Source organism: Stenotrophomonas maltophilia (genome assembly GCF_013464915.1).
In the GTDB taxonomy this organism is placed as follows: domain Bacteria; phylum Pseudomonadota; class Gammaproteobacteria; order Xanthomonadales; family Xanthomonadaceae; genus Stenotrophomonas; species Stenotrophomonas maltophilia_AT.
In genome coordinates this window covers 1-53789 of sequence record NZ_RAVT01000050.1, presented here as the reverse complement: position 1 = coordinate 53789, position 53789 = coordinate 1, and the positions used below count along the sequence as shown (strand labels likewise).

At 66.9% G+C, this 53789-nt stretch carries 49 protein-coding genes; 30 read left to right on the top strand and 19 right to left on the bottom strand.

What is annotated here, in order from left to right; genetic code table 11:
• Positions 1–251: 251 nt before the first annotated feature.
• Together D7T59_RS16965 and D7T59_RS16960 are read right to left on the bottom strand one after the other, a co-directional pair.
• A complete protein-coding gene (locus tag D7T59_RS16965; RefSeq protein WP_180882687.1) occupies positions 252–1961 on the bottom strand; it encodes a M28 family metallopeptidase in 1710 nt (569 codons plus the stop codon).
• A gap of 86 nt (positions 1962–2047) precedes the next feature.
• Entirely contained in the window at positions 2048–2710 is a 663-nt protein-coding gene (locus D7T59_RS16960) for a DUF4097 family beta strand repeat-containing protein (protein WP_180852924.1), read from the bottom strand.
• Positions 2711–2804: 94 nt separating this feature from the next.
• On the opposite strand from D7T59_RS16960, the gene D7T59_RS16955 reads away from it, so the two are divergent.
• Together D7T59_RS16955 and D7T59_RS16950 are read left to right on the top strand one after the other, a co-directional pair.
• On the top strand, positions 2805–4106 hold the full coding sequence (locus D7T59_RS16955) for a murein hydrolase activator EnvC family protein (protein ID WP_180852925.1): 1302 nt from the start codon (positions 2805–2807) through the stop codon (positions 4104–4106).
• A gap of 108 nt (positions 4107–4214) precedes the next feature.
• Positions 4215–5675 (top strand): S41 family peptidase, encoded by a 1461-nt coding sequence (locus tag D7T59_RS16950; protein ID WP_180852926.1) that lies wholly within the window; start codon positions 4215–4217, stop codon positions 5673–5675.
• 85 nt (positions 5676–5760) lie between these two features.
• Here D7T59_RS16950 and D7T59_RS16945 read toward each other — a convergent pair whose 3' ends face one another.
• Positions 5761–6453 (bottom strand): rhomboid family intramembrane serine protease, encoded by a 693-nt coding sequence (locus D7T59_RS16945; RefSeq protein ID WP_005407784.1) that lies wholly within the window; start codon positions 6451–6453, stop codon positions 5761–5763.
• A gap of 225 nt (positions 6454–6678) precedes the next feature.
• Here D7T59_RS16945 and D7T59_RS16940 point away from each other — a divergent pair, with 225 nt between their 5' ends.
• Positions 6679–8031, top strand: a complete 1353-nt coding sequence (locus D7T59_RS16940) for an outer membrane protein transport protein (protein ID WP_180852927.1) — start codon at positions 6679–6681, stop codon at positions 8029–8031.
• A gap of 143 nt (positions 8032–8174) precedes the next feature.
• A complete protein-coding gene (gene pnuC, locus D7T59_RS16935) occupies positions 8175–8774 on the top strand; it encodes a nicotinamide riboside transporter PnuC (RefSeq protein ID WP_164138721.1) in 600 nt (199 codons plus the stop codon).
• A gap of 119 nt (positions 8775–8893) precedes the next feature.
• Here the strand turns inward: pnuC and putA are convergent, their stop codons facing one another.
• Positions 8894–12112, bottom strand: coding sequence for a bifunctional proline dehydrogenase/L-glutamate gamma-semialdehyde dehydrogenase PutA (gene putA, locus D7T59_RS16930; protein ID WP_180852928.1), 3219 nt, complete (start codon positions 12110–12112; stop codon positions 8894–8896).
• 274 nt (positions 12113–12386) lie between these two features.
• On the opposite strand from putA, the gene D7T59_RS16925 reads away from it, so the two are divergent.
• The 6 genes from D7T59_RS16925 to D7T59_RS16900 all read left to right on the top strand — a co-directional run bounded on the left by D7T59_RS16925 (position 12387) and on the right by D7T59_RS16900 (position 17222).
• Positions 12387–12863 (top strand): DUF2244 domain-containing protein, encoded by a 477-nt coding sequence (locus tag D7T59_RS16925; protein WP_014035721.1) that lies wholly within the window; start codon positions 12387–12389, stop codon positions 12861–12863.
• Positions 12864–12874: 11 nt separating this feature from the next.
• Positions 12875–13831, top strand: a complete 957-nt coding sequence (gene coxB, locus D7T59_RS16920; protein ID WP_164138725.1) for a cytochrome c oxidase subunit II — start codon at positions 12875–12877, stop codon at positions 13829–13831.
• Positions 13832–13893: 62 nt separating this feature from the next.
• Positions 13894–15501 (top strand): cytochrome c oxidase subunit I, encoded by a 1608-nt coding sequence (gene ctaD, locus D7T59_RS16915; RefSeq protein ID WP_005407790.1) that lies wholly within the window; start codon positions 13894–13896, stop codon positions 15499–15501.
• Positions 15502–15509: 8 nt separating this feature from the next.
• Positions 15510–15746, top strand: coding sequence for a hypothetical protein (locus D7T59_RS16910; RefSeq protein WP_180863263.1), 237 nt, complete (start codon positions 15510–15512; stop codon positions 15744–15746).
• Positions 15743–16333 (top strand): cytochrome c oxidase assembly protein, encoded by a 591-nt coding sequence (locus tag D7T59_RS16905; protein WP_111111329.1) that lies wholly within the window; start codon positions 15743–15745, stop codon positions 16331–16333. The genes D7T59_RS16910 and D7T59_RS16905 overlap by 4 nt, the downstream gene beginning before the upstream one ends.
• Before the next feature lie 13 nt (positions 16334–16346).
• Complete coding sequence (locus D7T59_RS16900; protein WP_005407793.1) at positions 16347–17222, top strand: cytochrome c oxidase subunit 3; 876 nt, start codon at positions 16347–16349, stop codon at positions 17220–17222.
• Positions 17223–17242: 20 nt separating this feature from the next.
• On the opposite strand, the gene D7T59_RS16895 is transcribed toward D7T59_RS16900, so the two are convergent.
• Positions 17243–17461, bottom strand: coding sequence for a twin transmembrane helix small protein (locus tag D7T59_RS16895; protein WP_099551637.1), 219 nt, complete (start codon positions 17459–17461; stop codon positions 17243–17245).
• 57 nt (positions 17462–17518) lie between these two features.
• Here D7T59_RS16895 and D7T59_RS16890 point away from each other — a divergent pair, with 57 nt between their 5' ends.
• The 5 genes from D7T59_RS16890 to D7T59_RS16870 all read left to right on the top strand — a co-directional run bounded on the left by D7T59_RS16890 (position 17519) and on the right by D7T59_RS16870 (position 21946).
• The gene (locus D7T59_RS16890; RefSeq protein WP_180852930.1) at positions 17519–18235 is read left to right on the top strand and encodes an SURF1 family protein; all 717 of its coding nucleotides are present in this window, start codon (positions 17519–17521) and stop codon (positions 18233–18235) included.
• 96 nt (positions 18236–18331) lie between these two features.
• Complete coding sequence (locus D7T59_RS16885; RefSeq protein ID WP_164138733.1) at positions 18332–18901, top strand: hypothetical protein; 570 nt, start codon at positions 18332–18334, stop codon at positions 18899–18901.
• Positions 18902–18911: 10 nt separating this feature from the next.
• Positions 18912–20075: a COX15/CtaA family protein gene (locus D7T59_RS16880; RefSeq protein ID WP_164138736.1), complete on the top strand. Its 1164-nt coding sequence runs from the start codon at positions 18912–18914 to the stop codon at positions 20073–20075.
• A 4-nt stretch (positions 20076–20079) separates the two neighbouring features.
• The gene (gene cyoE / locus D7T59_RS16875) at positions 20080–20973 is read left to right on the top strand and encodes a heme o synthase (protein WP_180852931.1); all 894 of its coding nucleotides are present in this window, start codon (positions 20080–20082) and stop codon (positions 20971–20973) included.
• A 166-nt stretch (positions 20974–21139) separates the two neighbouring features.
• Positions 21140–21946, top strand: a complete 807-nt coding sequence (locus tag D7T59_RS16870; protein ID WP_180852932.1) for a calcium-binding protein — start codon at positions 21140–21142, stop codon at positions 21944–21946.
• Between the two features lie 103 nt (positions 21947–22049).
• Here the strand turns inward: D7T59_RS16870 and D7T59_RS16865 are convergent, their stop codons facing one another.
• From D7T59_RS16865 to rpsU, 6 genes are all read right to left on the bottom strand, one after another.
• Complete coding sequence (locus D7T59_RS16865; protein WP_049457760.1) at positions 22050–23021, bottom strand: bile acid:sodium symporter family protein; 972 nt, start codon at positions 23019–23021, stop codon at positions 22050–22052.
• A gap of 28 nt (positions 23022–23049) precedes the next feature.
• A complete protein-coding gene (locus D7T59_RS16860) occupies positions 23050–23550 on the bottom strand; it encodes a protein tyrosine phosphatase family protein (RefSeq protein ID WP_164139027.1) in 501 nt (166 codons plus the stop codon).
• A gap of 29 nt (positions 23551–23579) precedes the next feature.
• Positions 23580–25322: a DNA primase gene (dnaG, locus tag D7T59_RS16855; RefSeq protein ID WP_180852933.1), complete on the bottom strand. Its 1743-nt coding sequence runs from the start codon at positions 25320–25322 to the stop codon at positions 23580–23582.
• A 62-nt stretch (positions 25323–25384) separates the two neighbouring features.
• On the bottom strand, positions 25385–26329 hold the full coding sequence (locus tag D7T59_RS16850) for a YihY/virulence factor BrkB family protein (protein ID WP_164139024.1): 945 nt from the start codon (positions 26327–26329) through the stop codon (positions 25385–25387).
• 157 nt (positions 26330–26486) lie between these two features.
• Positions 26487–26930, bottom strand: a complete 444-nt coding sequence (locus D7T59_RS16845; RefSeq protein ID WP_049426948.1) for a GatB/YqeY domain-containing protein — start codon at positions 26928–26930, stop codon at positions 26487–26489.
• Between the two features lie 133 nt (positions 26931–27063).
• Positions 27064–27279, bottom strand: coding sequence for a 30S ribosomal protein S21 (rpsU, locus tag D7T59_RS16840; RefSeq protein WP_002808376.1), 216 nt, complete (start codon positions 27277–27279; stop codon positions 27064–27066).
• 166 nt (positions 27280–27445) lie between these two features.
• Here rpsU and tsaD point away from each other — a divergent pair, with 166 nt between their 5' ends.
• Positions 27446–28471, top strand: coding sequence for a tRNA (adenosine(37)-N6)-threonylcarbamoyltransferase complex transferase subunit TsaD (gene tsaD / locus D7T59_RS16835; RefSeq protein WP_164139022.1), 1026 nt, complete (start codon positions 27446–27448; stop codon positions 28469–28471).
• Positions 28472–28512: 41 nt separating this feature from the next.
• Here tsaD and D7T59_RS16830 read toward each other — a convergent pair whose 3' ends face one another.
• Positions 28513–29178 (bottom strand): hypothetical protein, encoded by a 666-nt coding sequence (locus tag D7T59_RS16830; protein ID WP_180852934.1) that lies wholly within the window; start codon positions 29176–29178, stop codon positions 28513–28515.
• A gap of 359 nt (positions 29179–29537) precedes the next feature.
• Between D7T59_RS16830 and folB the strand changes: the two genes are divergently transcribed.
• The 4 genes from folB to D7T59_RS16810 all read left to right on the top strand — a co-directional run bounded on the left by folB (position 29538) and on the right by D7T59_RS16810 (position 34231).
• Complete coding sequence (folB, locus tag D7T59_RS16825; RefSeq protein WP_180852935.1) at positions 29538–29891, top strand: dihydroneopterin aldolase; 354 nt, start codon at positions 29538–29540, stop codon at positions 29889–29891.
• A gap of 90 nt (positions 29892–29981) precedes the next feature.
• Positions 29982–31253 (top strand): mechanosensitive ion channel family protein, encoded by a 1272-nt coding sequence (locus D7T59_RS16820; protein ID WP_164139020.1) that lies wholly within the window; start codon positions 29982–29984, stop codon positions 31251–31253.
• A 128-nt stretch (positions 31254–31381) separates the two neighbouring features.
• Positions 31382–33556 (top strand): glycoside hydrolase family 3 N-terminal domain-containing protein, encoded by a 2175-nt coding sequence (locus D7T59_RS16815; RefSeq protein ID WP_180852936.1) that lies wholly within the window; start codon positions 31382–31384, stop codon positions 33554–33556.
• A gap of 144 nt (positions 33557–33700) precedes the next feature.
• Positions 33701–34231, top strand: coding sequence for a hypothetical protein (locus tag D7T59_RS16810; protein ID WP_180852937.1), 531 nt, complete (start codon positions 33701–33703; stop codon positions 34229–34231).
• 64 nt (positions 34232–34295) lie between these two features.
• On the opposite strand, the gene D7T59_RS16805 is transcribed toward D7T59_RS16810, so the two are convergent.
• The gene (locus D7T59_RS16805) at positions 34296–35465 is read right to left on the bottom strand and encodes a PQQ-dependent sugar dehydrogenase (RefSeq protein WP_180852938.1); all 1170 of its coding nucleotides are present in this window, start codon (positions 35463–35465) and stop codon (positions 34296–34298) included.
• Between the two features lie 168 nt (positions 35466–35633).
• Here D7T59_RS16805 and yiaA point away from each other — a divergent pair, with 168 nt between their 5' ends.
• A complete protein-coding gene (gene yiaA / locus D7T59_RS16800; protein WP_180852939.1) occupies positions 35634–36089 on the top strand; it encodes an inner membrane protein YiaA in 456 nt (151 codons plus the stop codon).
• A 104-nt stretch (positions 36090–36193) separates the two neighbouring features.
• On the opposite strand, the gene D7T59_RS16795 is transcribed toward yiaA, so the two are convergent.
• From D7T59_RS16795 to D7T59_RS16770, 6 genes are all read right to left on the bottom strand, one after another.
• Entirely contained in the window at positions 36194–36517 is a 324-nt protein-coding gene (locus D7T59_RS16795) for a hypothetical protein (RefSeq protein ID WP_180852940.1), read from the bottom strand.
• 110 nt (positions 36518–36627) lie between these two features.
• Complete coding sequence (locus D7T59_RS16790; protein ID WP_164139009.1) at positions 36628–37929, bottom strand: APC family permease; 1302 nt, start codon at positions 37927–37929, stop codon at positions 36628–36630.
• Entirely contained in the window at positions 37926–38687 is a 762-nt protein-coding gene (locus D7T59_RS16785) for a L,D-transpeptidase family protein (RefSeq protein ID WP_180852941.1), read from the bottom strand. The genes D7T59_RS16790 and D7T59_RS16785 overlap by 4 nt, the downstream gene beginning before the upstream one ends.
• Before the next feature lie 15 nt (positions 38688–38702).
• Complete coding sequence (locus D7T59_RS16780) at positions 38703–39551, bottom strand: MurR/RpiR family transcriptional regulator (protein ID WP_180852942.1); 849 nt, start codon at positions 39549–39551, stop codon at positions 38703–38705.
• Between the two features lie 412 nt (positions 39552–39963).
• Positions 39964–41058, bottom strand: a complete 1095-nt coding sequence (locus tag D7T59_RS16775; RefSeq protein ID WP_126560594.1) for a dipeptide epimerase — start codon at positions 41056–41058, stop codon at positions 39964–39966.
• Positions 41055–42494 carry a C40 family peptidase gene (locus D7T59_RS16770; RefSeq protein WP_180852943.1) on the bottom strand — a complete coding sequence of 480 codons (1440 nt, stop codon included), beginning with the start codon at positions 42492–42494 and terminating at the stop codon, positions 41055–41057. Before D7T59_RS16770 ends, D7T59_RS16775 begins: the two co-directional genes overlap by 4 nt.
• A 132-nt stretch (positions 42495–42626) precedes the next feature.
• Here D7T59_RS16770 and D7T59_RS16765 point away from each other — a divergent pair, with 132 nt between their 5' ends.
• The 9 genes from D7T59_RS16765 to hglS all read left to right on the top strand — a co-directional run bounded on the left by D7T59_RS16765 (position 42627) and on the right by hglS (position 53735).
• Positions 42627–44117 (top strand): transglutaminase domain-containing protein, encoded by a 1491-nt coding sequence (locus tag D7T59_RS16765; RefSeq protein ID WP_180852944.1) that lies wholly within the window; start codon positions 42627–42629, stop codon positions 44115–44117.
• Positions 44118–44168: 51 nt separating this feature from the next.
• Positions 44169–47192, top strand: a complete 3024-nt coding sequence (locus D7T59_RS16760; RefSeq protein ID WP_180852945.1) for a TonB-dependent receptor — start codon at positions 44169–44171, stop codon at positions 47190–47192.
• A 55-nt stretch (positions 47193–47247) separates the two neighbouring features.
• Positions 47248–48801, top strand: a complete 1554-nt coding sequence (locus D7T59_RS16755) for a serine hydrolase domain-containing protein (RefSeq protein WP_180852946.1) — start codon at positions 47248–47250, stop codon at positions 48799–48801.
• Positions 48734–49447 carry a M15 family metallopeptidase gene (locus tag D7T59_RS16750; RefSeq protein WP_180852947.1) on the top strand — a complete coding sequence of 238 codons (714 nt, stop codon included), beginning with the start codon at positions 48734–48736 and terminating at the stop codon, positions 49445–49447. Before D7T59_RS16755 ends, D7T59_RS16750 begins: the two co-directional genes overlap by 68 nt.
• A gap of 380 nt (positions 49448–49827) precedes the next feature.
• Entirely contained in the window at positions 49828–50199 is a 372-nt protein-coding gene (locus D7T59_RS16745) for a hypothetical protein (RefSeq protein WP_049432879.1), read from the top strand.
• A 232-nt stretch (positions 50200–50431) separates the two neighbouring features.
• Positions 50432–50848 carry an EF-hand domain-containing protein gene (locus D7T59_RS16740; protein ID WP_106549734.1) on the top strand — a complete coding sequence of 139 codons (417 nt, stop codon included), beginning with the start codon at positions 50432–50434 and terminating at the stop codon, positions 50846–50848.
• Positions 50849–50932: 84 nt separating this feature from the next.
• Entirely contained in the window at positions 50933–51685 is a 753-nt protein-coding gene (locus D7T59_RS16735; protein WP_180852948.1) for an HAD family hydrolase, read from the top strand.
• 31 nt (positions 51686–51716) lie between these two features.
• Positions 51717–52205 (top strand): hypothetical protein, encoded by a 489-nt coding sequence (locus tag D7T59_RS16730; protein WP_180852949.1) that lies wholly within the window; start codon positions 51717–51719, stop codon positions 52203–52205.
• Between the two features lie 165 nt (positions 52206–52370).
• A complete protein-coding gene (hglS, locus tag D7T59_RS16725) occupies positions 52371–53735 on the top strand; it encodes a 2-oxoadipate dioxygenase/decarboxylase HglS (protein ID WP_180852950.1) in 1365 nt (454 codons plus the stop codon).
• The last annotated feature ends 54 nt before the right edge of the window (positions 53736–53789 follow it).

Here is a 53789-nt window from a genome sequence, read left to right as displayed (position 1 = left end):
CCGGCGTGGGGACCCAAGCTACTTCACGGTCGAAAGACCTAGATCCACACGGTCGCCCACGCCGGGCTCTCGGCACCCAAAGTGCCAGATCGGCAAGAGATAAGATCCACGCCATGCGTGGATGGGGCGCTCGCCATGTAGAGAGGCGCCAACCAAGGTTGGCACCCACCAATGACGGAGCGCACAAAAAAAACGGCGCCCCGTGGGGCGCCGCTCTGCTCTCAACGATGTTCAGTCTAGAATGGCCCGGCTTACTTCGCCGAAGCCTTGTCCTTCATCATCGCGTCGCGGGCCGCCTTGAACGGGTTGCCCTCATACCAGTTCGGCCAACGATCACCACCGGCCAGTTCCTTGCCGACGCCATACATCAACTGCAGGTCTTCGACGGTACCGTCCAGCTTCCAGGTGGACGCGTCGAACTCGTCCTTTGGGCCGTGGTAACGGTTGGCACCGTAGTCCGCAGCCGCCTTGCGGCCGGCGTCCACGCCACCCTCGCGCAGATCCTCGCCACCATCGGCGTACAGGGCCGGTACGCCGGCCTTGGCGAAGTTGAAGTGGTCCGAACGGAAGTAGAAGCCGCTCTGCACCGAGGTCTCACCGTGCAGCGTACGGTCCTGGGCCGCAGCCAGTGGCTTGAGGATGTCTTCCAGCTCCGAGCTGCCGAAGCCGGTGACGGTCACGTCCTTGGCACGGCCGGCCACGGACATCGCGTCGATGTTGATCACACCGGCGATCTTGTCCAGTGGGAAGGTCGGGTGGGAGACGTAGTATTTCGAACCCAGCAGGCCGGATTCTTCCAGGGTCACCGCCAGGAACACCACCGAACGTTCCGGCTTTGGATCCTGGTGGGCCATTGCTTCGGCCACCTCAAGAATGCCGGCCACGCCGGTCGCGTTGTCGACCGCACCGTTGTAGATGTTGTCGCCGGTTTCACCCTCGTGCTTGCCCAGGTGGTCCCAGTGCGCCATGTACAGCACTGCTTCGTCGGCACGCTTGCTGCCCGGCAGCACGCCCACCACGTTGCGCGACTGCTTCTGCGCGATCTGGCTCTTCAGGTCGACCGCTGCGGTGGCCTTCAGCGGCACCGGCTTGAAGCCGCGCTTGCTCGCATCCTTGTAAGCCTGCGCCAGGTCCAGGCCGGCACCGGCAAACAGCGCCTTGGCGGCGTCGGCACTCAGCCAGCCCTGCACCGGAATACGGGCTTCCGGGTCATCCTTGGCCGGCAGGTCGTACTGCGGGCCGGCCCAGGAGTTCTTCACCACGTCCCAGCCATAGGAGGCACCGGCGGTGTCATGCACGATCAGCGCCGCGGCGGCGCCCTTGCGGGCGGCCTCCTCGAACTTGTACGTCCAGCGGCCGTAGTAGGTCATGCGCTTGCCATCGAACAGCTTGGCGTCGTCGACGTGGAAGCCCGGATCGTTGACGAACATCACGACCGTCTTGCCTTTCCAGTCCTGGCCGGCATAGTCGTTCCACTTCTGCTCCGGCGCATCGACGCCGTAGCCGACGAACACCAGGTCGCTGGCATCGACCTTCACCTCGGCCTGGCCGGTACGGGTGCCGACCACCATGTCGGTGCCGAACTTCAGCTCGGTGGTCTTGCCACCCTGGGTGATCTTCAACACCGTCGATGCGTCGGCCGTGGTCTCGGTCATCGGCACGTCCTGGAACCAGCTGTCACCGTTGCCGGGCTGCAGGCCGATGCGCTGCATCTGGTCGCGGATGTAGTTGACCGTCAGTTCCTCGCCCTTGCTGCCCGGGGCGCGGCCTTCGAATTCATCCGAAGCCAGGGTCTTGACCATCTCGGCGAAGTCGCCGGCGTTGATCTCCGGGGAGAACTGATGAGCCGCCGGCTTCGCGGCAGCGGTGTCGGTGGCCGGCGCGGTGGCCGGCGTGTCTTCGCCTTTGCAGGCACTGAGCGCGGCCGCGGCGGCCAGGCACAGGAGGAGTTTGCGGGGCATCGTCGATTCCTGGAAAACAAAGGGCGGCCGCACGTCGTGCGCGGCCGGTATCAGCGAGTATCACCGAACCGGGCGGTCCGGTGCGCTCAGTCCGCCGGGGCGGTTTCGGTGTCGAACGGGATCGGCTCGGCGCCGTTGACCGGCCCGATGCGGGCGGTGCGATGCACGTACAGCACCACCTCGCGTTCGAACTGCAGGGGGCCGTTGACCACGGCATTCGGGCCGATGATCACGCGTGGCTTGCGGCTGGCGGTGAGCGAGACGCTGAAGTTCGGCTTGCGCACGTGCACACCGCCGTTGACCTGGGAACCGATGCCGACGGTGATATCGCCGTTGACGGTCTCCACGTCCTTGCCGACGCGGCTTTCGACCAGGCCGATGCCACCGTTCACGGTTTCGACGCCGCCTTCGATCTGGCTGCCGCGATCGGTGAAGATGCTGCCGTTGACGGTGCTGACGCTGCCGCGTGCAATCACCTCGCGGCCCAGGCGTACGCCGCCGTTGACCGTTTCAATCTTGCCGGTACGTGCACGGTCGGCCACCTTGACCCCGCCGTTGACGGTGTCGATGCTGCCGGTCTCGACGCCTTCACCAACCCGGATACCGCCGTTGACGGTATCCAGCTTGCCGTAGCGCTGGCCAGGTTCGGCGCTGATGCTGCCGTTGACCTTGCTGATGTTGTCCTGGGCACCGGCCGGGCCGGCAACGAGCAGGACGCCCAACAACAGCGGAATGGAAAGAGTTTTCATGGGGCCTCGATGGATGTGCGGCTGGCAGGCCGCGTGCGGAGATGTCACCATTCCCGGGTACCCCCTGCAACTGCCTGAAGTCACTGGAAAGCCCTTGCGCGACAACGCCTTCCCATCACGCCGACATCACATCGCCGCCGCCCGCGGCGGGCGCTGCCTGCTGTTGGGGCTGGCCATCGCCTTGGCGCTGCCGTTGCCGGGCGCCGCACAGACCACCCGCGAAACCGAGCGCAAGCTGCAGAAGCTGCGTACCGAGTTGAAGGGCGTGGCGCAGGAGCGCCGGCAGATCGAGGGCCAGCGCGGCCAGGCATCACAGCAACTGCGCGAGGCCGACGAGAAGGTGGCCCGCAGTGGCCGCGCGCTTGCGCAGACCGAAACCGCGCTGCGCGAGCAGAGCCGGTCGCTGGCCGAAGCCGAGCAGCGCCGCAGCACCCTGCAGGCCAACCTGGCCCAGCAGCACCGCGAGCTGGCCGGCCTGCTGCGCGCGGCCTATCAGCTGGGCAACCATGCACCGTTGAAGCTGCTGCTGTCGCAGGACACGGTGGCCGACGCCAACCGTGCCCTGGCCTACCACCGCTACCTGCAGCGCGAACGTGCGCAGCGCATCACCACGCTGACCGCGGACCTGAAGGAACTGGAAGTGCTGCAGGCGCAGATCGCCGAACGCCAGCAGAAGCTGCAGGGCGCACAGCGCGACCAKAAACAGCAGGCGGCCACGTTGGCCGCCGACCGCCGCGACCGCGCACAGACCGTGGCCTCGCTGGACGAACGCTTCAAGGACCGGCGCGAGAAGGAACAGGCACTGGGCCAGGACGCCAAGGCACTGGAAACGCTGCTGGCCAACCTGCGTGCCGCCGCGGCCCGGGCAGAAGCCGAGCGCCGCGCCGCGGCGCGGCGAGCAGCCGCTGAAAAGGCCGCTGCCGAGCGTGCCGCACGCCAGGCCGCCGCGCAGGGCCGTCCGCCACCGCCGCCCACCAAGGTTCCGCCTGCCGTCGCCTCTGCGCCGGCGCCGAAGGTGGGTGGCCTGGGCTGGCCATTGTCGGGCAACCTGTTGGCCCGCTACGGCGGCAAGCTGCCCGACGGCCGCACCAGCAGTGGTGTGTTGATCGGCGCGCCCGCCGGCAGCACCGTCACCGCCGTGGCCGACGGCACCGTGGTGTTCTCCGACTGGATGACCGGTTACGGCATGATCCTGATCGTCGACCACGGCAACGGCTACATGAGCCTGTACGCGCACAACGACACCCTGCTGAAGGATGCGGGTGCCCGGGTCAGCCGCGGCGATGCGGTGGCCAAGGTCGGCAACTCCGGTGGGCAGGGCGTCACCGCGCTGTACTTCGAGCTGCGTCGTGGTGGGCAGCCGGTCAATCCGGACAGCTGGCTGCAGCGGCGCTGAATCCGGCATCGCCACGTGCGGGCCGGATTCAACGGGAATTTAGCTGTGCTTCGCGCATAATCGGTGCATGTGCCTTGGGCACGATGCCAACGTCGACAGGAGTGATCCATGCGCGCAGCCCGTACCGCCACCCTCTTGCTGGCCCTGTTGCCGGCGCTGTCCTGGGCGCAGCAGACCGCGCCCGCCCCGAGCCAGGAAACCAGCGGGCAGGCAGCGAACAGCGAGGAGGCGGTCACCTCGAAGGTGCCGCTGGAGGACATCCGCCGCTTCGTGGCCGTGTACAACGCGGTGCGTGCCGCTTATGTCGACCCGGTCGATGACAAGAAGCTGATGCAGTCGGCGGTGCGCGGCCTGCTGCTCGACCTCGACCCGCACAGCACCTACTTCAACAAGGAAGACGCGCAGGCCTTCGATGAGCAGGCCAACGGCGCCTATGAAGGCATCGGCGTGGAGCTGCAGCAGCAGCCCGACAACGCCAGCATGAAGGTGATCTCGCCGATCGACGACACGCCGGCGGCCAAGGCCGGCATCCTCGCCGGTGACCTGATCATCGCCATCGACGGCAAGCCGATCAGCGCCATTGATGCGAGTGAACCGTTGCGTGGCCCGGCCGGCAGCAAGGTGGTGTTGACCATCGTGCGTGCGGGCAAGCCGAAGCCGTTCGACGTCAGCCTCACCCGCCAGACCATCCGTGTGACCAGCGTGCGCAGCCGCCTGCTGGAGCCGGGCTATGGCTACATCCGCCTGAGCACCTTCCAGGCCGACACCGGGTCGGACTTCCAGAAGCACGTGCAGCAGCTGCAGAAGCAGTCTGGTGGCCAGCTCAAGGGCCTGGTGCTGGATCTGCGCAGCAACCCGGGTGGACTGCTGACTGCCGCCGTGCAGGTGGCCGACGATCTTCTCGACAAGGGCAACATCGTCAGCACCCGTGGCCGCATCAGCATCAGCGATGCACGCTTCGATGCGACCCCGGGCGACCTGCTGAAGGGCGCACCGGTGGTGGTGCTGGTCGACGCCGGTTCGGCCAGTGCCTCGGAAGTGCTGGCCGGCGCGCTGCGCGACAACAAGCGCGCGCGCGTGGTCGGCAGCCGCACCTTCGGCAAGGGCTCGGTGCAGACCGTGCTGCCGCTGGACAACGGTGACTCGGTGAAGCTGACCACCGCGCGTTATTACACGCCCAGCGGCAAGTCGATCCAGGCCACCGGCATCGTGCCGGAGGTCGAATTCAAGCCTGCCGCGCGTCCGGAAGATGATGCGTTGCCGGCCAGCCTGAGCGATTACAGCGAAGCGACCCTGCCGGGCCATCTGCGCGGCGACGACGAAGGCACCGAGGGCTACCACGCCGGTGCGGTGCTGCCGGGCGACGGCCCGATCAACGATGCGCTGGCCGAACTGAAGAATCCCGGCTCGGTGGCTGCGCGGTTGAAGGCCGAAGCGGCGAAGGCAGATGCGGCCAAGGCCGCGAAGGCTGCCGCGGCGAAGCCGGAAGCGAAGCCGGAGCCGAAGGTCGAACCGAAGGCGGACAGCACGCCGGAAACCAAGCCCGCTCCGGTCCCGGCCAAGCCTTGATTCTGTAGAGTCGAGCCACGCTCGACTGGATCTACGAACGAGCGGGTGAGCGTGGAGCCGGCCAGCGGCCGGCACTACCCGGTGATCAGAACCCGTGCCGCTTGCGCAGCCGGCGTGCGATCGCGGCGCGCACGTACACGCCATACACCAGGCCGAACACGAAGCCGCCGATGTGCGCCCACCAGGCCACCATGCCGAAGCTCGGGCCGATGTGGGCGAACACCACCTGCAGTGCGGCCCAGACGCCGATGAGCAGGTAGGCCGGGGCGCGCACGAACTCCAGGAACAGGCCGAGCGGAATGACCACGCCCAGCCGGGCGCCCGGGAACAGGGCCAGATAGGCGCCGATCAGCGCCGACACCGCGCCGCTGGCACCGATGATGATCTGGTCCGGGCTGCCCATGGTGTAGATGGCCACCAGGTTGGACACCGCGCCGCCGACCAGGAACAGCAGCAGCAATCGCCACGGGCCCAGCACCCGCTCGGCGGGCAGGCCGAAGATCAGCAGGAAGACCAGGTTGCCCAGCAGATGCGACCAGTCCGCGTGCAGGAACAGGGCGGTGAACAGGCGCAGCACGCTGCCGTCCTGCAGCGTCGCCCACCAGTCGAGCGGGTGGGTCAGCCCGGTGGACAGGGCGCCCCAGTCCAGCCAGAGGCTGCCGCGGGCATCGTCCGGGCGCGAGATCGACCACAGGAACGCCAGCCACAGTGCCGCAAACAGCACGGGCGTGGCCCAGCGCAGGGCCGCCTTCTTGCGCGACGGGAGGGAGACGAACATGGCACTAGCCTAGCGTGCGGGCGCTTGCGACGGGGATTGTCCTGTTCAGCTTTTGAGACGAAAAAACCGCCTGCCCCGTTATTGTTTCATTAACGGCTCTGGGTAATACTCGCATACGGCGTCGTATGTCGGGAGGGGAATCCGGCGCGCTTCGACGGGCCCCCGGGCCTGCCGGGCGCAGGCGCACTCAGAGCACCATCACCGCTTACCGGAGAGAGAACTACGATGCAAACCGCTTCCACCATTGCCCGTCTGACCCTGCTGGCCGTCGGCGTTGCCGGTGCGCTGGCCGCCGCCGACGCCAACGCCGCCGCCTTCCAGCTGAAGGAAAACAGCGCCAAGGGCCTCGGCCGCGCGTTCGCCGGCTCCGGCAGCGCCGAGGGCGACGCCTCCATCATCGCCGTCAACCCGGCCGGCATGCGCCAGCTGGACGGCACCCTGATCCAGGGTGACCTGAGCGCAATCAGCTTCAAGGCCGAGTTCAAAGGCCAGGGTCGTAAGCCGACCGGCGCCGCGCAGACCGGCGGTGACGGCGGCGACGCTGGCATGATCGCCCCGGTTCCGGCCGCGTACTTCCACATGCCGATCGGCGAGAAGGCCCACTTCGGTGTGTCGCTGACTGCTCCGTTTGGTTTCAAGACCCAGTATGACAATGGCTGGGTGGGTCGCTACAGCGGCCTGAAGACCGACCTGAAGGCCATCGATCTTGGCTTTGCCGCATCCTATGACGTCAATCCGTACGTCTCGTTCGGCGCGTCGGTGTTCGTTGAACATCTGACCATCGAGCTCAGCAACAACATCGACTTCGGTACTGCGTTGGCCCAGGCCCGCGTACCGGGCTACGCCCCGGGCAGCGCCGATGGCAAGCTGACCGTTGAAGGCGACAACAATGCGGTGGGCTGGACGGTCGGTGGCCTTTTCTCGATCGATGAGAACACCCACATCGGCCTGAGCTACCGCTCCAAGGTCACGCACAAGATCACCGGCGGCGATGCCACCTTCCTGATGCCGAACGACAATGGCCGCACTGCGACCATCCTGGGTCAGACCCAGCCGGGCCAGTTCGTCAGCACCAGTGGCAAGGCAACCGTGAAGCTGCCGGCGTCGGCGACCCTGAGCGTGACGCACAAGGTCAACGATCGCTGGACCGTGATGGGTGACGTCACCCGCACAGCCTGGTCGACCGCATTCGACGCTGTCACCATCGACTATGCTTCGGCCCAGAAGGACTCTGTGCTGGACTTCGGTTATCGCGATACCACCTTCGTGTCGCTGGGTGCGGACTACAAGCTGAGCGATACCGTCACCCTGCGTGGTGGTGTTGCGCTGGACCAGACCCCGACCACCGACGCTCATCGCGACGTCCGCGTGCCGGATACCAGCCGCAAGTGGCTGTCGCTGGGCGTGGGCTGGACCCCGTCGGCGAACACTGAATACAACTTCGGCTACACCCACCTGTTCACCAGCGATCCGAGCGTGAACATCCAGCCGACCACCAACAACCAGGGCAACTCGCTGGCTGGCAAGTACAAGGTCCGTGGAGACGTGCTGGCTGCTTCGTTCCAGTACAAGTTCTGATTCGGGTGATTGCCTGAAGCAGTTCGAAGGAGGCCCCGCGCAAGCGGGGCCTTTTTTTTGTGTGCGGATGGTTGGGGGCATCCACGCATGGCGTGGATCTACCGGTTTGTCCACGCAGCGCACGGATCCACGACAATAGCGCCATGAACCTGTCCGACCCGAACTTCCAGCTTGAGCTTGCTGCAAACATTGCCGTCGCCGGTTCGATCCTGCTGGCCGGCCGCAACAACGTGCACACCTGGTGGCTGGGCATCGTGGGCTGTGCACTGTTCGCGGCGGTGTTCGAGCGTTCGCACCTGTATGCGGACATGGTGCTGCAGTTCTTCTTCATCGCCATCAGTGTGCTGGGCTGGTGGCAGTGGCTGCGTGGTGACCATGGTGCACCGCTGCCGATCACTTCATTGCGGCCGCGCGCCTGGGCCTGGCTGGCGCCGCTGGCGGTGGTGGCCACGTTCGGCTACGGCTGGATGCTGACCCGGCTGACCAACGCCTATGCGCCGTATATCGATTCAGCGGTGCTGGTACTGAGCGTGATCGCGCAGATCCTGATGATGCGGCGCAAGCTGGAATCGTGGTGGGTGTGGCTGCTGGTCAACACCGTTGCGGTACCGCTGTACTACAGCCGTGGCCTGCACCTGACTTCGATCCTGTATGTGGGCTTCTGGATCAATGCGCTGGTGGCCTTGCGCCATTGGCGCCATCTGATGCGGACTGAGACCAAGGCAGCCCCGGAAACCGTGTAGCGCCGAGCCCGTGCTCCGCTACGCCAGGAAAGCCGAGCATGGGCTCGGCTCTACAGGAAGTAGAAGCACAAAAAACCCCGCTTTCGCGGGGTTTTTCGTTTGCAGCATCAACCGGGCGATCAGTCGCCCAGGGTCAGCAGCGAGGCGTTGCCGCCGGCGGCGGTGGTGTTCACCGTCACCGTCTTCTCGGTGGCGAAGCGCAGCAGGTAGTGCGGGCCGCCCGCCTTCGGGCCGGTGCCGGACAGGCCCTGGCCGCCGAACGGCTGCACGCCGACCACTGCGCCGATCTGGTTGCGGTTGACGTAGACGTTGCCGACGTGGACGCCGTTGCTGATGCGATCAACGGTTTCGTCGATGCGCGAATGCACGCCCAGGGTCAGGCCGTAGCCGGTGGCGTTGATCTGGTCGATCACCGCATCGAGCTGGTCGCCCTTCCAGCGGATCACGTGCAGGACCGGCCCGAAGATTTCCTTGTGCAGCTGGCCCAGGTCCTTCAGTTCATACGCGCGCGGCGCGAAGAAGGTGCCGTTGGCGGCTTCGGCGGACAGCTCGGCGGCGGCGATCAGGCGTGCTTCGCGGTCCATGCGTTCGCCGTGGTCCTGCAGGATCTTCAGTGCATCGGCGTCGATCACCGGGCCGACGTCGGTGGACAGCAGGCCGGGGTTGCCGACCTTCAGTTCCTTCATTGCGCCGGCCAGCATGGTCATCACCTTGTCGGCGATGTCGTCCTGCACGAACAGCACGCGCGCAGCCGAGCAGCGCTGGCCGGCGGAGGTGAAGGCCGAACCGATCGCGTCCTTGACCAGCTGTTCCGGCAATGCCGAGGAGTCGGCGATGAAGGCGTTCTGGCCACCGGTCTCGGCGATCAGCACGCCAATGGCGGCATCACGCGCGGCCATCGCGCGGTTGATCGCACGGGCGGTCTCGGTGGAGCCGGTGAAGGCCACGCCGGCCACGCGCGGGTCGGCGGTCAGCGCGGCACCGACGGTGGCACCGTCACCCGGCAGGTACTGCACCACCTCGGCCGGCACGCCGGCGTCGTGCAGCAGCTTCACCGCGTAGTAGCCGATCAGGTTGGTCTGCTCGGCCGGCTTGGCGATCACGCTGTTGCCAGCTGCCAGTGCCGCAGCCACCTGGCCCAGGAAGATCGCCAGCGGGAAGTTCCACGGGCTGATGCAGACGAACACGCCGCGGCCGTGCAGCTGCAGCTCGTTCGATTCACCGGTCGGGCTCGGCAGCTTCTCGGCGTGGCTGAACTGCTCGCGTGCCTGCTTGGCGTAGTAGCGCAGGAAATCCACGGCTTCGCGCACTTCGGCGATGCTGTCGGGCAGGCTCTTGCCGGCTTCCTTCACACACAGCGCCATGAACTCCGGCATGCGCGCTTCCAGCTGGTCGGCGGCGTGCTCGAGGATGGCGGCGCGGCTGGCGGCCGGGGTGCGGTTCCAGGCCGGCTGCGCGGCCACGGCATTGGCCAGCGCCTTCTGCACGGTGGCGGCATCGGCGGCCAGCCACTGGCCGACCACTTCGCGGGTGTCGGCCGGGTTGGTCACCGGCAGCGCGGTGCCGGCCGGGGTGGCACCCGGCACCAGCGGCGCAGCCGACCAGGGCTTCACTGCAGCGTTGAGCTGCTCGGCCAGGGCGCGCAGTTCGTTGTCGTTGGCGAGGTTGGCGCCCATGGAGTTCTTCCTGTCGTGGTTCTGGCTGCGCAGCAGGTCAACCGGCAGCGGGATCTTGGGATGCGGAATCGAAGCGAACGAGGACACCATCTCGACCGGATCGCGGATCAGGTCGGCGATCGGCACGCGTTCGTCGGTGATGCGGTTGACGAAGCTGGAGTTGGCGCCGTTTTCCAGCAGGCGGCGCACCAGGTACGGCAGCAGGTCTTCATGTGAACCGACCGGCGCATACACGCGGCACGGCAGGCCCAGGCGATCGGCCGGCACCACTTCGGCGTACAGGTCGTCGCCCATGCCGTGCAGCTTCTGGTGTTCGTACACGCCACCGTTGGCGATGCTGCGCACCGCGGCGATGGTGTGTGCGTTGTGCGTGGCGAACATCGGGTAGATCGCGTCGGCATGGGTGAACAGGCGCTTGGCGCAGGCCAGGTAGGACACGTCGGTGTTCTGCTTGCGGGTGAACACCGGGTAGCCCGGGTAGCCTTCGATCTGCGCACGCTTGATCTCGGCATCCCAGTAGGCGCCCTTGACCAGGCGCACCTGCAGGCGGCGACCGGCGCGGCGCGCCATGTCGGCCAGGTGGTCGATCGTGTACGGCGTACGCTTCTGGTAGGCCTGCACGACCACGCCGAAGCCATCCCAGCCGGACAGCGAGGCGTCGGAGAACACCTGCTCGATGATGTCCAGCGACAGTTCCAGGCGGTCGGATTCTTCGGCGTCGACCGTGCAGCCGATGCCGTAGCTCTTGGCCAGCTGCGCCAGTTCCAGCACGCCCGGCACCAGGTCCTTCAGTACGCGCTCGCGCTTGGCGTGCTCGTAGCGCGGGTACAGCGCCGACAGCTTGATCGAAATGCCCGGGGCGTTGTTGACGTCGCCGTCCGGGCGGCCACCGCGGGCCTTGTGATCACCGCCGATGGCGTGGATCGCACGTCGGTAGTCTTCCAGGTAGCGCAGCGCGTCCTTCATGGTCAGCGCGCCTTCGCCCAGCATGTCGAACGAGTAGCGGTAGCTGGCGTTTTCACCCTTGTGCGAACGCGACAGCGCTTCGCTGATGGTGCGGCCCATGACGAACTGGTGGCCCATGATCTTCATCGCCTGGCGCACGGCCAGGCGCACCACCGGCTCACCCACGCGGCCGACCAGGCGCTTGAAAGCGCTGGGGGCATCGGCGCGGGTGGCGTCGTTCATCTGCACCAGCTTGCCGGTCAGCATCAGGCCCCAGGTGGAGGCGTTGACCAGCACCGAGTCGCTGCCGCCCAGGTGCTTTTCCCAGTCGGCGTCGGCCAGCTTGTCGCGGATCAGCTTGTCGGCGGTGTCCTGGTCCGGAATGCGCAGCAGCGCCTCGGCCACGCACATCAGCAGCACGCCTTCCTCGCTGCCCAGGTCGTACTGGCGCATGAAGGCTTCGATGGCGCCCTGGTCCTTGGCACGCACGCGCACGCGGCCGACCAGGTCGGCCGCCAGTGCCTGCACCTTGGCCTGCTCGTCGGCGGGCAGGCGGGCCTGCGCCAGCAGCTCGCGCACATGGCTGGCCTCGTCCTTCAACCAGGCATCGGTGATGGCCTGGCGGAACGGGTTGGGGGGCGCCGGCAGTTCCGGCGACAGCAGCGCGCCGGGACGCGGGGCGTCGTGGGCGGCAGGGGAGGAGGAAGGTGCGTTCATGCCGGTCCGGCCAGTGGAAAACTTGGCGATTTTAAACATTTTTGCGGCCTTCGGAAGTGCCGCGCAGACACCTTCATGAAGGGCTGATAGCCCCTAACGGTGGTGGATTTGGCGTGTTCATGAAACCTTCCAATATTTGTGCTGAATTCGTCATTCGTGCCGCCGACCTCATGCTGTGTTGCAGCATCGGAAAAAGTGTGAATGCACCCTTGCTACCGGCGAGAGGGCGGGGCTACCATCGAGACGTTTCCCGCGGCAGGAACGCGGTTGCGACATGATCGAGGTGCTTCCAGCTCCGGATGGGTCAGGTACGCAGCTGCGGCTGCGTCCCCCACGGGCGCTCGATGCCCGGCAGTTCGTCCTGTTGTTCACCGTGTTGTCGGGTGCGATGTGGCTGGTGTCCGCCTTCGGGTGGTTGGCCGGCAATGCATTCGCCCCCCTGTTCGCGCTGCTGTACAGCCTGGTGCTGGCGGCGGCGCTGCGTGCCTTGTGGCGCAGCGGTGAACGGCAGGAGGAGATCCGGGTAGTGCCGGCGTACGTGGAGGTCATTCCCGTACCCGGTGGATCGCCGGTGTTCCGGGCTCACCCCCACTGGGTGCGCCTGCTCACCGACGACGAGAGGGTCCGGCTGGCATCCAGCGGCCGGCAGGTGGAGGTGGGGAGTTTCCTCGCGCCGGCCGAACGTCAGACGCTCGCAGAGACACTTGAAAGCTTGCTCGCCGCCAGCGATGGCGGCAACCGACGACGCTAAGGGTCTAGGCAATGAAGCAAAGCAGCAGGTGGGGCACGAAGTGCGTGAACGCGGTTGCCGCAGTGCTGGCGACCGGGGGACTGATGCCGGCGTTGGCCTGGGCCCAGGCGGCCGATCCCAAGCCGTGGCAGCTGAACATGGGCAAGGGGGTGACCCAGACCTCGCGCCTGGCCTGGGAATCGAACAACCTCTCGTTGATCATCTGCACGGTGATCGGCGTCATCGTGTTCGGGGCGATGGCCTACGCCATCTTCAAGTTCCGCAAATCCAAGGGCGCGGTCGCGGCCACCTTCAGCCACAACACCAAGGCCGAGATCATCTGGACGGTGATCCCGGTGATCATCCTGATCGTGATGGCATGGCCGGCCACGGCCAACCTGATCAAGATGTACGACACCCGCGATGCCGAGATGACGGTGAAGGTCACCGGCTACCAGTGGATGTGGAAGTACGAATACCTCGGCGAGAACGTCACCTTCACCAGCCGCCTGGACCGCGAGTCCGACCGGGTGCGGCAGAGTGGCATCGTGCCGACCCGCGAGAGCCATCCGCACTACCTGCTGGATGTCGACAACCGCCTGGTGCTGCCGGTCGATACCAAGGTGCGTTTCGTCATCACCTCCGACGACGTGATCCACGCCTGGTGGGTGCCCGCGCTGGGCTGGAAGCAGGACGCCATCCCCGGTTTCATCAATGAAGCCTGGACCAGCATCGAGCAGCCCGGCGTGTACCGGGGCCAGTGCGCCGAGCTGTGCGGCAAGGACCACGGCTTCATGCCGATCGTGGTCGAGGCGGTGTCCAAGGAGGAATTCAAGCAGTGGCTGGCGCAGCGCAAGCCTGCACCGCCGGCTGCGCCGACAACGCCTGCGGCACCTGCCGAACCGGCTGCACCTGCGAGCGAAGCACCGGCTGCCCCTGCCGCCGCTGAAGCCGGCAGCGCACCTGCCACCGCAGCCAGCGGAGCGTGATGTAACGCCCGTGGCCGCCTGCTGCGGCCGCGGTGACAACCGATTCTGAGAGGTGTTTTGCAATGGCGCACTCGGCAGTTGGGCACGACGATCACCATCACCACCAGAGCTTCTTCGAGCGTTGGTTCTTCTCGACCAACCACAAGGACATCGGCACGCTGTACCTGGGTTTCAGCTTCATCATGTTCATCATCGGTGCGGCGATGAGCGTGGTGATCCGCGCCGAGCTGGCGCAGCCGGGCCTGCAGTTCGTCAAGCCCGAGTTCTTCAACCAGATGACCACCGTGCATGCGCTGGTGATGATCTTCGGAGGCGTGATGCCGGCCTTCGTCGGCCTGGCCAACTGGATGATCCCGCTGCAGATCGGCGCGCCGGACATGGCGCTGCCGCGCATGAACAACTGGTCGTTCTGGCTGCTGCCGGTGGCCTTCAGCCTGCTGCTGCTGACCCTGTTCCTGCCCGGTGGTGCACCCGCCGGTGGCTGGACGCTGTACCCGCCGCTGTCGCTGCAGGGCGGCTACAACGTCGCCTTCAGCGTGTTCGCCATCCACGTGGCCGGCATCAGCTCGATCATGGGTGCGATCAACATCATCGCCACCGTGCTCAACATGCGCGCGCCGGGCATCGACCTGCTGAAGATGCCGATCTTCTGCTGGGCCTGGCTGATCACCGCCTTCCTGCTGATCGCGGTGATGCCGGTGCTGGCCGGCGCGGTGACCATGCTGCTGACCGACAAGTTCTTCGGCACCAGCTTCTTCAATGCCGCCGGTGGCGGTGACCCGGTGATGTACCAGCACATCTTCTGGTTCTTCGGCCACCCCGAGGTCTACATCATGATCCTGCCCGCCTTCGGCGTGGTCAGCGAGATCATCCCGACCTTCAGCCGCAAGCCGCTGTTCGGCTACCAGGCGATGGTGTACGCCACCGCCGCGATCGCGTTCCTGTCGTTCATCGTCTGGGCCCATCACATGTTCACCGTGGGCATGCCGCTGGGTGGCGAGATCTACTTCATGTTCGCCACCATGCTGATCTCGATCCCGACCGGCGTGAAAGTGTTCAACTGGGTCAGCACCATGTGGCGCGGCTCGCTGACGTTCGAGGCGCCGATGCTGTGGTCGGTGGCCTTCGTCATCCTGTTCACCATCGGTGGTTTCTCCGGCCTGATGCTGGCGATCGTGGCGGCCGACTTCCAGTACCACGACACCTACTTCGTGGTGGCCCACTTCCACTACGTGCTGGTGACCGGCGCGGTGTTCGCGCTGATCGCGGCGGTGTACTACTGGTGGCCGAAGTGGACCGGGCGCATGTACAGCGAGAAGTGGGCCAAGGTGCACTTCTGGTGGTCGATCGTATTCGTCAACCTGCTGTTCTTCCCGCAGCATTTCCTCGGCCTGGCCGGCATGCCGCGCCGCATTCCCGATTACAGCGTGGCGTTTGCCGACTGGAACCTGATCAGCTCGATCGGTGCGTTCGGCATGTTCGTCACCCCGTTCATGATGGCCGCGATCCTGCTGTCCTCGCTGCGCAACGGCGAGAAGGCCGAAGCGCGCAGCTGGGAAGGTGCGCGCGGCCTGGAATGGACGCTGCCGTCGCCGGCACCGGCGCATACCTTCACCACGCCGCCGACCATCCGCCCGGGGGATCTGGCGCATGACGACATCACGCATTGAGGTGGGGCATGCATAACGAGAGCCCGCTCCCGATCGGTAGAGCCGAGCCAWGCTCGGCTGACGAGAAGCAGCCGAGCATGGCTCGGCTCTACGACAACGAAGAGCAGCCGGCCAGCGGTCGGCTCTACCAGGGCGGAAGCATCGAGCAGCAACGCCAGCGCGCCAGGCGCACGGCGATGTGGGTCGGCGCCATCGCCGTGCTGGTCTACGTCGGCTTCATCCTCAGTGGGGTGATCGGCCGATGAGCGACGCACCGGCCACCGCGACCTCACGCAGTGCAGGGCTGCCGCGCCTGATCGGTGTGGCGGTGGCGGTGTTCCTGCTGACGTTCTCGCTGGTGCCGCTGTACCGCATCGCCTGCGAGAAGGTGTTCGGCGTGCGCCTGGAGCGCGGCCCCGGTGGCGAAGCCAGTGCGGGTGCGGCGGCCGGCAAGCGCACTGTGCGCGTGGAATTCGATGGCGGCGTCAATTCGCGCCTGCCGTGGTCGTTCCACCCCGAGCAGCTGACCATGGACGTGGTGCCGGGCGAACTCAACGAAGCGTTGTACTTCGCCCGCAACGACAGCCAGCAGGCAGTGGTCGGCAGTGCGGTGCCTTCGGTGGCACCGGCGCGCGCGTCGGGTTTCTTCAGCAAGACCGAGTGCTTCTGTTTCACCGCGCAGACGCTGCAGGCCGGCGAGAAGCGCGACATGCCGGTGCGTTTCATCGTCGATCCGGACCTGCCGCCGGAGATCAGGACGATCACCTTGTCCTACACCTTCTACCGCAACGACGCGCTGTCCGATCGGCTGGCCCCGGCCGCCACCTCGGAAGGCGCGCACGCCGCACCCTGACCCGGATACCGACATGGCCCAGACACCGACCGACGCCAACGTGTACTTCGTCCCGGCCCAGAGCAAATGGCCGTTCGTGGGTTCCATCGCGATGATGGTGACCATGGTGGGCGTGGCCAGCTGGCTCAACGATGCCAGCTGGGGGCGCTGGACGTTCTACATCGGCATCGCGATGCTGGTGCTGACCCTGTTCTGGTGGTTCAGCGACGTGGTGCGTGAATCGCAGGCGGGCAACTACAACCACCAGGTCGATGGTTCGTTCCGGATGGGGATGATCTGGTTCATCTTCTCCGAGGTGATGTTCTTCGGTGCGTTCTTCGGCGCGCTGTTCTACACCCGCAACCTGGGCCTGTCGTGGCTCAGTGGCGAAGGCCGCGGGGTGATGACCAACGAGCTGCTCTGGCAGGGCTATTCCGCCGGTTGGCCGACCAACGGCCCGGCGGCGATCGGTGGCGCGTTCCAGACCATCCCGGCCTGGGGCCTGCCGCTGATCAACACGTTGATCCTGCTCACCTCCGGCGTGACCTTGACCATCGCCCACCATGCACTGAAGGCTGGTAACCGCCGCCAGCTGCTGATCTGGCTGGGCCTGACCGTGGTGCTCGGCCTGGGCTTCCTGACCCTGCAGGCGGAGGAGTACATCCACGCCTACAAGGAACTGAACCTGACGCTCGGCTCGGGCATCTACGGTTCGACGTTCTTCATGCTGACCGGCTTCCACGGCGCGCACGTGCTGCTGGGCACGATCATGCTGATCGTGATGTGGCTGCGCTCGGCCAAGGGACACTTCACCCGCGACAACCATTTCGGTTTCGAAGCCGCCGCGTGGTACTGGCACTTCGTCGACGTGGTGTGGCTGATGCTGTTCCTGTTCGTCTACGTGCTTTGACCGCGCACGCTTCGGTGGCCTCAGCCGCCGATGCCGTGCGGTTTGATCCAGCCCATGTAGATGCTCACGATCACCAGTACGATCAAGGCCACCGACACCGCGATGCGGCGCGTCAGTGCGTTGACCGTGCGCTTGGTCTGGCCGCGGTCGACCACCAGGTAATACAGGCCGGCGCCCAGGTTCCAGACGATGACGATCAGAAACGCGATTACCAGCAGGGTCTTCAGCGAATCACTCATGCGCGGCTCGAGGGCAGGGTGGATGTGCCTATCTGACCGCGTTTGCGCGGACTTGTCATGATGCGCCAGCACACGCGCGTGATCGGATGGCTGCTGGCCGTGCTGGCCATGGCCGGTTTCACCGCATTGGGGCTGTGGCAGCTGCAGCGCATGCATGCCAAACAGGCAATGTTGGATGCACAAGGTCCAGCCGCAGCGCAGGTACTGTCGTTGGCACAGGCGCTGGCAGCGCCCGGTGCGTTGCATGGCGTGGCCGATCACGGTCGCTTCCTTCCCGGCGTGGTGCTGCTGGACAACCAGACCCGGCACGGCCGCGCGGGCGTGAAGATCTACCGCCCGTTCCGCAGTGACGAGGGCAGCGTGCTGCTGGTCGATCTGGGATGGCGCGCGCTGCCGCCGGATCGCACCCTGCCGGAGCTGCCGGCACCGCCTTCGCCGGTGGCGGTGCGTGGGCTGCTGGCGCCGCTGCCGTCGGCCGGATTGGCACTTGGCCCCGCATTCTCCGCCACGGGTGAAGCGGGCCGCTGGCTGGCCAGCCGGTTGCCGGCCGAAGGCCTGGCCCGCGCGCTGGGGGTGCAGGCACTTCCCGATCGTGTACTTCGCCTGGACCCTGCACTGCCATTCGGTGACGAGCGCGACCTCGACCTGCTGCCGAACACGCTGCCGCCGCAGCGTCACCTGGGCTACGCCGTGCAGTGGTTCGGCCTGGCCCTGACCGTGCTGGTGGTCGCGCTGGTGCTGGAATGGCGCAGGAGGCGCTCCATCCCCCGGTAGTGCCGGCCGCTGGCCGGCAATCCCTCGGTTTCCTGGGTGCCTGCCMGCGGCCGSCACTACCGGCATCCCTTACCCAACCGTGAGAAAATGCCCCGCATGAACACTGCTACGTCCCCGCAGGCGCGCGGCTCCGGCCGCCGGACCCTGGTGCTGCTGTTTGCCGTGTTCTTCGGGGCGATGGCGCTGGCTGCCGTACTGCGCTTCTCTGGCTGGCAGCCCACCGGCCACCGCAATGCCGGCCAGCTGCTGAAGCCGCCGGTGGACCTGCGCCAGCAGAGCCCGACCCTGGCCAATGGCCAGGCCTACCCATGGAACCCCGAGGCCCGTACCTGGCGCCTGCTGGTGGCGCCGGCCGGTGCCTGCGACGCACAGTGCGTCACTTTGTCGCAGGGACTGGGCAAGGTGTGGCAGCTGTTCGGCCATAACGCCGATAATGTCGAGATTCTGTGGCTGGGTACGCCACCGGCGTCGATCGCCTCGCTGCCCGCGCTGCGGCCGCTGGCTCCGTCGCCAGCCCTGCGCGCGGCGTTGCCGGGCGTTGATGATCCGGCGGGACTGCCGGTCTACGTGATCGATCCGAACGGCTTCGTGATCATGCGCCATGCCCCCGGCAGTGACCTGGGTGGCCTGCGCAAGGACATGGCCACGTTGCTGAAACTGAAGTGAGTCCCGTTTGATGAGCCTTTCCGCGCGTCCGGCGCTGCACCGCAATTTCCACCGCCTGGCGTGGTTCGCCATGATCATGACCGCGAGCACGATCATGTTCGGCGCGTTCGTGCGCCTGTCCGATGCCGGCCTGAGCTGCCCGGACTGGCCGACCTGCTATGGCCAGGCCACCTGGCCGCAGCACGTGGAAGAGACCATTGGCCACCCGGCGGCGGAGATCCGCCCGCTGGAAACGCACAAGGCCTGGCGTGAACAGGTGCATCGCTTCCTGGCCGGCGCGCTGGGCATCGAGATCCTGACTCTGGCCCTGTTGGCCACGCGCAAGCGGCGATTCGGCAGCACGGCGGTGGTGACCGCCTGCGTGCTGGTGGCCGCCGGCATACCGCTGTACATGATGGGCTGGCATGGCACCGCCAGCGCCTTGGCCCTGATAGGCGAGGCGATCCTGCTGATCGCCGCGCTGCGCTGGAGCAACATCGACCTGGCGCGCGCTGCACTGCTGACCCTGGCGGTGGTGATCTTCCAGGCCCTGCTGGGCATGTGGACGGTCACCCTGCTGCTGAAACCCATCGTGGTGATGGGCCACCTGCTGGGTGGCATGCTGATGTTCGCGCTGCTTGTGTGGATGGCCTGGCGTGCCACGCACATGCCGATCACCCTGGCCGAGGCGCCGAAGCTGAAGTGGCTGCTGCGCATCGGCGTGGCGGTGCTGGTCACCCAGATCGCGCTGGGCGGTTGGGTCAGTGCCAACTACGCGGCGCTGGCCTGCGGCGGCGGCAGCGCCTCGCTGGACAACTTCCCGCGCTGTGCCAACCAGTGGTGGCCGCAGCACAACTTCGTCGAAGGCTTCACCCTGTGGCGTGGCATCGGCGTGGACTACGAAGGCGGCGTGCTGGATGGCGCCTCGCGTATCGCCATCCAGATGGCACACCGCCTGTTCGCGGTGGTGGTGGCGGTCTACCTGCTGTGGCTGGGCGCGCGCCTGTTCCGGTTGCCGAGCATGCGTGGCTGGGCCAGCGCGCTGATCGTGCTGCTGGTGCTGCAGGTCACCCTCGGCATCCTCAATGTGAAGCTGGCGCTGCCGCTGGAAGTGGCGGTGGCCCACAACGGCGTGGCCGTTGCCCTGTTGTTCGTGCTGGTCAGCCTGCTGGCCCGCCTGCGTGCCCCGGACTGATTCCATGTTTTCCAATTACCGCCAGTACTGGGACCTGACCAAGCCCAAGGTCGTCGCCCTCATTGTCTTCACCGCCCTGGTCGGCATGGTCCTGGCCATCCCCGGCGTGCCCAGCTGGGAGCAGGTGCGCGCCGGCGTGCTCGGTTTCCTCGGCATCTGGCTGGCTGCTTCGGCCGCCGCCGCCATCAACCAGCTGCTGGATGCGCACATCGATGCACAGATGGCGCGCACCTCGTGGCGTCCGCTGGTGGTGGGCAAGGTCAAGCCGTGGCAGGTGCTGGTGTTCGCCGGCGTGCTGATCGTGCTGTCGATGACCATCCTGGTGCTGTGGGTGAACCTGATCACCGCGGTGCTGACCTTCGCCTCGCTGATCGGCTACGCGGTGATCTACACCGTGTACCTGAAGCGTGCGACCTCGCAGAACATCGTCATCGGTGGCCTGGCTGGCGCGATGCCGCCGATGCTGGGCTGGGCCGCGGTGACCGGCATGCAGGGTTCGTCGGACTGGGCGTACTCGTCGCTGCTGGTGCTGATCATCTTCATCTGGACCCCGCCGCACTTCTGGGCGCTGGCGATCTTCCGCCGCGAGGACTACGCCAAGGCCGAAATTCCGATGCTGCCGGTGACCCACGGCGTGGTGCATACCCGCAAGCAGATCCTGGTGTATTCGGTGGTGCTGGCGCTGGTCTGCCTGCTGCCGTACCTGGTGGGCATGAGCGGTGCGTTCTACCTGGGCGGCGCGATCGTGCTCAACGCCGTGTTCCTCTGGTACGCCTGGCGCATGCTCAACCCGCCGGACGAGCTGTTCTCGATGAAGATGTTCTATTACTCCATCGTGTACCTGATGGCGCTGTTCGCCTTCCTGCTGGTCGACCACTGGATCCTGCCCTGGCTGTAAGGGGCTGAGGCATCCACGCATGGCGTGGATCTACTGTAGAGCCGAGCCCATGCTGGGCTGAGGGTTGATCGGAGAAGCAGCCGAGCACGGGCTCAGCTCTACACTTGATCTGCGCCAGCTGCGTCGCCATTGCTGTTCCTGACCCCAAGGAAAGGAAGGAGCAGGGATGCATTCGATCTTCCGCTGGACCAGCGCGCTGCTGCTGGCGCTGGGCATGGGCCTCAATGCGCATGCCGACGACACCGCCGCGCAGATCCGCCAGCACGCCGGCGACCACCGCCTGCTGGTGCTGGGCGAATTCCACGGCACTCGCGAGACCCCGTTGCTGGTGCGCCAGCTGGTGGAGGACTACAGCCGCAACGGCCCGGTCGTGCTGGCGCTGGAACTGCCACGTGCCGAGAATCCTGTGCTGCGCGACTATCTGGAATCCGATGGCGGGGCCGCGTCGCGCCAGCACCTGCACGGCCGTGCGTTCTGGACCGTGCGCGACGACCAGCATGATGGTCGCCGCAGCCGCGACATGCTGGCGATGATCGAAGGCCTGCGCGCGTTGAAGGCGCAGGGACGTGTGATCGACGTCGTTGGCTATGACGTCAATCACAGTGACGGCGGCAGCCAGGCCCGCGATGACCGCATGGCCGCCGAACTACGGCGCCTGTACCGGCGCCTGCCCGAAGGCGCACGCATGGTCGTGCTGACCGGCAATGTGCACGCCATGCTGCAGCGCCCCGCCGATGCCCCGCCGGACATGCAGACCCAGCCGATGGCATCGGCACTGCGCGACCTGGATATCTACAGCGTGCGGCTGGAAGCGTTGCGCGGCCACTTCTGGGGATGCATGGACCGCTGCAAGGCACTGTCCCTGCTCGAACGGCCAGCGCGTGCGCCGGAGGTCAACACCCATGCCGGCCGCGAGTACGACCTGTGGGTGTGGATGCCGCAGTTGAGCGTCGGCACGCTGGTGGGCCCGTGAATCCACGCATGGCGTGGATCTACTGTGGGTTCACGCCATCCGTGGTTTTGAGTAGATCCACGCCATGCGTGGATGATTTACCCGCAACAACCCGCGCGCCCTGTCAGGGCTTGCGCCTCGCATACCGCTGCGCGATCACGCCGCAGACGATCAGCTGGATCTGGTGGTAGATCATCACCGGCAGCACGATCGCGCCGAGGCTGCCACCGGCGAACAGCACCTTGGCGATTGGCACGCCGGTGGCCAGGCTCTTCTTCGAGCCGCAGAACACGATGGCGATTTCATCTTCGCGATTGAAGCGCAGGCGGCGGGCGATGAAGGTGATCAGCGGCATGGCGATGCCCAGCAGCACGGCCGCCACCACCGCCACGGCCAGCAACGAGAGCAGCGGCGTCTTGCTCCACAAGCCCTCGGTGACCGCCTCGCCGAACGCCGAATACACCACCAGCAGGATGGTGGCCTGGTCGGTGTAGCGCAGCAGCGCGCGCTGCTTTTCCACCCAGCCGGCAATCCACGGCCGCAGCAGATGGCCGGCCACGAACGGCACCAGCAGCTGCAGCATGATGCCGCCGATCGCATGCAGCGGATCGTGGATGCCGCCGGAGGTGCCGGCCAACGCGGTCAGCAGCAGCGGGGTGAGGAACACGCCGAGGATGCTCGACAGCGAAGCACTGCACACCGCTGCGGGCACATTTCCGCGGGCCATCGAGGTGAACGCGATGGACGACTGCACGGTGGAGGGCAGCGTGCACAGGAACAGCACGCCCAGGTACAGCTCCGGCGTCAGCAGCCAGCCCGACAGTGGCTTGAACATCAGCCCCAGCAGCGGGAACAGGATGAAGGTGCAGGCCAGGATGGTCAGGTGCAGCCGCCAGTGCAGCATGCCGCCGATGATCGACTCGCGTGGCAGGCGCGCGCCATGCAGGAAGAACAACGCCGCGATGGCGACCGTGGTGACATCGTCGAGGACGATGGCGGCGGCGCCCTTCATCGGCAGCAGCGAGGCCAGGCCGACGGTGCACAGCAGGGCGAGGGTGAAGTTGTCCGGTCGCAGGCGCGACCACCAGCGTGTCATGGTGGGCAGAGTCCTTGGTGCGGAGGGTTCAGGGCGAGGTGACCGGCGTGGCCAGGCGCTGGCGGGTGGCGGCTTCCAGCGACTTCAGGCCAGCACGCTGACCCAGCTGCAGGGCCTGTTCGGGGCTGGCATGTTCGTAGCGTGCATTGACCAGGCCGAGCACGGCACCGGCGCGGTTGCCGGACGCACAGTGCAGCAGCACCGGCCCCTGGCTCTGCTGCAGGGCCTGGTGCACCGCGCGTACGTTGGCGGCATCGAGCCCGTCGGCGCCGGCCACTGGAATGCGTACGTAGCGCAGGCCCAGCGATTCGGCCACGCGGGCTTCATCGAAACCGCGGTCCTCGCCGGGCTGGCGCAGGTCGATCACCGTGCGCACGCCCTGTGCAGCCAGTTCGCGCAGTTGTGCGGCACTGGGCTGGCCACCGGCATGCAGGCCGGGGCGGACTTCATCGAGCGGGGTATCCGCGGCCAGGGCGGCCAGCGGCAGGCAGAGCGACAACAACAGCAGGCAGGTCAGGCGCAGCAGCATGGTCCTCTCCGTGAAAGCGTTCTGCCCCTCTACAGGCGCAGCCCGGCGCGGGCCTTCAGCAGCTCGCGCAGTTCGTATTTGTCAGTATCGTCCAGACCCTGCTGGCGCTGCTTTGCCAACAACTCTTCCAGACGTTGCACCAGCAGCTGTTTTTCCAGCTGTGCCACCGCGTCGTGCAGTTCCTGGGTCCAGCTGGCCTCGGTGCCGGGCAGCGTCTGTGCGGCCAGTGTATGCAGCGAGGCCTGTTCCTCGCGGCCATCGAAGTGTTCCAGCAGGGCGCCGGTGCTGATGTCCGGGCGCTGTTCGACCAGCCCCAGCAGCTCCAGCAGCAGTTCCACGCCGGGCAGGCGCAGGCCCTGGAAGTGATGCTTGCCGCCCAGGGTCAGGGCAAGGGAGGGCTGTTGCAGCAGCACGGCGATCGCGCCGCGCACCAGGCTGCGCTTGGCCACTGGCTGGATCGTGCGCGAGGGCTGGCGCTGTGGCATTGGCGCGCGCGTGGCGGAAGCGTTGCCACCACCCAGGCCGGTCAGCTGCGCCAGCTGCTGCTTCATCAGGTCGCCGAAGGCGCCGTCGGGAATCTGCGCCAGCATCGGCTTGGCACGCTCGGCCAGGCGGGCCTTGCCGTCCAGCGTGCCCAGGTTGATCTCGCGGGTGAGTTCATCGAAGAAGAACTGCGACAGCGGCGTGGCCTGCTTCAGGCGTTCGTTGAAGGCCTCGGCGCCTTCCTTGCGCACGATGGTGTCCGGGTCCTCGCCATCGGGCAGGAACAGGAAGAAGGCCTGGCGGCCATCCTTCATGCGCGGCAGCACCGACTCCAGCGCCTTCCAGCCGGCACGGCGGCCGGCGGCGTCGCCGTCGAAGCAGAAGAACACGTCCGGCGCGTTGCGGAACAGCAGCTCGGCATGGTCCGGCGTGGTCGCCGTGCCCAGCGTGGCCACCGCCTGGGTGACGCCGAACTGGAACAGCGAGACCACGTCCATGTAGCCCTCGACCACGATCAGCCGCTCGATCTTCTGGTTGGCCTGGCGCACCTGCCACAGGCCGTACAGTTCGCGGCCCTTGTGGAACAGCGCGGTCTCGGGCGAGTTGAGGTACTTGGGGCCGTCGTCCTTCTCGAACACGCGGCCGCCGAAGGCGATCACCCGGCCACGGCGGTCGAAGATCGGGAACATCACCCGGTCGCGGAACTTGTCGTAGACGTGGCCGCGGTCGTTCTTGGAGAACAGGCCGGCGCGGTCGAGCAGCTTCATCCGCCGCTCGTCCTTGCCCAGCGCATCGCGCAGGCCGCTGTAGCCATCCGGCGCATAGCCGATCTGGAAGCGCGCGCGGTTCTCTTCGTCCACGCCGCGGCCATCGAGGTAGTTGCGAGCCTTGTCGCTGCCTTCCAGGTTTTTCTGGAAGAACTTGGTGGCCGCATCCAGCGCCGAATACAGCTCGCGGCTGTCGTCCTGCTGCTGCGGGCTGCGCGGGTTCTCGTTGCGCGGCACTTCCATGCCGGCACGCTTGGCCAGTTCATCCACCGCGTCGAGGAACTCGAGGCGGTCGTAGTTCATCAGGAAGCTGATCGCGGTGCCGTGCGCGCCGCAGCCGAAGCAGTGATAGAACTGCTTGGTGGGCGAGACCGTGAACGAGGCCGAGCGCTCGTCATGGAACGGGCAGCGCGCTGCGTACTCCTTGCCCTGGCGCTTCAGCGGCACGCGGCTGCCCACCACCTCGACAATGTCGGTGCGGGCCAGCAGGTCGTCGATGAATGCGTCGGGGATACGGGCCATGGGCAACAGGGCAGGGCGCGGCCGCCAGGGCGCGCAGCAGGGGGCGGCGGATTCCCCCTAGTTTACTCGCTGGCGACGTCCGGGCCGGCCTGTTCCGCATCGACCCCGGCCCTGGCCAGCTGCGCCCGCGCATGCAGGCGCTCGTCGATCACTGCGGTCATCAACGCACCGACGAAGAACACGGCGGTGGCGTAGTAGATCCACACCAGTGCGATCACCAGCGCGCCCATCGAGCCGTAAGCGCTGCCCGGGGCCACGGTGGCGATGTAGACGCCGATGCCGTAGCGGCCCAGGGTGAACAGCACCGAGGTGATGGCGCCGCCGATGAAGGCCTGGCGCCAGGCCACGCGGCGGTCGGGCAGGTAGTGGTAGAGGAAGGCGAAGGCCAGCGTGTAGAGCAGCAGCGAGGTCAGGTAGCCGATCGCCGGCAGCACCGAGGGCAGCTGCGCGAACACCACCTGCAGTGCAGTGGTGGCGGTCATCGAGAGGATCAGCAGGAAGCCCAGTGCCAGCACCACGCCGAACGAGAACACGCGCTTGCGCAGCCAGGCCTTGACGCCTTCCAGGCGCTGGCCGCTGGTGTGGAAGATGCGGTTCAGCGCGTTCTGCAGCTGGGCGAACACGGCAGTGGCACCGACGAACAGCAGCAGCGTGCTCCACAGCCCGGCCAGCGAACCGACGCTGGGTTGGCTGTTGGCGTTGTGCAGCACGGTGTCGGCGACGCTGGCCACGCTGCTGCCGGCCACCGAACCGATCTGGCTGATCAATGTCTGTTGTGCTGGCGGGTACAGCGAGGCGGTCAGCCACAGCAGCAGCACCAGCAGCGGTGCCATCGACAGCAGGGCGTAGAAGGAGACCGAAGCGGCCTGGGTCAGCACATCGATTTCGACGAAGCGCTTGGCGACGGCCATCGGGAAGCTGTCCTGCAGCCGGTCAGCGTAGTGGCGAAGCCGTGCGGGGATGCCGTGGGGACGCGTGTCGGCGGGGGAGTGCGATTGCTCGACCATGGGGATGTTGTAGCAGCCGGGGGTCGAAGGTGCGGTGAAGCGGGGGCATCGATGGGGTCAGAGCCCTTTCGCGAGCGAAAGGGCTCTGACCCTGCCAGTTCCACATTGGGGTAAGACCCATTTCGCTCGCGAAAGGGCTCTGACCCCGGGCGCCGGCTTACGCCAGCAGCTGCTTGACCAGCTTGGACACCAGGCCCATGTCGGCCTGGCCGGCGAGCTTGGGCTTCAGTGCGCCCATCAGCTTGCCCATGTCGGCCGGGCCGGAAGCACCGGTCTCGGCGATGGCGGCCTGGATGGCGGCCACGATCTCGGCTTCGCCCATCTTGGCCGGCAGGTAGGCTTCGATGACCACGATCTCGGCGCGCTCGATCTCGGCCAGGTCTTCACGGTTGGCAGCTTCGAACTGGCTGACCGAGTCCTTGCGCTGCTTGACCATCTTGTCGAGCACGGCGATCACGGCGGTGTCGTCCAGCTCGATGCGCTCGTCCACTTCGCGCTGCTTGATGGCGGCGTTGATCAGGCGGATCACGCCCAGCTTGTGCTTCTCGCCCGCCTTCATGGCGGCCTTCATGTCGTCGGTGAGCTGCTGCTTCATGCTCATGAGGAACCTCGTGGTGGTAGGTGGGGCGGGGCGGATGCCCGAACCCGGAAACGCAAAAAGCCGGCGACGCTCGCGCGTGCCGGCTTCGGCTCCATCGCGACAGGCAAGCCTGCCGCAATGAAGATGCGTCCGATCAGTACAGGCGCTGACGCTTGGTGACGTCGCGCGACGAGCGGCGCAGCTGACGCTTCACAGCAGCGGCGGCCTTGCGCTTGCGCTCCTGGGTCGGCTTTTCGTAGAACTCGCGCTTGCGGGTTTCGGCCAGCACACCGGCCTTTTCGCAAGTGCGCTTGAAGCGGCGAAGAGCAAACTCGAAGGGCTCGTTCTCGCGGACTTTGACGCTGGGCATGGAATCTCCGGGACACAGTAGAACCGGGTCACGCCCGGCGAGCCGCACATTATAGCGGCGAATAGACAAACTGCAAGCGGCCAACCCTGAATACGGGCCGGAAGTTCGAAAGCAGTGAGATCTGCACGTCCCCCGAGGGGGCGGCAGGGGCGTCATAATAGCAGGCATGCGAGTCCTTGGCATCGAATCTTCCTGTGATGAGACCGGCGTGGCGGTGTATGACACCGACCTGTCCGGCAGCGCGGCCCTGCGCGCCCATGCGGTCTACAGCCAGATCGCCCTGCATGCCGAGTACGGCGGTGTGGTGCCCGAGCTGGCCAGCCGCGACCACGTCCGCAAGCTGCTGCCGCTGGTGCGCCAGACCCTGGCCGACGCCGGCCTTGGCGTGGACGACATCGACGGCGTGGCCTATACGGCCGGTCCTGGCCTGGTTGGCGCGCTGCTGGTGGGCGCCGGCGTGGCCCGATCGCTGGCCTGGGCGCTGGAGGTGCCGGCGGTGGGCGTACACCATATGGAAGGCCACCTGCTGGCTCCGCTGATGGAAGACGACCCGCCTGAAGCGCCGTTCGTGGCGCTGCTGGTGTCCGGTGGCCATACCCAGCTGGTGGCCGTGGACGCGATCGGCCAGTACCGCCTGCTGGGCGAGACCCTGGACGATGCGGCCGGCGAGGCCTTCGACAAGACCGCCAAGCTGATGGGCCTGCCGTACCCGGGTGGCCCTCAGCTGGCCAGGCTGGCTGAGCAGGGCACGCCGGGCGCGTACCGTTTCGCGCGGCCGATGACCGACCGCCCGGGGTTGGATTTCAGCTTCTCCGGCCTGAAGACCCAGGTCCTGATGGCCTGGCGCGACAGCGACCAGAGCGAGCAGACCCGCGCTGACATCGCCCGGGGCTTTGAGGATGCGGTGGTCGAGACCCTGTCGATCAAGTGCGAGCGCGCGCTGGAAGCGGCCGGCACCAACGTGATCGTGGTGGCCGGCGGCGTCGGCGCCAACACGCGCCTGCGCGCGCGCCTGCAGCAGATGGCCGAGCGCCTGGGCGGCCGTGCCTGTTTCCCGCGCCCGGCGCTGTGCACCGACAACGGCGCGATGATCGCCTTCGCCGGCGCGCTGCGCCTGCAGGCCGGCCAGCACAGCCCGCCGAAGGTGGACGTGACCCCGCGCTGGGACATGGCGACCCTGCCGGCGGTGTGAGCCCCGGAACCGATAGCACCGGGCCCTGCCCGGCGGACGCATTACGGGCGCATTGCCAACGGCGACGCCGCCAATACCGTCGTCGCCCGCTCATGGCGTTGCAACCAGCCCAGCGTATGCGGGCAGCGCGCATGGATCAGCCGCCCGATCGCCGCCAGGTCGGCGCCGATGTCGCGCTCGAGGATGGGCTCGTGGTGCGCGATGCGGTTGCGCAGGTGGCGAATGCGTCCGATGTCAGCGTGGATGGCTTTTCTGATGACGCTGGGATGAGCTGAGGGTGCATGCCGCAGAACTCCGTTGAGTGCGGGTATCCACAGCGTGGTGTCGAAGCGACAGGTGAAAAGCTGCTGCCAGAACACCATCGGCAGCTTGGCGACGATTTCGGGTGTATCGGTCGTGCGGCCAGCAACCTGTTCCAGTGCTGCACGTGCGGAAGTACAGGACGAGGTTGGCAGCCTGCGTCGGAAGGCATCATTCCAGGGCCAACGCGGGCCATGCTGCCGGGCGAGCACAGCTGCAGCGGCGTTGCGGGTGACCACTTCGCACAGATGGACCGGCATCATCAGTGCACTGCACATCCGCATGTTCCACAGGTACAGGGATTCGGCTGTGACGTCGGGGCTGCAGGTCGACGCGATTCTCTCGTAAGTAGACAGACGCTCCGCTGACAACGCGCGCCGCAGTACATCGTATGGAGCCATCGTCATGTGCGGTGGTGAAGGAGGAATCGATGTTCGCGAGAGTGGGCGGCGACCACCATCAGGGAACGTCGTTGTCCGCGCGGCTGATTTTCTGCGTTTGGCCTCGGACGACTACCTGACCTGCCCTGTCGGAATTGGCCTTGACCGGCGATCGGGTCCTTGCCTAATCTGCGTACCTGCGCCACCGGGACCCGCGGCTGTCCAACAGCTCCCCCCGGGGACAAACGGTAGTACCAAAGGGCCCCGCTAGCAGGGCCCTTTGTCTTTTCTGGAGCCGCGCCCCTGCCGGGCACCCACCGGCCGTTCCGGGCAGGCTCACCGCCGTGCCGTTACCATGGCCCCCTGTATTCGGGCTGGTAAGCGCAATGGACAAGGTTTTCATCGAGGGGCTGACGATCGACGCCCTGATCGGTATCTACGATTGGGAACGACGGATCCGCCAGGACCTGGTGTTCGACCTGGAAATGGGCTTCGACAACCGTCGCCCTGCGGCCACCGATGACATCGCCGACACCCTGAACTACAAGGCGGTCAGCAAGCGCCTGGAGCAGTTCGTGCGCGAGTCGGAGTTCGGCTTGGTCGAGACCCTGGCCGAGCGTTGTGCACAGATCGTGCTGGACGAATTCGAGGTGAAGTGGCTGCGCCTGAAGCTGAGCAAGCCGGGTGCGGTGCGCGGTGCGCGCGCGGTGGGCGTGATCATCGAGCGCTCGCGGGACTGACCCGGTAAACCCGGCCGCCGGCCGGAAACCCGGTAGTGCCGGCCGCTGGCCGGCAACCTCATCAGCAATGAAACAACAAGGAGACAACGGATGGTGGACGCGGTGGTGGCGGTACAGTGGCTGGAGAAGCTGCAGAACACACTGGAACCCTATCCTGGCGCCTACCTGGCGTTGATGATTTCGGCGCTGCTGATCGCCGCCGGCCTGGCCAACTGGGTGACCAAGCGCATCCTGCTGCGCGGGCTGCGGCGCCTGCTCAGCCGACTGCCGGGCGCCGACACCGGCCGTGGCAGCCACCTGATGCGGGTGATCTCGCGGCTGTCCAATGTGGTGCCCAGCCAGGTGATCGCTTCCGGCATCCGCATCGTGCCGGACCTGCCGCCGGGCCTGGTCAGCTTCATCATCGGCGCCTGCCAGGCCTGGGCGATCCTGACCGTGGTGCTGGCCATCTCGCATGCGCTGGATGCGGCCAACGATCTGTACGAACGTCGCCCCGAAGCACGCAACAAGCCGATCAAGGGCTATCTGCAGGTCGCCAAGATCGTCATCTTCGTGATCGCCGGCCTGTCGATCGTTGCCACCCTGGCCGGCGTCGACCTGCGCTATCTGGTCACCGGTCTTGGTGCGGCCACCGCGGTGCTGATGCTGATCTTCCAGGACACCATCCTGTCGCTGGTGGCCAGCGTGCAGATCAGCGGCGATGGCCGCGTGCGCATCGGCGACTGGATCGAGATGCCCAGCCAGAACGCCGATGGTGATGTGATCGACATCGCGCTGCACACCGTCACCGTGCAGAACTTCGACAAGACCATCACCACCATCCCGACCAAGAAGCTGGTGACCGAGTCGTTCAAGAACTGGCGCGGCATGCAGGAGGCCGGTGGCCGCCGGATCAAGCGCGCGCTGTACCTGGACCAGCACAGCGTCGGCTTCCTGGACGAGGGCGACCTGGCCTTCCTTGGCCAGTTCGCGCTGTTGCGCGACTACCTGCAGGACAAGGAACAGGAGCTGGGGCAGTGGAACGGGCGCCTGCGCGAGCAGGGCGTGGCCGAGGTCAACAGCCGCCGGGTGACCAACCTGGGCACCTTCCGCGCGTACGTCGAGCGCTACCTGCGCAGCCATCCGGGCATCCACACCGACATGACCCTGCTGGTACGGCAGCTGCAGCCAACCACCGAGGGCCTGCCGCTGGAGCTGTACTGCTTCACCCGCAGCACCGCCTGGGGCGAGTACGAGGCGGTGCAGTCGGACATCTTCGACCACCTGCTGGCGATCCTGCCGGCCTTCGGCCTGCGCGTATTCCAGGCCTCCAGCGACGCCATGTTGATGGCCGGGCAGCGCCAGCTGGCCGGCTCGGAGTAAGCTGCGATGCCTCCGGCCGGACCGTACGGATCCGGCTGGAGCCTGAAACTGAATGACGAAACCTCTCGCCAAATGGCTCGGGATCGCTAGAATGCCGGGCTTGTAAACGTTTTCATCAAGGACTGCTGGTGGCCTCCGATCGCATCGAATCCCTCATTGCCCAGATGACCGTCGAGGAAAAGGTCGGCCAGCTGGGTGTCTTCGCGGACATGGTCCGCCCGTTCGCCCCGGACGTGAACCCGGAAGCCAACGTGCGCAATGCCGACCAGGTGCTGCAGCAGGTGCGCGAGGGCAAGGTCGGCTCGCTGTTCAACGGTGTCGGCGCCGAGCTGGGCCGCCGCATCCAGCAGGTCGCCACCGAGGAGAGCCGCCTGGGCATCCCGGTGATCCTGGCCGCCGACGTCATCCACGGCATGCGCACCGTGTTCCCGATCCCGCTGGGCGAGGCCGCCAGCTTCGAACCGGAACTGGCCGAGCGCACCGCGCGTGCCACCGCCATCGAGGCCACCGCCGCTGGCCTGCACTGGACCTACGCACCGGCCGTGGACATCGCCCGCGACCAGCGCTGGGGCCGTGGTGCCGAAGGCGCCGGTGAGGACGTGGTGCTGGGCTGTGCGTTCGCCGCCGCCCGCGTGCGTGGCTTCCAGGGCAACGACCTGCGCGCGGCCGACTCGCTGCTGGCCACGCCCAAGCACTTCGCTGCCTATGGCGCGGTGATGGCCGGCATGGAATACAACATGGTGGACATCTCGCCGCAGACCCTGCGCGACGTGCACCTGCCGCCGTTCAAGGCCGCTTTCGACGCCGGTGCGATCACCGTGATGTCCTCGTTCAACGACATCAACGGCGTGCCGGCCAGCGCCAATGCCGAACTGTTGACCGACATCCTGCGCGGTGAGTGGAAATTCCCGGGCGTGGTGATCTCCGATTACACCGCCGACATGGAACTGGTGGCGCACGGCTACGCCGCCGACGACCGCGATGCGACCGCCAAGGCGTTCACCGCCGGCCTGGACCTGAGCATGCAGAGCGGCTTCTACGCCGAGCACCTGCCGGGGCTGGTCGAGAGCGGCGAAGTGCCGATGGCGGTGCTGGATGAAGGCGTGCGCCGCATCCTGTGGCTGAAGGAAACCATCGGCCTGTTCGACGACCCGTACCGTTCGCTGGACCCGGCGCGCGAGTCGGATACCTCGCACATTGCCGCCCATGACGAACTGTCGCGCGACGCCGCGCGCCGTTCGATCGTGCTGCTGGACAACCGCGACAACGTGCTGCCGCTGCAGAAGACCGGGCAGAAGATCGCGCTGATCGGCCCGTTCGTGCAGGACCGCGAGAACATCGAAGGCTGCTGGACGCTGTTTGGCGACAAGCAGCGCTACGTGGACCTGGAAACCGGCGTGCGTGCCGCCATCGGCGACGAAGCGCTGCTGGAGATCGTGCCGGGCTGCGAACTGGAAGTGGCCATCCCCGGTGGCACCGAAGCGGCCGTGGCCGCCGCACTGCGCGCCGACGTGGTGGTGCTGGCGCTGGGCGAACCGCAGCGTTACAGCGGTGAAGCGCAGTCGCGCGTGGAGATCACCCTGCCACCCGCACAGCAGGCGCTGGCCGAGGCCGTGGCGATGACCGGCAAGCCGCTGGTCGTGCTGCTGCGCAACGGCCGCGCGCTGGCGCTGCAGGGCGCGGTGCGCAATGCACAGGCGGTGGCGGTGACCTGGTACCTGGGCACGCAGACCGGCCATGCGGTGGCTGATGTGCTGTTCGGCGACTACAGCCCGTCCGGTCGCCTGCCGGTCAGCTTCCCGCAGGTGTCCGGCCAGCAGCCGTACTTCTACAACCACCCGCGTACCGGCCGCCCGGAACTGCCGACCATGTCGGAGTTCAAGGCACGCTGGCGCGAGATCCCGAACGAGCCGCTGTACCCGTTCGGCCACGGCATCGGCTACACCAGCTTCGCCTACGGCGTGCCGCAGCTCAGCGCCGCGCAGTTGGGCTGGGACGACACCCTGACCATCGCCACCACGCTGACCAACAGCGGTGATGTGGCCGGTGAAGAAGTGGTGCAGCTGTACATCCACGACCGCGTGGCCAGCCGCGTGCGTCCGGTGCGCGAACTGAAGGACTTCCGCAAGGTGGCACTGCAGCCGGGCGAGTCGACCGAAGTGGTGTTCACCCTGAGCCGCGAGCAGTTGGCGTTCACCGGCCGTGACGGCGTGCTGCGTGCCGAGCCGGGCCAGTTCGACGTGTGGGTGTGTGCCTCGTCGGCGGCTGGCGAAGCGGTGCAGTTCGAGCTGCTGAAGGGCTGATTGCACCCTCATCCACGCATGGCGTGGATCTACTGCAAGCGGTAACGCCGGGCCATGCCCGGCGTTGCTGCGCTCACATTGCACGAACACGCCGGGCGCGGCCCGGCGCTACCATCGGGCTTCCTGTTTCGATGGAGTGCGCGCATGCGCCGGATGGCCTACTTGATCCCCGCCCTGTTGCTGGCGGCCTGCTCGCAGCCGGCGGCACCACCGGCCGAGCCTGCGGTGGATGCGCCGCCGCCGATGGAGGCCAGCGCCCCGGCAACGCCTGCAGCACCCGCCGCTGAACCCACCGCCGCCGCACCGGCCGCGCCCGCCGAAGACGCTCGCGCGCGCATCGAGACGCTGCTTGGCGATGCGGCGCAGTACGAAAAGGTGTTCAACGCGTTCAGGACCGCCGTGGTCGGTGGCGATCGTGCAGCCGCCGTCGAAGAAGTGCGCTTCCCGCTGAACATCGCGGATGGAAAGAAGGTCACCGGTCCCGGCGAGTTCCAGCGCAACTACGAGAAGATCATCACCCCGGCAGTGGTCAAGGCGGTGGCCGAGCAGGACTTCGGCAAGGTCTTCGTCAACCAGCAGGGCGTGATGATCGGCGATGGACAGGTGTGGTTGAACGGGCAGTGCCTGGACCAGGCCTGCACGAAGACCGAGGTGAAGGTCATCACCATCCAGTGAATGCAGACGGCCCCGCGTGCGGGGCCGTTGCGGAGAAACGTGCCGGCCAGCGGCCGGCGCTACCTCAGGCTTTCGGCGTCAGCTTCAGCAGGCGCGCCTTGCTGCCGTCTTCCAGCAGCCACAGTGCGCCGTCCGGGCCCTGTTCCACTTCGCGGATGCGCTCGCCCATGTTGAAGCGCTCGGCTTCGCGCGCGCTGTCGCCATCGAAGGCCACGCGCACCAGCGAGGTCGACGACAGGCCGCCGATGAAGCCACTACCCTTCCACTGCGGGAACAGGCTGCCGCTGTAGATCACGAAGCCGGCCGGCGAGATCACCGGCGTCCAGGTCACCTTCGGCGCGGCGAATTCCGGGCGCGTGTTGTGGTCGGGAATCGGGCGCCCGTCGTAATGGTCGCCGTTGGAGACGATCGGGTAGCCGTAGTTGGCGCCGCGCACGATCAGGTTCAGTTCGTCGCCGCCGGCCGGGCCCATTTCATGCGCCCACAGCTTGCCGCTGGTATCGAACGCCATGCCGAGGATGTTGCGATGGCCCAGCGACCACACCTGCGCGGCCACGCCGCCTTGCGAAGCGAACGGGTTGTCGGCGGGCAGGCTGCCGTCGTCGTTGAGGCGGATGATCTTGCCGAGGTTGCTGCCCATGTCCTGAGCCGGATCGAACTTCTGGCGCTCGCTGGAACTGATCCACAGCTTGCCGTCCGGGCCGAAGGCGAGGCGATGCCCGTAGTGGCCCTCGCCACTGACCTTCGGGCTCTGCCGCCAGATCACCTTCAGGTCCTTCAGCTGGCCGGCACCGCCGGCGTCCAGCGCCAGCGTGGCCCGGGCCACGGCAGCGCCGCGCGTGTCCAGCGTGCCTTCCTCGGCATAGCTGAGGTAAACGACATGATTCCGGGCGAAGTCCGGGTGCAGGATGATGTCGCCGAAACCGCCCTGGCCACCATAGGCGACCTTCGGAACACCGGTGATCTCGTGCTTCTGGCCGCTGGCCAGGTCCAGGTGCTGCAGCTTGCCGCGCTTTTCGGTGACCAGCAGGCTGCCGTCGGGCAGGAAAGTCATCGCCCACGGCTGGTCGAAGCGGCTGATTTCGGTAGCGGTGAACGGGCGCTGGTCGGCCGCGGTGGAAGCTGTGGGGGCGGCGGCCTGGGCGCCGTTGGCGGCCGGGTCGGCGGCATTGCAGGCAGAGGTGGCGAGGATCGGCACCAGGCCGAGGGCGAGCAGCAGGGGCATGCGGGTCATGGGTATCTCCAGGGCGGGGATGCGGATGGCCGGGCTGTCCCTTGTATACCACTGGAGCGGTGACCGTCGTGGCCCGAAGGTCCTGCAACCCCTGTGCGAGGGCGGCGGGATCGTCTAGGGTGGGCACGCCCGGGCAAAGCGTGCCCGTCTGCCTGCCAAGGATCTGCAATGAACACTGCCATGCCCCACAAGCCGTCCACCGCCTTCATTGCCGCCTCGTGGGTGGCCCTGCTGCTGGGCGCGGCGGCCTACCTGATCGGCCTGTTCAACGCCGCCACGATGGCGCTCAACGAAAAGGGCTACTACCTGACCCTGCTGCTGTTCGGCCTGTTCGCGGCGGTGTCGCTGCAGAAGAGCGTGCGTGACCGCGTCGAGGGCATTCCGGTGAGCGCGCTGTACTACGCGCTGTGCTGGTTCGCGCTGCTGTCGGCGCTGATGCTGCTGCTGGTTGGCCTGTGGAATGCCACCCTGGCATCGAGCGAGAAAGGCTTCTACGGCATGGCGTATGCGCTGTCGCTGTTCGGCGCGGTGGCGGTGCAGAAGAACACCCGCGACCTGATCGCCGCAGGTGGTGGTGAGAGCAAGCCCAGCGTGGTCGTGCCACCGCTGCCGGAACAGGAGTGAGCATGTGGAGCCGAGCCCGTGCTCGGCTCCAGCAGGTTTTCTGTAAAGTCGAGCGGTGCTCGACTCTGAGCCGAGCATGGGCTCGGCTCTACAGGAGCCTGGCGTTATCGCTTCAACTGCGGGTCCGCCAGCTGTGCATCCTCCCAGCCACGGCGAACGGCACCGCGCGCCTGCGCCCATTCCAGCCGGCTGCGGCCACGTTCATTGGCCCAGCGCGATTCCAGTTCGGCTTCGACCTGTTCGTAGGCGCGGATCATGTCCTGCGCGCGCGCGGCGTGGCCGATGCGGTAGGCCGGCTCATAGTCCTCGAAGAACAGCTGGTCGTCGTAGTACTGCTCGGCGGTGTAGCGCTCGCGCCAGTAGTTGCTGACCGCGTCGCGCGGCGTGCTGTCGTCCGGTACGCGGCCGGGGATCTGGTACTCGGTCATGGAAGGCTCCGTTGTGGACGAAGCCTGATCGTGCCTGCGCGGCGGTTAACGGCCCGGTCCGGCAGTGTGATCGCCAGATCAATCCGCCGGGCATGGCCCGGCGCTGCCGGTCACCCGGCGTCGGCATCCTTGCGCGGCAACTTGTAGATCACCGCGCCGATGGCAAACGCCACCAGCGCCGCGGCGATGTTCTGCCAGCTGGCGCTGGCGAACAGCGCCAGGCACAGCAGCAGCGCCAGCACCGGAATCAGCGGGCCACCGGGTAGTTTCAGTGCGCCCGGCCGGTCCGCGTAGCGCTTGGCCAGCACCAGCACCGCAGCGGCGGTACCGATGTAGGCGAACAGGCGCGTGGTCATCGACAGCAGCGCCAGCTGCACGAACGAGCCGGACAGGGCCAGGCCCAACGCGATCAGGCCCTGGCACAGGATCGATGCGGCCGGGGTGTGGAAGCGTGGATGCACCTGGGCCAGGATCTTCGGGCCGTAGCCATCGCGGGCCAGCGCGAACAGGAAGCGCGGGCCCATCATCATCGTGTTGCTGTTGGTGCCGAGGATGGAGATGGTGGCGCCGACGGTCAGGATCAGCGCCAGTGCCTCGCCACCGAAGCCGGCGGCGGCATCGGCCAGCGGCGTGGCCGAGCTGGCCAGGCCGGCCAGCGTGCCCTGCGCCACCACCTGCACCGCGCCGTAGATGATGGTGACGGTGATGATCATGGTGATCAGCGCGAATGGGATATCGCGGCGTGGATTGCGGTACTCGCCGGCCGCGGCCGGAATGTTCTCGAAGCCGGCGTAGGCGTACAGCAGCAGGAGCGCGGCTTCACCCATGCGCTGCAGGTCATGCGGGTCCGGGCGCTGGCCGGAGAAGGCCAGCTGCGGGTCGATGTAGAACGCACCGATGGCCACGAACAGCAGCAGCGGCAACATCTTGCCGATCACCAGCACCACGCCGGTGCGCGCGGCCGAGCGCACGCCGATGATGTTGACGCCGGTCAGGAAGCCCAGCGACACCACGATGATCGCGATGCGCCCCATGCCGGCACCGGCCCACGGCCAGAAGCGCGCTACCGCATCGGCCAGCGCATTGCTCAATGCGGCGGCCGAGCTGATGCGGGTCAGCCAGATCATCCAGCCGATCTCGAACCCGGCGAAGCGGCCGAATGCCTCGCGTGCATACAGGTAGCTGCCGCCGGGCTCGTCGAAGTAGCTGGCGGCCTGTGCGTAGCACAGCACCAGCAGCGCGACGACGATGCCGGCGGCGACCACGCCCCACAGGCTGAAGGGGCCGAGCAGGGCGACGGTGGCGGCCGGCAGCAGGTAGATGCCGCTGCCGATCACATCGTTGATCGACAGGCCGACGATCTGCCAGCGGCTGACCGCACGCTGCAGCTGCGGTTCGTCCTGCGCGCTCAACGGGCATCTCCGCTCAGTGCAGGCAGCTGCCACTGGGCCTGCAGGCGCGTGTACTCGGCGCGCGGCAACAGCACGAAGCGCGGCGCATCCTGCGGCCGCAACCAGTCCAGCAGGGCCTGCATGCGCGCCTGCGGCATGGCGGTGCAGCCGGCCGTGGCCTCACCGGGCTGGCGCCACAGGTGGGCGAAGATGCAGCTGCCCTTGCCGGGCTGGTTGTCCGGGTTGTGGGCAATCACGAAGCCTTCCTGGTAACGCACGTCGCCCTTGTTGTGCAGGTCCAGCCGCATCGGCTCGGTGGAGCCTTCCACGGCCGCCTTGCCCACCTTTTTCGCGTCGACGATGCGGTTGTAGAACGGCGACGCCGGCACATCCATGCAGTAGCTGCTTTCGAGCATAGGCTGGTAGGTCATGGCCGTGCCTGGGCGGGTGACGGCATAGCCGAACGCGCTGCCGAGCGCGAACACGCCCGCCGGGCTGCGGCCATCGCCTTCCTGCTTCTGCGGGCCGTCGGCCTGCGCCGGGTGCAGGCCCAGGCCCCAGGCACTGCCGGTACGGCCAAGCGCCACCGGGAACGCCTGCCCGTGCGCATGCCAGCCCTTGCCATCGCGCACATAGGCCTGCAGTTGCCCCTCGGTGCTGTCCCAGCTTTCGCTGGTGACCACGATCAGCTGGCGCGCACCCTCCAGCGGCGCAGCGTGGACGGACAGCGTTGCAGCAAGCAGCAGCGCAGCGGTAGCGAGGCGGACCAGCGATTTCATCAACAGGTGCTCCGGTCAGGAATCCAGCAGGTGGTCGATCCGCTCCAGGTTCACCGCCAGCTGCTGCTGGCGATCCGGATTGGCATGGCAGAGCAGCACGAACAGGAAATCGAGCAGGGCGTGCATGGCGCTACGGTACAGCAGCTGCGCGACCTGCGGCGTACGGTCGTGCGCACACACCACCAGCGCCGCATCAGCATGCGCGCGCAGCGGGTTGGCGGTGTGGCGGGTGATGGAAATCACCTTGCCACCCATGTCCTGGAACTGCCGTGACAGCTGCGAAAGCTGGGGCAGGTTGCCGAACTCGGAGAACATCAGCAGCGCATCACCGGGGCGCGCGGCCGACAGGTTGGCCAGCATCAGGATCGGGTCGGTATGCGGTACCACCAGCAGGCCGAGCAGCGACAACCGCATGGCGAACTCGCGGGCGAACAGGCCGTCATCCCCCAGGCCATAGACGAACAGCTTGGGTGCGCCGTCGAGCAGCTGCACGATGCGCTCGATCTCTTCGCGCGGGTTGGCCTGGCGGGTTTCCTCTTCGGCCTGCGCCTTGCTGCGGCGCAGGGCGTCGCCCAGGCGCAGGTAGTCATCGCCGCTGTCGGGTTCGCTGGGGGCCTGCTGTGGATCGGCACCGGCGCGAGCCACGTCCTGGCCGATCGAGTACTTCAGGTCCGGGTAGCCCTTGAAGCCGAGCTTCTGGCTGAACTTCACCACGCTGGACTGGCTGATGCCGAGCGCACTGGCCAGCTGCTGTGACGAGTAGTCACGCAGCAGGTGGGCGTTGTCGAGGATGAAGTCGGCAATGCGGCGCTCGATGGCCGACATCTGACCACGCTCGGAACGGATCTTCAGCAGGGGCGGCATGCGGGGCGTCCGGGCATGGGTAGGCGCGTTGCGGTTGGCCGCTGAGAGCGTGTCATGGGGTGGGTCGGGCGGGTGCCAGCCGCGAAGGGGTTACGGGGTACGGCAGAAGCAAGAGCAGGTGCATCCACGCATGGCGTGGATCTACGGGGTGCAGTTGTTGCCTTTGACGTTGAGTCCGCCTTCAAGCGAGCCGAGCACCGCAGGTCCGGCGAGGGCGAAGAGGCGCGGGTGTCTGAGCGCAGCGAGTTCCGCGCCGTCCCTCGACGGGCCGAGGAGCGCAGGGCACCGGCGTGCGCAGCACGGCGGCTCGCGGCCGGCGGAGCGTTTCTTTTGGTTACTTTTCTTTCCGCAGAAAGAAAAGTAACGCCCGACCAAGAGTCAGTTGTACGCCAGGCCAGCCGCAAGGCAGAGATCAACCCAGCATCTCCAGCCCGCGCACTTCGGTGATGCCCAGCCCCGGCACGTCGCTGATGCTGATCTCCGATTCGTTGAAGTGCACGCCGCCGCTGACCGGGTCGAACTGGCCCAGCGAGGGGCCGTCCAGGTCGACCTTGGTGATCACATCGCTCTTGGCCACCGCCAGGTGCACGGCCGCAGCCACGCTGATGCTCGATTCGATCATGCAGCCGATCATGCACGGCACGCCGTAGATGCCGGCGATGTCGGCAATGCGGATCGCGTTGGACAGGCCGCCGGTCTTCATCAGCTTGATGTTGATGATGTCGGCTGCGCGCTGCTGGATCAGGTCCATCACCTGGCTCGGGCTGAACACGCTTTCGTCGGCCATTACCGGCGTGTTGACGCGATCGGTGACGTACTTCAGGCCGCTGATGTCGGCGGCTTTCACCGGCTGCTCCAGCAGCTCCAGTACCACGCCGGCTTCCTCCAGTGTGCGCATCGCATGCACCGCCTGCTTTGCGGTCCAGCCCTGGTTGGCATCCAGCCGCAGCAGGGCGCGACCTTCCACCGCCGCATGGATCGCCTTGACCCGCTCGATGTCCAGGCCGATGTCCTTGCCGACCTTGATCTTCAGCGACTCGAAGCCGCGTTCGATGGCCGACAGCGAGTCGGCCACCATCTTGTCGATGTAGTCCACGCTGATGGTGATGTCGGTGGTGATCACCGGGTCGCCGCCGCCGAGCATCTGGTACAGCGGCGCACCGTGCAGCTGCGCCCACAGGTCGTACAGCGCGATCTCCACCGCGGCCTTGGCGCTGGTGTTGCGCTCCATCGCGGTCTGCACCAGCCCGCACAGGCGGTTGAGGTTGACCACGTCCTGGCCGATCAGGCGCGGTGCAATGAAGTGGCGGATCGCTTCGATGATCGAGCCGTGCGTATCACCGGTGATCACTGCGGTGGCGGGGGCTTCGCCGTAACCGGTGTGACCGGTATCGGTGCGGATCAGCACGACCACGTCTTCCACGGTCTCCACCGTGCGCAGGGCGGTCTTGAACGGCGTCTTCAGCGGCACGCGCAGCATGCCCAGTTCGATGGCGGTGATCTTCATTCAGGAGTCTTGGCCCGCAGGCGCTGGATGTTGGTGATGCGGTCGATGTAGCGGACGCTGTCGCTGGCCATCATCGGCTCCAGCGGGGTGACCGAAACACCATTGAGGTGGGCCTGTACGCGCTTGCCGTCGGCACCGAACCAGCTGCCGCCCGCCGTATCGTGGATGACCCAGGTGCGGCCGTCGACGTGGCCGATGGCCATCATCACGTGGCCGGGGATGTAGACCAGATCACCCACCTGCAGGTCGGCGACGGCACGGTCGCGCAATGCCTTGCCGTCCCTGCTGGTGAACGGCAGGCGGTCCAGTGCGGGGCTGACCGCCTGTGCACTGGTATTGCGTGGCAGCAGCACGCCGAAGCTACGGTAGATCTCGGATACGAACCCGCTGCAGTCGCGGGTGTCGTAGTCGTGGCCCCAGCCGTAGCGTTCGCCGAGGAACTTGAAGGCCTGCTGCAGCAGCAGGCGCGGAGTCAGTGGCAGGTAGTCGGCGGCGGTGTCCTGCGAACGTGGCAGCAGCGCCGGTATCAGCTTCAACCGACCATCGGCCTCCCGGACCGGCAGTTGCACCACCCATGAGGCATGCGCCTGCTGGCCATTCACCGGTTCGGCAGCGGGCCAGTGGGCCAGCACCGGCAGGCGCACGCCCATGTCCAGCTGCAGGCGCGAGACGCGCGGCTCTTCCGGGGTGTAGGCGGTCTGTGCGGTGGCGCCGGTGACGATGCGGTACGGGCCCTGGGTGCCATAGCCGAGCACCATGGCCTTGTCGCCGCTGGCGACGGCGTCGGCTTCGATCCACGCGCTGTAGCGCTCGCTGTGCACGAACAGCCAACGGCCATCGGCACTGCGATGGACCACGGCAACCTTGTCACCGGGGAACAGTGCCGATTCCTGGAAGCGGTCGATGTCGGTGTCACCGGCAGTGCTGAAGACGCGCTCGCGGGTGGGGAAGGTGCGCAGCGCGGCACGCTTCACCACCAGCCCGTAGGCCGGTGCCACCTGGGCAGGAATCGCATCGAGGCCGAGGTTGGCTTCGATGCCGCTGCGCAGCGCGGGGGCGATGGCCTGGCCCTTCTCGTTGAACAGTGCACGCTCGGGCCAGCGCGACAACGCGCCGATGCTGGCGCGTACCTGCGCGGCATCGAGCTGAGCGGGCAGCGCGGCGATGTCCTGGATGTGGCTGTCCTGTGCCCGCATCCGCGCGTTCTGCGCGTCGATCTGCGCGCGGTCCAGGATCGGCGCGTCGGCGTTGTCCAGCCGCGCGGCCCAGTACTGCGGGGTCAGGTAGGCCTCGTGCAGGCCGACCACGTAGGGCAGCGGCGCGCCGGGGTCGGGTGGCGGTGCAGCCTGTGCGAAGGCCGGTGCGGCCAGCAGGCACAGGGCCAGGGTCAAGCGGCGTGGCCAATGCCGATGCCGTTCGCGGGAAGCCAGGATCATGCGCTGCACACCCTCCTCGAATGCCTGTTGGAATATTTATTCCTTTTGGCATCGAAAGCAAGAATAAATTATTGACCGGCATCCCGGCCCGTGTTACACAGCCGTTACCACCCGCGCTGGGGAAGTGTCGCTGTGGATCCTGCCGTTCGCAAACCACGTCTGCCTGCCACTGCCGGCCTGTGTGCCGCGCTGCTGCTGTGGGCGTGGTCGGCGGGAGCGGAGCCGCCACCCTCGGCCATCCAGTTTGCGCGGGTCGTGCAGATGATCGACGCGGGACGGTTCTCCGAAGCCGGCAGCGAACTGAATACCTGGTCGGCTGCGGACGCGGCGGAGCCTGGCGTCAGTTTCGACGACATCGCGTTCCAGGAAGAACGCATGCGCCGCATCCGCCTGGATTTTTCCCTCGACGAAACCGCCGCCAGGTCTGCCGTGCGTCGCTGGATTCCGGACCTGACCGACGAGGAATTCGCGCGCTGGGATGAGCTTGGCCTGATCGAGCATCTCGACATCGATGGCACGCGCTGGTACTTCAAGCGCGCACCGTCGAACCTGTTCCTGCTCAGCGAGGAGGCACGTGCACGCCGCCGCGCGGATGCACCGATGCCGGCGCCGGGCCCGAATGAGGTACTCAACGCGCACCACGCTGGCGTGCTTGCCGCGGCCGAACAGAGTGGCCGGGCCTCGGTGCTGCCGCAGCGCATTGAGTTCACCCAGTCAATCACGGTGAAAGCCGATGCAGTGCCGGCCGGCGAAACCGTGCGCGCCTGGATTCCCTACCCGCGCGAGATACCCGGCCAGCAGGAACAGGTGCAGTGGCTGGGCAGCACCCCGGGCAAGGCGCGGGTGGCACCGGCCAGCACCCTGCAGCGCACCGCCTACCTGGAAGCCAAAGCCGTAGCCGGCAAGCCGACCCGCTTCGAGATCCGCTACGCGGTGACGATCTTCGCGCGGCATGCCGCGGTCGATCCGGCGAAGGTGCAGGCCACGCCGGATGATCCTGCGCTGAAGCCCTACCTGGCCGAGCAGCTGCCGCATGTGCGCTTCACCCCGGCGCTGAAGCTGTTCTCCGACCAGGTGCTGCAGGGCGAAACGCGCCCCCATGAAGTGGTGCGCAGGCTGTTCGCCGCGGTTGATCGCATTCCGTGGGCCGGTGCACGCGAATACTCCACGCTCAGCAACATCAGCGATTACGCCTTGCGCGCTGGCCATGCCGACTGCGGCCAGCAGACCCTGCTGCTGATCGCACTGCTGCGCATGAACGGCATTCCCGCGCGCTGGCAGTCGGGCATGGTGTTCTCAGACGATGGCAGCGGCTACAACAACCTGCATGACTGGGGACAGGTCTACCTGGCGCCGTATGGCTGGCTGCCGATGGACGTGACCACCGGCGCGCTGGCCAGCGACGTGCCGGCGCTGCGCGACTTCTACCTGGGTGGCCTCGATGGCTACCGCATTGCCTTCAACGACGATTTCGGCCAGCCCTTCGTGCCGGCCAAGCAGCACTTCCGCTCGGAAACGGTCGACTCGCAGCGCGGCGAGGCCGAGTGGGCAGGCGGCAACCTGTACTTCGACCAATGGAGCTACGACTTCCAGTGGCGGGTACTGCCAGCCGGGCAACGCTAGCGCGACACATCGCAACTCACACCATTCAATTCTTGCAGGAGAGAGCAGGGGATGAAGGCTTACAGCATCAAGCGGGCGGCGTTGTGCGTCGCCCTCGGGGCGTGTCTGGGCGTAGTGCTGCCCGGCATCGCGATGGCACAGAACGTGAGCGGCGCAGTCGCCGGCCGTGCAACCGCCGGTGACCAGGTCACCGTGGTCAGCAGCAGCACCGGCCTGACCCGTACCGTCACCGTTGGCGCCGATGGCAGCTACCGCCTCGGCCAGTTGCCGGTGGGTGACTACCAGCTGCAGCTCAGCCGCGATGGCCAGACGCTGGGCGATCAGGTGTCGGTGAGCGTTGCCGTCGGTGGTACCACCACGGTCAACCTGGCCAGCGGCGGCGGTGTCACCAACCTGGATGCACTGCAGGTAGTTGGCACCCGCGTGATCAACCGCGTGGATGTCTACTCCACCGAAACCTCGTTCAACATCAACCGCCAGGAGATCTCGCGGCTGCCGGTGGCGCAGGACCTGTCTGCGGTCGCGCTGATGGCGCCGGGCGTGGTCGGTGGAAACTCGTCATTCGGTGGCCTGTCGTTCGCCGGCTCATCGGTGGCCGAGAATGCGGTCTTCATCAACGGCCTGAATGTCACCGACATGTATACCCGTCGTGGCTTCAGCACCGCGCCATTCGCGTTCTTCAACGAATTCCAGGTCAAGACCGGTGGCTACTCGGTCGAGTTCGGCCGCTCAACCGGCGGCGTGATCAATGCCGTGACCCGTTCGGGCAGCAATGAATTCGAGGGTGGTGTTGAAGTCACCGCCGAGCCCAGTGCGTGGCGCGCCAGTGGCGGCGATCATTTCCACCGCGACGGCACTCCGCATTCCTATGGCAGCCGTGACAACAACTCCTTCCTGAAGACCAACGTCTGGGGCTCGGGGCCGATCATCAAGGACAAGCTGTTCCTGTTCGCGATGTACGAGGACCGCAGCGACAAGGGCCACAACACCTCGTCCGATGGCAGTACCTGGTTCAAGAACGATTCCGGCAACGGCTTCTGGGGCACCAAGCTGGACTGGAACATCAACGACAACCACAGCCTGGCGCTGCTGGCGTTCTCCGACGAGGGCGATGTCACCAATGCGTCGTACGGCTACAACTGGAATGCTGATCGGATCGGTTCCTGGGGCGGCGACTCGGTCACCGAGACCGGCGGCCGCAACTGGTCGGCCACCTACACCGGCCACTTCGGGCAGAACTTCACCGCGCGCGCCATGGTCGGGCAGAACAAGCAGCGTGCCTTCACCAACTCGTCGCTGGACCAGGCCTGCAGCCCGGTGTTCACCGACAGCACCTATGGCCCGCGGCTGGGCAAGCTGCAGGGGCTGCGCGCCGGCTGCCACCCGACCGGCGCGGCGGTGGCCGAGCGTGATGACACCCGCGATGTCGCGCGCCTGGACTTCGAGTGGCAGCTCGGCGATCACCTGCTGCGCTTCGGTGTCGACCGCGAACTGATGACCACCAAGCAGTCCACCCGTTATCCGGGGCCGACCGAGCTGAGCTACACCGCCTACGTGGCGCGGCCCGGCGACGAAGTGTGGGATGGCGCCAACGCCTATGTGCCGGCCGGCGTCACCGAGATGCTGCGTGCACGCAACCGCCGCTCGGGCGGCACCTTCGAGACCGAAGCCAATGCCTTCTATCTGGAAGACATCTGGAACATCACCCCGAACCTGATGCTGAACCTCGGCGTGCGCTGGGATCGCTTCGAGAACCGCACCGCCGCCGGCAAGGCGTTCATCAAGATGGACGACCTGATCGCGCCACGCGTCGGCTTCTCGTGGGACATGCGCGGTGATGGCAGCACCAAGCTGTTCGGCAACGCCGGCCGCTATTACCTGCCGGTCACCAACAACATCAACGTGAACTTCGCCGGTGGCCTGACCGACGAATACAGCTATTACGTGCTGAACGGCTGGGAACAGAAAACCTCGCCGACCGGTTCGCCGTACATGGCACCGATCGTCGGCCAGCAGATCGGGCCGACCGACACCCGCATGAACACCGGCGGTGCCGACCTACGCCAGAGCGTGGACCGCGACCTGAAGGCGGTTTACCAGGACGAGTACATCCTAGGGTTCCAGAACATGATCAACCAGGCCTGGTCGTGGGGCGTCAACGCCACCTACCGGCGCATGACCCGCGCGCTGGATGACATCCGCATCAACTACACCCCGTGCGGCCCGACCCCCAGCACGCTGTGGCCGATCGCCAACCCGGGCGAGAGCCTGACGATCTGGGGCGACAAGAGCATCGGTTGCGCCAACGAAGGCTGGATCACCATCGATACCGCCAACAGCGGCTATCGAAAGGGCGGCAGTGGCGAGGTGATTGGTTACTCCAAGCCCAAGCGCACCTACAAGGCGCTGGAGTTCCAGATCGACCGTGCCTGGGACGAGAAGTGGATGTTCAACGCGTCCTACCTGTGGTCGAAGAGCGAGGGCAACTTCGAAGGCCCGGTGAACTCCGATACCAACTACGGCGACACTGGCATGGTGCAGTTCTGGGACCACCCGGCCACCAATGAACGCTATGGTGTCCTGTTCAACGATTTCCGCCATCAGTTCAAGCTGCGTGCCGCCTATGCGCTGAACAAGCAGTGGTCGTTCGGCACCACGCTGCAGGTGCAGTCCGGTGGCCCAATCACCGCCTACGGCGTGATGTGGCCGAACGACTCCATCGCCGGTGGCAGCACCTCCAGTGAAGGCAGCGGTGGTGGCACCGGCTGGCTGTGCGTGGCCAACTGTTCGGGCCCGTACAACCAGCGCCAGTTCGAGTACAGCCCGCGCGGGGCGTTCGGTCGCCTGCCGTGGACCTGGACCATGGGCGCCAACGTGACCTGGCGCCTGCCGGTGGAGGGCATCGACCTCAGCGCCCGGTTGTCGGTGTACAACCTCACCAACAACCAGAAGACCATCAACGTGCACCAGCGCTACGAGGCGCAGCCCGGCCAGTACCGCGAGGCGACGTTCGCTACCGGCACGCGCTGGCAGGCACCGCGCTACACCCAGCTGGTGGTGACCTGGAACTTCTGAGGCCACGCTCCGCGCCGTCCACGGTGACGGCGCGGGCAATGGAGGGGCTGCCCGCATGCACCACCTGCTGATCCTCGCGGCGGCACTGGCCGCACCGTCCGCTTCGTCGGTCGACAACGCAGCCATCGAGGCCGACATCGCGGCCGTGGTCCAGGCCGAGCATCTGCCCGGGCTGGCGCTGGCGGTGGTCGAGGATGGGCGGGTGGTCCATCGCCATGCAGAGGGCGCGCGCGGCGATGGCGGCCGCATCGACGAGGACACGCTGTTCAAGATCGCGTCCAACAGCAAGGCGATGACCGCTGCGCTGCTGGCACGACTGGTGCAGCAGGGCAGGCTGCGCTGGGATGATCCGGTGCAGCGGCATCTGCCGGGTTTCCGCATGCACGATGCGTGGGTGGGCCAGCAGATGCAGGTGCGCGACCTGCTGATCCACAACAGCGGCCTCGGCCTGGGCGCCGGTGACCTGATGCTGTGGCCGGAACCGAACACGTTCTCCCGTGCCGACATCATCGCCGGGCTGGCGCACCTGGAGCCGGTCAGCAGCTTCCGCAGCCGCTATGCGTACGACAACCTGATGTATGTGGTGGCCGGCGAAGTAGCGGCGGCGGCGGGTGGCCAGCCGTACGACCAGTTGATGCGCGAGCAGGTGTTCGAACCACTGGGCATGACGCGCTGCCAGGTGGGCGCGTGGTCGGTGAAGCGCGTGGGCAACGTGGCGCAGCCGCATGCCTGGCGTGGTGAACGCAACGAGGTGGTGAACGCCGATGCTGCGATCAGCCCGGACCTGCCATCGATGGCGGCTGGCGGCATCCGTTGTTCGCTGCGCGACATGACACGCTGGATGCAGGTGCTGCTCGATCCCACCCTGGTACCCGACTGGCTGGACAGCACGCAACGCCGCACGCTGTGGACCCTGCACATGCCGATGCCACTGGGCGAGCGCCAGCGGCGCTGGGACAACGCGCATTTCTACGGCTACGGCTATGGCTGGCGGGTGTCGGACATGGACGGGCAGTGGAAGGTGGCGCATACCGGCACGTTGTCAGGCATGTATTCTTCACTGGCGTTGCTGCCCGACCGCAAGGTGGGCGTGGTGATGCTGATCAACGGTGAAGGCGAGGATGCGCGCACGGTGTTGATGCAGGCCATGCTGAAGCGCTTCACTGCACCTGGTGATGCGCGCCCGGCGATGGAGTACCTGGCGGAACTGAAGGCAGACCAGGCCGCTCGTGCGGCAACCGGGCATCAGCGGCCGCCGACGTCAGATGCGCGGCAGGCGTCGGCTTCCGATCTGCCGCACTGGCAGGGCCGCTACAGCGATCCCTGGCTGGGGCCTGCATCGCTGTGCCCGGGCAAGGACGGCCTGCGCTTCAGCGTGGACAGATCGCCGCGGCTGCAGGGTGCCGTGCTGCAACTGCAGGAGCGTTGGCTGCTGCGCTGGGATACGCTGGGCGATGAGGCGCAGGCGTGGCTGCAGCCAGGTGAAGGCCCGGCACCGACACTGGACCTGCGTGCCATCGATCCGGACATCGACTTCAGCTATGACTTCCAGGACCTGCATTTCACTCGTACTGGCGACTGCCCTGACGGCGACCGCCAACGCCGCTGAACCACCGCGCGTTTCGCCCGCCACCGACGCGGCCGACGCCGGGCTGGTTGAGATCCGGTCGGTGGCGCCGCGTATCGACATGGATATCCGCTATGCCGGTGCCAACAACTTCACCGGCGCACGTGTTCCGGGCTACGAGGCTCCTTCCTGTTACCTGCTGGCCCCGGTGGCGAAAGCGCTGGCGCGGGTGGAACAGGATCTGCGCGTGCAGGGTCTTGGCCTGCGCCTCTACGATTGTTACCGGCCGGTGCGCTCGGTGCAGGCCTTCATGGCCTGGGTGAACGATCCGGGCGAGCTCTCGCGCAAGGCGCTGCAGTACCCGGACCTGGACAAGCCGCGCCTGCTGGCCGATGGCTACATCGCCGAGCGTTCCGGCCACAGCCGTGGTGCCACGGTGGATCTGGGCCTGCTGGATTGCCGCAGTGGCAGCTGCATGCCGTTGGACATGGGTACCGACTTCGACTTCTTCGGGCCACGTGCGCACACGCAGGCGAGCGGACTGAGCGAGGCGCAGCAGGCAAACCGCCAGCAGCTGGTGCAGGCGATGGCGCGCCGTGGCTTCGTGAACTACCCCCAGGAGTGGTGGCACTACACCCTGCAACCCGAACCGGATCCGGGCACCGCGTACGACGTCCCGGTGCGGTAGGGGTATCGGCAGGGCTGCGCCCTGCACCCGCGGTAGTGCCGGCCGCTGGCCGGCAACATCAGACGCAACAGCAACAGCGTGTATTCCGTGGGTTGGCGGGGCGGTGCCGGAGTGCGGGGACGCCGTAAATCCGTCCATGGAGGCTTGGCAGCCGCATCCATGCGGCTGACACCCCGCACTCCGGCACAGCCCCGCCTCTGACAGTTTCCCGCGTGGTCCGTTGTAGAGCCGAGCCCATGCTCGGCTGCTCTTTGATCAATCGTCGAGATATTCGATTTCGATGGAGATTCATCCACGCATGGCGTGGATCTACCGTGGCTACCGGATTGGGTCCGGGGCAGATCCCTTACACTGGCCGCCTCTTCATCCCTGCCCACCCGATGAACCTTCCCCTGCACTTCGGCCTGCTCGGCACCCTGGAAGCCGGCGCCATCGCCCTGCTGGTCGGCCTGCTGGTGTACTTCCTGTGGTCGCGGTTGTGCCGGCTGCTGCACTGGTCGATGGGGCATGCCATCGGCTGGGCCTGTGTCATCTCGGTGGTGGCTTCGGCGGGCATCGATGCGTGGAAGCTGTTCTACATGGGCATCGTGCGGCTGGAGTCACCGCTGTACGCGCGCATCTTCCTGTCCACCATCCATGATCCGAACGAACTCGGCAGCCGCGTGGTGCTGGAAATCGCCGGCGCACTCGCCGGTGTAGCGTTGGGGTGGGTGATGTTCAGTTCGCGGTCATCGGCCCAGACCGCGAACTGACGCAGGTTTTTCGTTCGCTGCCGGTTAAATCCTGGCGCGCTGAATGCGCAGCTTATGAGCCACTCACTTCGCGCTAACCACCGTGCTAAAGCATGTGCGGTGGCGAGTGGTTAATCGCGTGTGTTGATGCCGGTCGCGGCGCAAAATCGATTCAGAAAGGCGGTGGCAGGGTAGGTGCCGTGCGGAGACAACACGCCGCGCAACACCACCCAATCGGTAGGAGACACCCCTGATGACTATTCGCAACCGCAAGCCCCTGATCGCCCTGATCGTCGCCGCCGGCAGCGTGCTGGCCATTCCGGCGATGGCGCAGTCGGCCAAGCAGCAGGCGGCGCATGCGCAGAACGAGGCCGCGCAGGCCCAGCAGGCGGCTGCACAGGCAGGCCAGGCCGCTGACCAGGCGACCAATGCGGCCGCAGCGGCATCGGCGCAGGCCAATGGCGGTGGCCAGACCTGGGCCAGCATCGATACCGATGGCAACGGCACCATCAGCAAGTCCGAGGCACAGGTGAACGCGGGCCTGGCCCAGGTGTTCGACCAGGCCGACACCAACAAGGACGGCGAGCTCAGTGCCGACGAGTACAAGGCCTATGTGGCCGCCCAGCAGGCCGGCGCCGGCGGCGCAGCGCAGGGTGCGCAGGGCAGGTAAGACCTGCATCGGGGCGTATGGGAACCCGGGCGGCTTCGGCCGCCCGGGTTTTTTTCGTCACCATGGCCCCTGTATCCTTGCGCGATGAACACCCCCACGCCTGCGCCGTCGCGCGCCATCGGCCTGGTCGGTTTTGACGGTGACGACACGCTGTGGAAAAGCGAGGACTACTACCGCAAGGCCGAGCAGGATTATCTTGACCTGCTGTCGCGCTACGTCGACGTACATGACACCCAGACCGCGCGCCACCTGCTGGAAGTGCAGCAACGCCACCTGGGCACCTTCGGCTACGGCGTGAAGAGCATGACCCTGTCGATGATCGAAGCGGCCATCGACATCACCGGCCAGCGCATCGACGCGAAGGACATCCAGCGCATCCTGGATATCGGCCACGACACCCTGCGCCATCCGGTCGAGCTGATCGACGGCGTGCGCGAGGCGGTGGCGGCCATCGCCGAGCACTACCCGGTGGTGCTGATCACCAAGGGCGACCTGTTCCATCAGGAAGCGAAGATCAAGGTCGCCAACCTGGCCGAGCTGTTCCCGCGCATCGAGATCGTTTCCGAGAAGGACCCGGAAACCTACGCCCGCGTGCTGGCCGAATTCGACCTGCCGATGCAGCGCTTCGTGATGGTCGGCAACTCGCTGCGTTCGGACATCGAGCCGGTGGTCACCCTCGGTGGCTGGGGCGTGCATACGCCGTACGCAGTGACCTGGGCCCACGAGACCCAGCACGGCGTGGCCGACGACGAACCGCGCATGGTCACCGCCGATACGGCCCACGACTGGCCGGCCGCGCTGGCGGCGATCGAGGCCAAGGCCGCCGCGGCGGCCTGACAGGCTGCGGCGGCTGCGGCAGAATCGGGGCATGAACCACCGACTGCGCGTGCTGCTGTTGTCCCTGCTGCTGGCGCCGGCCACCGTGCTGGCCCAGCAGACCGCCGAGCGTTCGGCTGCGTATGAGGTGGAAACCGGCGACAGCTGGGTTGATGCCCAGCTGCAGGACATCAACCATTACGCTGAACGCTACCCCGATGCCTTCCTCGATGAGGTATCGCGCTATGCAGGCGTGCCGCGTGGTTACGTCAGTGCGCTGTTCACCACCCACGGCTGGCAGGCCGGGGACATCTACTTCGCCTGTTTCTGGGCCAAGGCCAGCGGCCAGACCTGCCGCGACAGCGTGCGCGCCTTCAGCCAGGACCCGGAGGGCGGCTGGGAAGCGGTGGTGAAGCGCATGCCCGCCAAGCCGGACAACCTGCATTACCGCGCCGTGCGCCACGCCATCGTGGCCAGCTACGGGCACTGGGACCGGCCGATCACCCTGGATGCCACCCTCAAGCGCCAGCTCAACCGGTAGTGCCGGCCGCTGGCCGGCAACTACACAATTCCAGGCATCCAGAGGTTGCCGGCCAGCGGCCGGCACTACCGATTTCCGTCATGTTGCTATGCATATCGCCGCCGCCGCGCACTCCGGCGACAATACGGGTCCGAGCTGTTCCCCGTTCCCGTAATCGAGTGACTGATGAGCGCCTCTTTCGTTTCGCCTGATGTGATCCGCCGCCTGTTCGCGCAGGCCATGTCCCGCATGTACCGTACCGAAGTGCCGCTGTACGGCACGCTGGTGGAGCTGGTGGAGCGGATCAACGCGCAGGTGCTTGCCCAGGACCCGGCGCTGGCCGCGCAGCTGCAGCGCAACGACGAGCGCGCACGCCTGGACGAGGAGCGCCATGGCGCGATCCGCGTCGGCACCGTGCAGGAACTGGCTACGCTGCGCCGCCTGTTCGCGGTGATGGGCATGTATCCGGTCGGCTACTACGACCTGTCGGTGGCTGGCGTGCCGGTGCACTCCACCGCGTTCCGCCCGCTGACCGGCGCCGCGCTGGCGCAGAACCCGTTCCGCGTGTTCACCTCGCTGCTGCGCCTGGAGCTGATCGAAGACGAAGCGCTGCGTGCCGAATCGGCGAAGATCCTTGCGCGCCGCCGCATCTTCACCGATGGCGCGCTGGCGCTGATCGACCAGGCCGAGCGTGACGGCGGCCTGTCGCAGGCCGATGCCGAACGCTTCGTCGATGAAGCGCTGGAAACCTTCCGCTGGCATGGCGACGCCACCGTCGACCTGCCGACCTACCACGCGCTGCACAACGCGCACCGGCTGGTGGCCGACGTGGTCAGCTTCCGTGGCCCGCACATCAACCACCTGACCCCGCGCACGCTGGACATCGACGCCGCGCAGGCGGCGATGATCGAGCACGGCATGGCGGCCAAGGCGGTGATCGAAGGCCCGCCGCGCCGCGCCTGCCCGATCCTGCTGCGCCAGACCAGCTTCAAGGCACTGGAAGAAGCGGTGCATTTCCCGGACAGCGAGGGTGGCGATGCCGGCACCCATACCGCGCGTTTCGGCGAGATCGAACAGCGCGGCCTTGCGCTGACTCCGAAGGGCCGCGCGCTGTACGACCAGCTGCTGTCGCAGGCCCGCGATGCCGGTGGTGAAGGCAGTACCGGCGGCGACTACGGCCAGCGCCTGCAGGCGGTGTTCGCCAGCTTCCCGGATGACCACGACACGCTGCGCCAGGAAGGCCTGGGCTACTACCGCTACCAGCTGACCGATGCCGGCCGCGCCGCCCCGGGGCGCGTGGCTGATCTGCCGGCCGAAGTGCTGGTGGCCACAGGCCTGGCCACGGCCGACCCGATCGTCTACGAGGATTTCCTGCCGGTCAGCGCCGCGGGCATCTTCCAGTCGAACCTGGGCGGTGAAGAACAGCGCGCCTATGCCGCGCATGCCAACCGCGAGGCCTTCGAACAGGCGCTGGGCGTGGCGGTGAATGACGAGTTCGAGATCTACGAGCGGCTGCAGGCCGAGTCGCTGGCGGCGCTGCGCGCCGCGTGAAGGTAGAGCCGGGGGGGGGGGGGGGGGGGTTGGGGGGGGGGGGGGGGGCCGGGC

Bases quoted from the DNA above. Each gene is read 5' to 3' on its own strand.
- D7T59_RS16965 (WP_180882687.1), bottom strand. From the start codon at position 1,961: ATGCCCCGCAAACTCCTCCTGTGCCTGGCCGCCGCGGCCGCGCTCAGT.
- D7T59_RS16960 (WP_180852924.1), bottom strand. From the start codon at position 2,710: ATGAAAACTCTTTCCATTCCGCTGTTGTTGGGCGTCCTGCTCGTTGCC.
- D7T59_RS16950 (WP_180852926.1), top strand. From the start codon at position 4,215: ATGCGCGCAGCCCGTACCGCCACCCTCTTGCTGGCCCTGTTGCCGGCG.
- D7T59_RS16945 (WP_005407784.1), bottom strand. From the start codon at position 6,453: ATGTTCGTCTCCCTCCCGTCGCGCAAGAAGGCGGCCCTGCGCTGGGCC.
- D7T59_RS16940 (WP_180852927.1), top strand. From the start codon at position 6,679: ATGCAAACCGCTTCCACCATTGCCCGTCTGACCCTGCTGGCCGTCGGC.
- pnuC (WP_164138721.1), top strand. From the start codon at position 8,175: ATGAACCTGTCCGACCCGAACTTCCAGCTTGAGCTTGCTGCAAACATT.
- putA (WP_180852928.1), bottom strand. From the start codon at position 12,112: ATGAACGCACCTTCCTCCTCCCCTGCCGCCCACGACGCCCCGCGTCCC.
- D7T59_RS16925 (WP_014035721.1), top strand. From the start codon at position 12,387: ATGATCGAGGTGCTTCCAGCTCCGGATGGGTCAGGTACGCAGCTGCGG.
- coxB (WP_164138725.1), top strand. From the start codon at position 12,875: ATGAAGCAAAGCAGCAGGTGGGGCACGAAGTGCGTGAACGCGGTTGCC.
- ctaD (WP_005407790.1), top strand. From the start codon at position 13,894: ATGGCGCACTCGGCAGTTGGGCACGACGATCACCATCACCACCAGAGC.
- D7T59_RS16905 (WP_111111329.1), top strand. From the start codon at position 15,743: ATGAGCGACGCACCGGCCACCGCGACCTCACGCAGTGCAGGGCTGCCG.
- D7T59_RS16900 (WP_005407793.1), top strand. From the start codon at position 16,347: ATGGCCCAGACACCGACCGACGCCAACGTGTACTTCGTCCCGGCCCAG.
- D7T59_RS16895 (WP_099551637.1), bottom strand. From the start codon at position 17,461: ATGAGTGATTCGCTGAAGACCCTGCTGGTAATCGCGTTTCTGATCGTC.
- D7T59_RS16890 (WP_180852930.1), top strand. From the start codon at position 17,519: ATGATGCGCCAGCACACGCGCGTGATCGGATGGCTGCTGGCCGTGCTG.
- D7T59_RS16885 (WP_164138733.1), top strand. From the start codon at position 18,332: ATGAACACTGCTACGTCCCCGCAGGCGCGCGGCTCCGGCCGCCGGACC.
- D7T59_RS16880 (WP_164138736.1), top strand. From the start codon at position 18,912: ATGAGCCTTTCCGCGCGTCCGGCGCTGCACCGCAATTTCCACCGCCTG.
- cyoE (WP_180852931.1), top strand. From the start codon at position 20,080: ATGTTTTCCAATTACCGCCAGTACTGGGACCTGACCAAGCCCAAGGTC.
- D7T59_RS16870 (WP_180852932.1), top strand. From the start codon at position 21,140: ATGCATTCGATCTTCCGCTGGACCAGCGCGCTGCTGCTGGCGCTGGGC.
- D7T59_RS16865 (WP_049457760.1), bottom strand. From the start codon at position 23,021: ATGACACGCTGGTGGTCGCGCCTGCGACCGGACAACTTCACCCTCGCC.
- D7T59_RS16860 (WP_164139027.1), bottom strand. From the start codon at position 23,550: ATGCTGCTGCGCCTGACCTGCCTGCTGTTGTTGTCGCTCTGCCTGCCG.
- dnaG (WP_180852933.1), bottom strand. From the start codon at position 25,322: ATGGCCCGTATCCCCGACGCATTCATCGACGACCTGCTGGCCCGCACC.
- D7T59_RS16850 (WP_164139024.1), bottom strand. From the start codon at position 26,329: ATGGTCGAGCAATCGCACTCCCCCGCCGACACGCGTCCCCACGGCATC.
- D7T59_RS16845 (WP_049426948.1), bottom strand. From the start codon at position 26,930: ATGAGCATGAAGCAGCAGCTCACCGACGACATGAAGGCCGCCATGAAG.
- rpsU (WP_002808376.1), bottom strand. From the start codon at position 27,279: ATGCCCAGCGTCAAAGTCCGCGAGAACGAGCCCTTCGAGTTTGCTCTT.
- tsaD (WP_164139022.1), top strand. From the start codon at position 27,446: ATGCGAGTCCTTGGCATCGAATCTTCCTGTGATGAGACCGGCGTGGCG.
- D7T59_RS16830 (WP_180852934.1), bottom strand. From the start codon at position 29,178: ATGACGATGGCTCCATACGATGTACTGCGGCGCGCGTTGTCAGCGGAG.
- folB (WP_180852935.1), top strand. From the start codon at position 29,538: ATGGACAAGGTTTTCATCGAGGGGCTGACGATCGACGCCCTGATCGGT.
- D7T59_RS16820 (WP_164139020.1), top strand. From the start codon at position 29,982: ATGGTGGACGCGGTGGTGGCGGTACAGTGGCTGGAGAAGCTGCAGAAC.
- D7T59_RS16810 (WP_180852937.1), top strand. From the start codon at position 33,701: ATGCGCCGGATGGCCTACTTGATCCCCGCCCTGTTGCTGGCGGCCTGC.
- D7T59_RS16805 (WP_180852938.1), bottom strand. From the start codon at position 35,465: ATGACCCGCATGCCCCTGCTGCTCGCCCTCGGCCTGGTGCCGATCCTC.
- yiaA (WP_180852939.1), top strand. From the start codon at position 35,634: ATGAACACTGCCATGCCCCACAAGCCGTCCACCGCCTTCATTGCCGCC.
- D7T59_RS16795 (WP_180852940.1), bottom strand. From the start codon at position 36,517: ATGACCGAGTACCAGATCCCCGGCCGCGTACCGGACGACAGCACGCCG.
- D7T59_RS16785 (WP_180852941.1), bottom strand. From the start codon at position 38,687: ATGAAATCGCTGGTCCGCCTCGCTACCGCTGCGCTGCTGCTTGCTGCA.
- D7T59_RS16780 (WP_180852942.1), bottom strand. From the start codon at position 39,551: ATGCCGCCCCTGCTGAAGATCCGTTCCGAGCGTGGTCAGATGTCGGCC.
- D7T59_RS16775 (WP_126560594.1), bottom strand. From the start codon at position 41,058: ATGAAGATCACCGCCATCGAACTGGGCATGCTGCGCGTGCCGCTGAAG.
- D7T59_RS16770 (WP_180852943.1), bottom strand. From the start codon at position 42,494: ATGATCCTGGCTTCCCGCGAACGGCATCGGCATTGGCCACGCCGCTTG.
- D7T59_RS16760 (WP_180852945.1), top strand. From the start codon at position 44,169: ATGAAGGCTTACAGCATCAAGCGGGCGGCGTTGTGCGTCGCCCTCGGG.
- D7T59_RS16755 (WP_180852946.1), top strand. From the start codon at position 47,248: ATGCACCACCTGCTGATCCTCGCGGCGGCACTGGCCGCACCGTCCGCT.
- D7T59_RS16750 (WP_180852947.1), top strand. From the start codon at position 48,734: ATGACTTCCAGGACCTGCATTTCACTCGTACTGGCGACTGCCCTGACG.
- D7T59_RS16745 (WP_049432879.1), top strand. From the start codon at position 49,828: ATGAACCTTCCCCTGCACTTCGGCCTGCTCGGCACCCTGGAAGCCGGC.
- D7T59_RS16740 (WP_106549734.1), top strand. From the start codon at position 50,432: ATGACTATTCGCAACCGCAAGCCCCTGATCGCCCTGATCGTCGCCGCC.
- D7T59_RS16735 (WP_180852948.1), top strand. From the start codon at position 50,933: ATGAACACCCCCACGCCTGCGCCGTCGCGCGCCATCGGCCTGGTCGGT.
- D7T59_RS16730 (WP_180852949.1), top strand. From the start codon at position 51,717: ATGAACCACCGACTGCGCGTGCTGCTGTTGTCCCTGCTGCTGGCGCCG.
- hglS (WP_180852950.1), top strand. From the start codon at position 52,371: ATGAGCGCCTCTTTCGTTTCGCCTGATGTGATCCGCCGCCTGTTCGCG.